General features: G+C 44.1%; 63 protein-coding genes and 1 pseudogene (1 of these 64 only partly in view). 22 read left to right on the forward strand and 42 right to left on the reverse strand.

The genetic code is table 11. The features are described 5' to 3' along the window. Positions 1-550: 550 nt before the first annotated feature. From M9196_RS20270 to dusA, 6 genes are all read right to left on the reverse strand, one after another. Positions 551-1324, reverse strand: coding sequence for a phosphoadenylyl-sulfate reductase (locus M9196_RS20270; RefSeq protein WP_250619330.1), 774 nt, complete (start codon positions 1322-1324; stop codon positions 551-553). Next, positions 1317-3032, reverse strand: a complete 1716-nt coding sequence (gene cysI / locus M9196_RS20275) for an assimilatory sulfite reductase (NADPH) hemoprotein subunit (RefSeq protein WP_250619331.1) — start codon at positions 3030-3032, stop codon at positions 1317-1319. The genes M9196_RS20270 and cysI overlap by 8 nt, the downstream gene beginning before the upstream one ends. After that, positions 3032-4885, reverse strand: coding sequence for an assimilatory sulfite reductase (NADPH) flavoprotein subunit (locus tag M9196_RS20280; protein ID WP_250619332.1), 1854 nt, complete (start codon positions 4883-4885; stop codon positions 3032-3034). The genes cysI and M9196_RS20280 overlap by 1 nt, the downstream gene beginning before the upstream one ends. Positions 4886-4982: 97 nt before the next feature. Beyond that, on the reverse strand, positions 4983-5213 hold the full coding sequence (locus M9196_RS20285) for a thymidylate kinase (RefSeq protein WP_250619333.1): 231 nt from the start codon (positions 5211-5213) through the stop codon (positions 4983-4985). A 100-nt stretch (positions 5214-5313) separates the two neighbouring features. Further along, entirely contained in the window at positions 5314-5523 is a 210-nt protein-coding gene (locus tag M9196_RS20290; RefSeq protein ID WP_250619334.1) for an envelope stress response protein PspG, read from the reverse strand. Between the two features lie 221 nt (positions 5524-5744). Next, positions 5745-6746 (reverse strand): tRNA dihydrouridine(20/20a) synthase DusA, encoded by a 1002-nt coding sequence (dusA, locus tag M9196_RS20295; RefSeq protein WP_250619335.1) that lies wholly within the window; start codon positions 6744-6746, stop codon positions 5745-5747. A 109-nt stretch (positions 6747-6855) separates the two neighbouring features. Between dusA and M9196_RS20300 the strand changes: the two genes are divergently transcribed. From M9196_RS20300 to M9196_RS20310, 3 genes are all read left to right on the forward strand, one after another. Next, the gene (locus M9196_RS20300) at positions 6856-7926 is read left to right on the forward strand and encodes a site-specific integrase (protein WP_250619336.1); all 1071 of its coding nucleotides are present in this window, start codon (positions 6856-6858) and stop codon (positions 7924-7926) included. Positions 7927-8088: 162 nt separating this feature from the next. Next, positions 8089-8904 (forward strand): hypothetical protein, encoded by an 816-nt coding sequence (locus M9196_RS20305; RefSeq protein WP_250619337.1) that lies wholly within the window; start codon positions 8089-8091, stop codon positions 8902-8904. A 3-nt stretch (positions 8905-8907) separates the two neighbouring features. Further along, positions 8908-9624: a hypothetical protein gene (locus M9196_RS20310; RefSeq protein ID WP_250619338.1), complete on the forward strand. Its 717-nt coding sequence runs from the start codon at positions 8908-8910 to the stop codon at positions 9622-9624. 11 nt (positions 9625-9635) lie between these two features. Here M9196_RS20310 and M9196_RS20315 read toward each other — a convergent pair whose 3' ends face one another. The 12 genes from M9196_RS20315 to M9196_RS23585 all read right to left on the reverse strand — a co-directional run bounded on the left by M9196_RS20315 (position 9636) and on the right by M9196_RS23585 (position 14583). Further along, entirely contained in the window at positions 9636-9806 is a 171-nt protein-coding gene (locus M9196_RS20315) for a hypothetical protein (RefSeq protein ID WP_250619339.1), read from the reverse strand. Then, positions 9803-10009, reverse strand: coding sequence for a hypothetical protein (locus tag M9196_RS20320; protein WP_250619340.1), 207 nt, complete (start codon positions 10007-10009; stop codon positions 9803-9805). The genes M9196_RS20315 and M9196_RS20320 overlap by 4 nt, the downstream gene beginning before the upstream one ends. Before the next feature lie 102 nt (positions 10010-10111). After that, on the reverse strand, positions 10112-10591 hold the full coding sequence (locus M9196_RS20325; protein WP_250619341.1) for a structural protein: 480 nt from the start codon (positions 10589-10591) through the stop codon (positions 10112-10114). Positions 10592-10597: 6 nt separating this feature from the next. Further along, on the reverse strand, positions 10598-11347 hold the full coding sequence (locus M9196_RS20330; protein WP_250619342.1) for a hypothetical protein: 750 nt from the start codon (positions 11345-11347) through the stop codon (positions 10598-10600). Between the two features lie 2 nt (positions 11348-11349). After that, a complete protein-coding gene (locus M9196_RS20335; protein ID WP_250619343.1) occupies positions 11350-12045 on the reverse strand; it encodes a hypothetical protein in 696 nt (231 codons plus the stop codon). Continuing rightward, the gene (locus tag M9196_RS20340; RefSeq protein WP_250619344.1) at positions 12042-12560 is read right to left on the reverse strand and encodes a chemotaxis protein; all 519 of its coding nucleotides are present in this window, start codon (positions 12558-12560) and stop codon (positions 12042-12044) included. The genes M9196_RS20335 and M9196_RS20340 overlap by 4 nt, the downstream gene beginning before the upstream one ends. Before the next feature lie 3 nt (positions 12561-12563). After that, the gene (locus tag M9196_RS20345) at positions 12564-12938 is read right to left on the reverse strand and encodes a DNAase (protein WP_250619345.1); all 375 of its coding nucleotides are present in this window, start codon (positions 12936-12938) and stop codon (positions 12564-12566) included. After that, positions 12935-13126 (reverse strand): hypothetical protein, encoded by a 192-nt coding sequence (locus tag M9196_RS20350; RefSeq protein WP_102471276.1) that lies wholly within the window; start codon positions 13124-13126, stop codon positions 12935-12937. Before M9196_RS20350 ends, M9196_RS20345 begins: the two co-directional genes overlap by 4 nt. Before the next feature lies 1 nt (position 13127). After that, on the reverse strand, positions 13128-13259 hold the full coding sequence (locus M9196_RS23580) for a hypothetical protein (RefSeq protein ID WP_284677243.1): 132 nt from the start codon (positions 13257-13259) through the stop codon (positions 13128-13130). Beyond that, a complete protein-coding gene (locus M9196_RS20355; RefSeq protein WP_250619346.1) occupies positions 13259-13606 on the reverse strand; it encodes a hypothetical protein in 348 nt (115 codons plus the stop codon). The genes M9196_RS23580 and M9196_RS20355 overlap by 1 nt, the downstream gene beginning before the upstream one ends. A gap of 11 nt (positions 13607-13617) precedes the next feature. After that, positions 13618-14451, reverse strand: coding sequence for a major capsid protein P2 (locus M9196_RS20360; protein ID WP_250619347.1), 834 nt, complete (start codon positions 14449-14451; stop codon positions 13618-13620). A 3-nt stretch (positions 14452-14454) separates the two neighbouring features. After that, complete coding sequence (locus M9196_RS23585; RefSeq protein ID WP_284677244.1) at positions 14455-14583, reverse strand: hypothetical protein; 129 nt, start codon at positions 14581-14583, stop codon at positions 14455-14457. Positions 14584-14820: 237 nt separating this feature from the next. On the opposite strand from M9196_RS23585, the gene M9196_RS20365 reads away from it, so the two are divergent. Continuing rightward, entirely contained in the window at positions 14821-15300 is a 480-nt protein-coding gene (locus tag M9196_RS20365; RefSeq protein ID WP_250619348.1) for a copper chaperone PCu(A)C, read from the forward strand. A 49-nt stretch (positions 15301-15349) separates the two neighbouring features. Here M9196_RS20365 and M9196_RS20370 read toward each other — a convergent pair whose 3' ends face one another. The 8 genes from M9196_RS20370 to M9196_RS20405 all read right to left on the reverse strand — a co-directional run bounded on the left by M9196_RS20370 (position 15350) and on the right by M9196_RS20405 (position 19934). Continuing rightward, positions 15350-16105, reverse strand: a complete 756-nt coding sequence (locus M9196_RS20370) for a hypothetical protein (protein WP_250619349.1) — start codon at positions 16103-16105, stop codon at positions 15350-15352. Then, positions 16062-16550: a hypothetical protein gene (locus M9196_RS20375; RefSeq protein WP_250619350.1), complete on the reverse strand. Its 489-nt coding sequence runs from the start codon at positions 16548-16550 to the stop codon at positions 16062-16064. Before M9196_RS20375 ends, M9196_RS20370 begins: the two co-directional genes overlap by 44 nt. Then, on the reverse strand, positions 16543-17085 hold the full coding sequence (locus M9196_RS20380) for a hypothetical protein (protein ID WP_250619351.1): 543 nt from the start codon (positions 17083-17085) through the stop codon (positions 16543-16545). The genes M9196_RS20375 and M9196_RS20380 overlap by 8 nt, the downstream gene beginning before the upstream one ends. Continuing rightward, the gene (locus M9196_RS20385; protein WP_250619352.1) at positions 17069-17398 is read right to left on the reverse strand and encodes a hypothetical protein; all 330 of its coding nucleotides are present in this window, start codon (positions 17396-17398) and stop codon (positions 17069-17071) included. Before M9196_RS20385 ends, M9196_RS20380 begins: the two co-directional genes overlap by 17 nt. A 66-nt stretch (positions 17399-17464) precedes the next feature. Continuing rightward, positions 17465-19276, reverse strand: a complete 1812-nt coding sequence (locus M9196_RS20390; protein WP_250619353.1) for a replication endonuclease — start codon at positions 19274-19276, stop codon at positions 17465-17467. Between the two features lie 4 nt (positions 19277-19280). Then, positions 19281-19472: a hypothetical protein gene (locus tag M9196_RS20395; RefSeq protein WP_250619354.1), complete on the reverse strand. Its 192-nt coding sequence runs from the start codon at positions 19470-19472 to the stop codon at positions 19281-19283. Positions 19473-19474: 2 nt separating this feature from the next. Next, positions 19475-19669, reverse strand: coding sequence for a hypothetical protein (locus M9196_RS20400; RefSeq protein WP_250619355.1), 195 nt, complete (start codon positions 19667-19669; stop codon positions 19475-19477). A gap of 10 nt (positions 19670-19679) precedes the next feature. After that, positions 19680-19934: a pyocin activator PrtN family protein gene (locus M9196_RS20405; RefSeq protein WP_250619356.1), complete on the reverse strand. Its 255-nt coding sequence runs from the start codon at positions 19932-19934 to the stop codon at positions 19680-19682. A gap of 134 nt (positions 19935-20068) precedes the next feature. Between M9196_RS20405 and M9196_RS20410 the strand changes: the two genes are divergently transcribed. From M9196_RS20410 to M9196_RS20420, 3 genes are all read left to right on the forward strand, one after another. Then, entirely contained in the window at positions 20069-20674 is a 606-nt protein-coding gene (locus tag M9196_RS20410; protein WP_250619394.1) for a LexA family transcriptional regulator, read from the forward strand. Between the two features lie 1262 nt (positions 20675-21936). Beyond that, positions 21937-22386 (forward strand): zinc uptake transcriptional repressor Zur, encoded by a 450-nt coding sequence (gene zur, locus M9196_RS20415; RefSeq protein ID WP_250619357.1) that lies wholly within the window; start codon positions 21937-21939, stop codon positions 22384-22386. A 12-nt stretch (positions 22387-22398) separates the two neighbouring features. Beyond that, the gene (locus tag M9196_RS20420) at positions 22399-22860 is read left to right on the forward strand and encodes a chemotaxis protein CheX (protein WP_250619358.1); all 462 of its coding nucleotides are present in this window, start codon (positions 22399-22401) and stop codon (positions 22858-22860) included. A 119-nt stretch (positions 22861-22979) separates the two neighbouring features. Here M9196_RS20420 and pmbA read toward each other — a convergent pair whose 3' ends face one another. Beyond that, entirely contained in the window at positions 22980-24323 is a 1344-nt protein-coding gene (gene pmbA / locus M9196_RS20425) for a metalloprotease PmbA (protein ID WP_250619359.1), read from the reverse strand. 118 nt (positions 24324-24441) lie between these two features. Here pmbA and yjgA point away from each other — a divergent pair, with 118 nt between their 5' ends. Further along, positions 24442-25002 carry a ribosome biogenesis factor YjgA gene (gene yjgA / locus M9196_RS20430; protein WP_250619360.1) on the forward strand — a complete coding sequence of 187 codons (561 nt, stop codon included), beginning with the start codon at positions 24442-24444 and terminating at the stop codon, positions 25000-25002. A gap of 78 nt (positions 25003-25080) precedes the next feature. Here yjgA and thiQ read toward each other — a convergent pair whose 3' ends face one another. From thiQ to mpl, 5 genes are all read right to left on the reverse strand, one after another. Next, positions 25081-25788, reverse strand: a complete 708-nt coding sequence (thiQ, locus tag M9196_RS20435; protein ID WP_250619395.1) for a thiamine ABC transporter ATP-binding protein — start codon at positions 25786-25788, stop codon at positions 25081-25083. Between the two features lie 5 nt (positions 25789-25793). Then, entirely contained in the window at positions 25794-27389 is a 1596-nt protein-coding gene (thiP, locus tag M9196_RS20440) for a thiamine/thiamine pyrophosphate ABC transporter permease (RefSeq protein ID WP_250619361.1), read from the reverse strand. 93 nt (positions 27390-27482) lie between these two features. After that, the gene (gene thiB / locus M9196_RS20445) at positions 27483-28472 is read right to left on the reverse strand and encodes a thiamine ABC transporter substrate binding subunit (RefSeq protein WP_319946373.1); all 990 of its coding nucleotides are present in this window, start codon (positions 28470-28472) and stop codon (positions 27483-27485) included. A gap of 155 nt (positions 28473-28627) precedes the next feature. Then, positions 28628-29248: a flavin prenyltransferase UbiX gene (locus M9196_RS20450; RefSeq protein ID WP_250619362.1), complete on the reverse strand. Its 621-nt coding sequence runs from the start codon at positions 29246-29248 to the stop codon at positions 28628-28630. Next, the gene (gene mpl / locus M9196_RS20455) at positions 29248-30597 is read right to left on the reverse strand and encodes a UDP-N-acetylmuramate:L-alanyl-gamma-D-glutamyl-meso-diaminopimelate ligase (RefSeq protein ID WP_250619397.1); all 1350 of its coding nucleotides are present in this window, start codon (positions 30595-30597) and stop codon (positions 29248-29250) included. Before mpl ends, M9196_RS20450 begins: the two co-directional genes overlap by 1 nt. A gap of 259 nt (positions 30598-30856) precedes the next feature. Here mpl and fbp point away from each other — a divergent pair, with 259 nt between their 5' ends. Together fbp and ppa are read left to right on the forward strand one after the other, a co-directional pair. Next, on the forward strand, positions 30857-31870 hold the full coding sequence (gene fbp / locus M9196_RS20460) for a class 1 fructose-bisphosphatase (protein ID WP_250619363.1): 1014 nt from the start codon (positions 30857-30859) through the stop codon (positions 31868-31870). A 149-nt stretch (positions 31871-32019) separates the two neighbouring features. Continuing rightward, a complete protein-coding gene (ppa, locus tag M9196_RS20465; protein ID WP_250619364.1) occupies positions 32020-32550 on the forward strand; it encodes an inorganic diphosphatase in 531 nt (176 codons plus the stop codon). A gap of 108 nt (positions 32551-32658) precedes the next feature. On the opposite strand, the gene M9196_RS20470 is transcribed toward ppa, so the two are convergent. The 3 genes from M9196_RS20470 to tamA all read right to left on the reverse strand — a co-directional run bounded on the left by M9196_RS20470 (position 32659) and on the right by tamA (position 38618). Further along, a complete protein-coding gene (locus M9196_RS20470; protein ID WP_250619365.1) occupies positions 32659-33009 on the reverse strand; it encodes a DUF2799 domain-containing protein in 351 nt (116 codons plus the stop codon). A 96-nt stretch (positions 33010-33105) separates the two neighbouring features. Next, a complete protein-coding gene (tamB, locus tag M9196_RS20475; protein WP_250619398.1) occupies positions 33106-36903 on the reverse strand; it encodes an autotransporter assembly complex protein TamB in 3798 nt (1265 codons plus the stop codon). Further along, a complete protein-coding gene (tamA, locus tag M9196_RS20480) occupies positions 36903-38618 on the reverse strand; it encodes an autotransporter assembly complex protein TamA (RefSeq protein WP_250619366.1) in 1716 nt (571 codons plus the stop codon). The genes tamB and tamA overlap by 1 nt, the downstream gene beginning before the upstream one ends. Before the next feature lie 166 nt (positions 38619-38784). Here tamA and msrA point away from each other — a divergent pair, with 166 nt between their 5' ends. Further along, on the forward strand, positions 38785-39405 hold the full coding sequence (gene msrA, locus M9196_RS20485) for a peptide-methionine (S)-S-oxide reductase MsrA (protein WP_250619367.1): 621 nt from the start codon (positions 38785-38787) through the stop codon (positions 39403-39405). A 96-nt stretch (positions 39406-39501) separates the two neighbouring features. Here msrA and M9196_RS20490 read toward each other — a convergent pair whose 3' ends face one another. After that, entirely contained in the window at positions 39502-39702 is a 201-nt protein-coding gene (locus M9196_RS20490) for a DUF1107 family protein (RefSeq protein WP_250619368.1), read from the reverse strand. 280 nt (positions 39703-39982) lie between these two features. Between M9196_RS20490 and M9196_RS20495 the strand changes: the two genes are divergently transcribed. The 7 genes from M9196_RS20495 (at position 39983) to M9196_RS20525 (ending at position 45513) form a co-directional block, all read left to right on the forward strand. Next, the gene (locus M9196_RS20495; RefSeq protein WP_250619369.1) at positions 39983-40534 is read left to right on the forward strand and encodes a YtfJ family protein; all 552 of its coding nucleotides are present in this window, start codon (positions 39983-39985) and stop codon (positions 40532-40534) included. A 122-nt stretch (positions 40535-40656) separates the two neighbouring features. After that, positions 40657-40959: a DUF2607 family protein gene (locus M9196_RS20500; RefSeq protein ID WP_250619370.1), complete on the forward strand. Its 303-nt coding sequence runs from the start codon at positions 40657-40659 to the stop codon at positions 40957-40959. A gap of 48 nt (positions 40960-41007) precedes the next feature. Further along, a complete protein-coding gene (gene zrgA / locus M9196_RS20505; RefSeq protein WP_250619371.1) occupies positions 41008-41706 on the forward strand; it encodes a zinc uptake protein ZrgA in 699 nt (232 codons plus the stop codon). 63 nt (positions 41707-41769) lie between these two features. Beyond that, positions 41770-42459, forward strand: coding sequence for an ABC transporter ATP-binding protein (locus M9196_RS20510; protein WP_250619372.1), 690 nt, complete (start codon positions 41770-41772; stop codon positions 42457-42459). Further along, positions 42456-43715, forward strand: coding sequence for an ABC transporter permease (locus tag M9196_RS20515; RefSeq protein ID WP_250619373.1), 1260 nt, complete (start codon positions 42456-42458; stop codon positions 43713-43715). The genes M9196_RS20510 and M9196_RS20515 overlap by 4 nt, the downstream gene beginning before the upstream one ends. 10 nt (positions 43716-43725) lie before the next feature. Next, positions 43726-44247 carry a DUF3299 domain-containing protein gene (locus tag M9196_RS20520; RefSeq protein WP_250619374.1) on the forward strand — a complete coding sequence of 174 codons (522 nt, stop codon included), beginning with the start codon at positions 43726-43728 and terminating at the stop codon, positions 44245-44247. A gap of 360 nt (positions 44248-44607) precedes the next feature. After that, complete coding sequence (locus tag M9196_RS20525) at positions 44608-45513, forward strand: TIGR03899 family protein (RefSeq protein ID WP_250619375.1); 906 nt, start codon at positions 44608-44610, stop codon at positions 45511-45513. A 108-nt stretch (positions 45514-45621) separates the two neighbouring features. Here the strand turns inward: M9196_RS20525 and cysC are convergent, their stop codons facing one another. The 5 genes and pseudogenes from cysC to cobA form a co-directional block, all read right to left on the reverse strand. Further along, complete coding sequence (gene cysC, locus M9196_RS20530; RefSeq protein WP_250619376.1) at positions 45622-46239, reverse strand: adenylyl-sulfate kinase; 618 nt, start codon at positions 46237-46239, stop codon at positions 45622-45624. A 30-nt stretch (positions 46240-46269) separates the two neighbouring features. Next, entirely contained in the window at positions 46270-47994 is a 1725-nt protein-coding gene (locus tag M9196_RS20535) for an SLC13 family permease (protein WP_250619377.1), read from the reverse strand. A 102-nt stretch (positions 47995-48096) separates the two neighbouring features. Further along, positions 48097-49509, reverse strand: a complete 1413-nt coding sequence (cysN, locus tag M9196_RS20540) for a sulfate adenylyltransferase subunit CysN (protein ID WP_250619378.1) — start codon at positions 49507-49509, stop codon at positions 48097-48099. 18 nt (positions 49510-49527) lie between these two features. Next, positions 49528-50457: pseudogene (gene cysD / locus M9196_RS20545) on the reverse strand (sulfate adenylyltransferase subunit CysD); the annotation flags it as partial. A gap of 36 nt (positions 50458-50493) precedes the next feature. After that, on the reverse strand, positions 50494-51300 hold the full coding sequence (gene cobA / locus M9196_RS20550; RefSeq protein ID WP_250619399.1) for a uroporphyrinogen-III C-methyltransferase: 807 nt from the start codon (positions 51298-51300) through the stop codon (positions 50494-50496). A gap of 367 nt (positions 51301-51667) precedes the next feature. Here cobA and cpdB point away from each other — a divergent pair, with 367 nt between their 5' ends. Together cpdB and M9196_RS20560 are read left to right on the forward strand one after the other, a co-directional pair. Then, the gene (gene cpdB / locus M9196_RS20555; RefSeq protein WP_250619380.1) at positions 51668-53629 is read left to right on the forward strand and encodes a 2',3'-cyclic-nucleotide 2'-phosphodiesterase; all 1962 of its coding nucleotides are present in this window, start codon (positions 51668-51670) and stop codon (positions 53627-53629) included. 94 nt (positions 53630-53723) lie between these two features. Then, on the forward strand, positions 53724-54176 hold the full coding sequence (locus M9196_RS20560) for a GNAT family N-acetyltransferase (RefSeq protein ID WP_250619381.1): 453 nt from the start codon (positions 53724-53726) through the stop codon (positions 54174-54176). Positions 54177-54227: 51 nt separating this feature from the next. Here M9196_RS20560 and M9196_RS20565 read toward each other — a convergent pair whose 3' ends face one another. Further along, positions 54228-54824 carry an OapA family protein gene (locus M9196_RS20565; RefSeq protein WP_250619382.1) on the reverse strand — a complete coding sequence of 199 codons (597 nt, stop codon included), beginning with the start codon at positions 54822-54824 and terminating at the stop codon, positions 54228-54230. A 212-nt stretch (positions 54825-55036) separates the two neighbouring features. On the opposite strand from M9196_RS20565, the gene M9196_RS20570 reads away from it, so the two are divergent. Continuing rightward, positions 55037-55660 carry an FKBP-type peptidyl-prolyl cis-trans isomerase gene (locus M9196_RS20570; protein ID WP_250619383.1) on the forward strand — a complete coding sequence of 208 codons (624 nt, stop codon included), beginning with the start codon at positions 55037-55039 and terminating at the stop codon, positions 55658-55660. A 92-nt stretch (positions 55661-55752) separates the two neighbouring features. Next, a protein-coding gene (locus M9196_RS20575; RefSeq protein WP_250619384.1) for a DUF2780 domain-containing protein crosses the window boundary here: on the forward strand, positions 55753-55920 show its 5' end (the start). The gene runs 303 nt beyond the window's last position; 168 of the gene's 471 nt are visible here — the first part of the coding sequence; its start codon is at positions 55753-55755; the stop codon falls past the right edge of the window.

The following is a 55920-nucleotide window of genomic DNA, read 5'->3' on the forward strand; positions in this document are numbered from 1 at the left end:
AATGATTTTTGACTGTGTGACAGTAAGTAAACTTACTACCCTTAGGTCACGTGTTCATTGAAAACCATTTTACTTCCTAAGAAGTTGTTCATCCCTGCTAAAAGCAGAAGTAAACATAATGATTATCATCAACAAGTGTCCACACAGATTGATATAGGTCTAAATTGTTAAAGAACATCTCTTCACTTGGTTGGCAATTTGCTTTCCGTTTGAAGAGGCGGCTATTCTAGCGAGATATTCTTCCGTGTCAAACACTTTGTTGATTTATTTTCAATTTATTTAAAAACAAATCTTGAACTCTCTTTTGGCTAGAAGCCTTACTGAATATTGCCTTGAACCCTTGTGGGCTCTGCCGTGTCAGTGAGGACGCATTATAGAGATCAGCATCACATTGGCAAGCGTTTTTTTGAATAAATTGCAAAAATACCCGTTATTTATTAAAAATCAGGCCAAAGGCTTATTTATCCCACTTTACCCTCAATTCAAATACAGGTTATCCACAGAGTTATTAAAAAAGAGGGCTTTCGCCCTCTTTTTTGCTTCTTAATAATTAGATTCCCGAGCCATCTTGCTCGTCATCTTCTTCATGTAAGCCACATTCTCGTTTTAGACCATTAAACCTGGTCTCTTCTTCTTTCATACCTGGTACCCACTTTTGAGTAGTGTGCGTATCTCCAATAGAGAGATAGCCTTCTTCCTTTAGTGGGTGGTAGCTAAGTCCATGCGTGTGCAGATAGTCTTCAATCTGTTGATTAGACCAGTCGATGATAGGTAAAAATTTAAAGCGTCCATTTTGAATAGCTAATACAGGCAAACTAGAACGACTCTCCGCTTGCTCACGTCTTAAGCCAGAAAACCACGTTTTAACGTCGAGATCTTCAAGTGCGCGCCTCATTGGTTCTACTTTATTAATGAGGTTGTATTGTTTAATCCCCTCTATACCCTGTTCCCACAACTTACCGTATCTTGCTTCTTGCCAGTTAGGACTCAGCTTTGCACTATATATATGTACATTGAGATCTAGCTGCTGAGTGAGCTGATCGATAAATCGATACGTTTCAGGAAACAAGTATCCTGTATCCGTAAGTATTACGGGGACATCATTTCTAGCTTGGCTCACTAAATGAAGCATCACCGCGGCTTGAATACCAAAACTAGAGCTAAGCACATGCTGCCCAGGCAAGTGCTCAAAAGCCCAAGCGATACGTTGCTCTGCACTTAATGACTCCAAATATCCATTCAGTTCCGCTAACTTAAGAATTTGCTCGGTCTTTGTTAGGGACAATAATGTCTCTAATTTATAGCCCTCTTCAAATTTAAGCATAGAAATCCCTCTTTGATACTTTGACTTCTTCGATTACGCCAACTCTTATGACAAAGTCACCAAATGCTTCCTTGGGGTTTCGTTTTTGAGCCCACTCTCCAATTAAGCTATCCAGCTCCTGCAAAATTTGCTTATCGGTAATATTCTCTTTATACATCTTAGGTACTCGGGTCCCTGCTTTATTCCCTCCTAAATGAAGGTTATAACGACCAGGTGCTTTACCTACTAAGCCAACTTCCGCCAGCATTGCTCTTCCACACCCATTAGGACAACCTGTAATACGTAAGATGATACTTTCTTCTTTAGGTAGTTGATGCTTTGCTAATAGCTCTTCGACTTCAGTAACAAAAGAGGGAAGAAAACGCTCCGCTTCCGCCATTGCCAAAGGACAAGTAGGAAATGCTACACATGCCATTGAATCTTTACGCTGCTCACTTACCAAATCATCCATTAAGCCATGTGCACGCGCTATCTTTTCAACTTTGTCTTTCTGCGCCTTACTTACCCCTGCCACAATTAAGTTCTGATTTGCCGTCATTCTGAAATCACCTTTGTGCATCTTGGCAATTTCAGCGACGCCAGTCTTCAATGGTTTTCCTGGGTAATCGAGCAAGCGACCATTTTCTATAAATAAAGCTAAATGGTATTTTCCGTCTATTCCTTCAGCCCATCCAATACGATCACCACGCTCGGTGAATTCATACGGTCGACTCGGAGCGAAAGTGATACCTGCTCGCTTTTCTACTTCAGCTTTAAATACATCTATCCCTACACGGTCTAACGTATACTTGGTTTTCGCATTTTTACGGTTAGAACGGTTGCCCCAGTCACGTTGAGTTGTCACAACCGCGGCTGCAACATCCAGTGTATTCGCCAGTGGTACAAAACCAAAGTCATCAGCGCGTCGTGGGTACGTCGATAGGTCTCCATGTGTCATAGCCAAACCACCACCGACTAAAACATTAAATCCAACGAGCTTGCCAGCTTCCGCGATGGCGACAAAGTTTAAGTCATTCGCGTGGACATCCACATCATTTTGCGGAGGGATCACAACGGTTGTTTTGAACTTTCTTGGTAAATAGTTACTTCCAAGGATGGGTTCTTCTTCTGTTGTTTCAACCTTCTCACCATCTAACCAAATTTCTGCATATGCACGAGTTTTAGGTAATAGATGTTCACTGATTTTTTTTGCCCACTCGTAGGCCTCTTGATGAAGCTCCGATTCAATAGGATTAGTTGTACACAATACATTACGGTTAACATCACCAGCCGTTGCTATAGAATCAATACCAATACTATTTAACGTCTGGTGCATCAGTTTAATATTAGGCTTCAATACGCCATGAAATTGAAACGTTTGACGAGTCGTCAAACGAATACTACCGTAGAGACTATGATCTGAAGCAAACTTGTCGATCGCTAACCATTGCTTAGGAGAAATGATCCCTCCAGGCATGCGCGCTCGTAACATGACATTATGTAACGGCTCTAACTTTTGCTTAGTGCGTTCATTTCGAATATCACGGTCGTCTTGCTGATACATACCGTGAAAGCGAATTAATTGAAAGTTGTCAGCGGTAAACCCACCGGTGATTTGATCGCTTAAGTCTGATTCAATCGTACCACGCAGGTGATTACTCTCTCGCTTCAAGCGTTCGTTATCAGCTAATGGGCCCAACACTTGGCCTAAGACTTCTTGTTTGCTCATTAGTACACATCCTTTTGATAACGTTTTGCTTTTCTTAACTCGTTTATGTATTCCTCTGCATCAGCTAGATCTTTACCGCCATATTGCTTCGCAATCTCAACCAATGCCGAATTCACATCTTTTGCCATATGCGTTGCATCACCACACACATAGATATGTGCTCCTTCCTGCAACCATTGCCAAACTTGTTCGCCTTGTTCTAACAGACGATGCTGAACGTATACTTTCTCATGCTGATCACGACTAAACGCAACATCTAAGCGATCTAGTACGCCCGACTTAAGGTACTTTTGCCACTCAACTTGGTATAAGAAGTCTTGCGTAAACGTTCTATCACCAAAGAACAACCAGTTCTTACCTTTCGCGTCTCTATTTTCACGCTCTTGAATAAAACTTCGGAAAGGAGCAATACCCGTTCCTGGTCCCACCATGATAATAGGTGTGTCATCATTGTCAGGAAGTTTGAATTGCTTGTTGTGCTCAACGAAGACTTTAACCTCTTCTCCTTCCTCTAGCCCTTTCGCCAAATGGTAAGAAGCCCCGCCGTATCGTGTTTCATCGCCTTTGTCATACTCGACCAACGCCACAGTCAGGTGAACTTCTTCATCCACTTCTGATTGGCTCGATGCTATGGAGTATAAACGTGGTGTCAGGCGACGTAGTAAAGACAGCAGTGATGCGGCATCGAGTTTCGTCTTCTTCTCTTTGAGTACATCAATGACTTGGGTTTCCGCGGAGTACTCTCTTAGCAGCTCTTTACTCTCCACTAATTTCAGCAGCTTTTTGCTTCCTGATAATTCGGCATATTTAGTCACGAGTTGCGGGTTGGACGCTGTCACTTCATAGTTTTTAATTAACGCGGTGCGTAAAGAGATATTTTCACCATCCACATCTACGCTTTCAATCCCAGAGAGGTTGGTCTGAGCGAGGATCGCATCCACTAACTCACTGCTATTTTCAAACCAAACGCCAAGTGCATCACCTGCTTGATAGGTCAATCCAGAGTTTTCTAAATCAATTTCAATATGGCGTACATCTTTACCAGAATCACGACCTGTTATTTTTTGGCTTGTTAACAACGTAGCTGTATAAGGGTTTTGCTTAGTATACGATGCCGTTGAACCCGCAGTGGCTACCGGTAACGTCACTACATCTGCAGGTTGAGATGACAAGTCATCTTTGATCACTTCAAGAGCCTTCAAGCGCCATTCTGCCGCTGAAGCATCGTAGTCAACATCGCAGTCAAGCCTTTCAATAAATGGCGTAGCCCCCTGCTTTGTTAAGAATGCATCAAAGTCCTTACCTGTTTGGCAAAAGAACTCGTAGCTCGAGTCACCTAACCCAATCACGCCAAATTTTAAATTAGTGAGCTTAGGTGCTTTTTTGGACTGTAGAAATTCATGTAATTCAATCGCATTGTCTGGCGCCTCACCTTCACCATTCGTCGACGCAACAAAAATAACGTGGGTTTCTTTCGCTAAGTTTTTCCCTTTATAGTCACTTGCATCGAATAACTGAGCAGCAATACCGTGAGCAGAAGCTTCTTGTTCGAGCGCTTCAGCAACACCTTTAGCATTGCCAGTTTGAGAGGCATAAATAATTGTCAGTTTACCCGCAGGGGCAGCAGATACAGCAGAGGTCACGGCACTGGCTACTGGAGTCAGTTGCGCTGAGTTTTGTGATTGACTTAATCCCCAAAAATACCCACTTACCCAGGCTAATTGGTTAGAAGACAAAGCGGTTGATGCTTGCTGAAGTTGAGATAACTGCTGATCATTAATAGGAGCAGCTAAACCCGGTAATTCTTGTTGTGTATTTCCATTTGATGACATAGTCACGACATCCCTAATCATTGCGTGACGATAGATTAACCAACCATTTTAATAACAAGAAAGAATAGATATGAATGTTTTATAACTTTTTGGAAGAAAGGAATAGTTCAAGGACTCGTTATTTAGCCTCAATACGAACCTGAGAAAAGCCTACTGCAAGGGCTGATTTGGACGCTTTATCAAGGTCAACATACTGGCATTCTGCACCATGAATGTCGGTTAACATGAGGAACCCCCCTTGCTTATGACGAAATTCGACTACCCACCCCCCATCCAATTCAGATGGTTCGATAATCGCTTCCGCCAACAAGTCCTGATGATAAAGGTGCTTCAATTCGGTTATTGTCATAATCACTCCCTAAGTGCACTGCTCGCCCTATCTACGTAGGTTGATTAGTATAACTATAGCAAGTAGCAGCGTGTTCGCCCGTTTAGTTATTACGAATATGCTATTCCTCACGCGCGATGAAGCGATGATAAACCCATAGAGCAATCACAAAAGCAACAATCCAAGGAAGTAACTGAATAACCACACCCATCATCCCTAACACAAACATCACAGCAAAAGAGGCCACAATGGCTAAAGTAACGGTAACAAACGTCACGCCAGTCATGACCAACATGCCAATAAATACCACAAGAAAAATCAGTTCAAACATATTGCCTCCTCGGCACTAACGAAACAACAAAGTACACAGTAACTCAAACCAAGATGCATCGATTCGACAATTGGTAATAATCATTGCGCTACTAGATAAGTTATTAGCACAAACCATTCCAGCTTTTATGTTATTGATTTATAAGCACCTATAAAACAAAAAACTCCAGACCGCCTCAAGGACAGCTGGAGTTGGTATTTTTTACCATCATATTGGCAAATTTAAACGTCGAGTTCTTTTGGAATCTTAGTCAATGCAGTTTGAATCACTTCAACACCAGCGCCTTTCTTATGGGCGTTTTCACTAATATACCGACGCCACTGCCTGCCACCGGGCATTGCTTGGAATAAGCCAATCATATGTCGGCTGATATGACCTAGATTAGAACCATTAGCAAGTTGCTTTTCAATGTAAGGATACATCTCTTCGACAACTTGACTACGCTTTTTCACGGGCGTGTCTAAACCAAAGATCTTCTGGTCGACTTTAGCGAGTAAATACGGGTTTTGATACGCCTCTCTACCGATCATCACGCCATCAAGGTGTGCTAAGTGCTCTATAGTCTCATCCAATGTTTTAACGCCACCATTTACTCCAATTTGTAAATGTGGAAAGTCTTTTTTAATTTGATAAGCTCGAGGGTAATCTAGCGGTGGGATCTCACGGTTCTCTTTTGGACTTAAACCACTCAACCACGCCTTACGAGCATGTATCGTAAAGTCTTGACAACCACCTTGCTCAGAAACGACAGACACAAAGCGCGTCAGAAACTCATAGGAATCTTGATCATCAATGCCTATGCGTGTTTTTACCGTAACCGGAATCGACACCACGGCTTTCATTGCTGAAATACACTCAGCAACGAGCTCTGGTTCTCCCATGAGGCAAGCACCAAAACGACCGTTCTGCACTCTATCTGATGGACAACCAACATTAAGGTTAATCTCATCATAACCTCGCTCTTGGGCAAGCTTGGCGCAAGTCGCCAAATCGGTTGGATTTGAGCCACCTAACTGCAACGCGACTGGATGCTCTTCTTCGCTATAAGTTAAGAAGTCCCCTTTGCCATGAATAATGGCACCTGTTGTGATCATCTCGGTATACAGCAAAGCTTGCGAAGAAAGCAAACGATGGAAATAACGACAGTGCCTATCCGTCCAATCGAGCATGGGTGCAATTGAAAGGCGAGCTGCGCTGTAATTACTAGGGTTTTCAGGTGTCATAACGGTTTACTCTACATTTACATACTGTATATACATACAGCAATTTGCTAGAATTGCCCCTAAATTACCCTATCAGTACGGATATAGTACGTATCGAGGAGTAGGACGAATGGCATCATTCAGCATTAAAAAACGCACACTGAAAAACGGTGAATCTCGCTTTACAGTAGACGTTGTGGTTAAAAAGAATTCGGCGATTATACACAGAGAATCAAAAACATTCAGGAAAAAAGAATACGCCCGAACCCATGCTTTGAAAAGGGTTCGTGAGCTAGAAAATCCGTACTCAGAGCAGCAAAAATCCGTACCGATATACGTACTGCTTGATCAGTTTATGGAAGAGTCTGATTTATGGGATAAAACTGGCAGAACCAAGCAATATGTGATCAAGATGCTCCGCGATTGCGACATAGGTAATGTTGAAACTGACCAACTCAAAACCAGTGATTTAATTCAGCACTGTAAACACCGCAAAGCAGCTGGTGCAGGTGGCGCGACTATCTATCATGACGTGGCTTACTTGCGTTCTGTTATGAAAAAGGCAAAACCCGTATTCAATATCCGCGCTAACTTTCAAATTTTTGAGGAGGCCGTCCCCGTTCTCTCCGATATGGGGCTGATATGTAAAAGCCAGAAACGAACAAGGCGCCCAACCAGTGAAGAACTTGCCGATTTACGTATCGGTTTAGAAGAAAGGCAAAACACCCGCGCGAACGGCCAGATTCGAATCCCTTTCATCGACATACTGGACTTCAGTATTCTAACTTGTATGCGGATTGGTGAAGTGTGTGCACTTCGTTGGGAGGATATAAACGAAGAACATCGCACCGTGTGGGTACGCGATCGTAAAGACCCACGCAAGAAACAAGGCAATCATATGATTGTGCCGCTGTTGGCTGAATCGTTTGATATTGCTATGCGTCAACCTAAGCACGGCGAACTAATTTTTCCGTACAATTCTAGGAGCGTGACGGCAGGGTTTCAGCGCGTTAGGAACAGTTTAGGCATTGAGGATTTACGCTATCACGATTTAAGGCGTGAGGGTGCCAGTAGGCTATTTGAAAAAGGCTACTCTATTGAAGAAGTAGCTCAGGTGACTGGCCATCGGAATTTGAATATTTTATGGCAAGTTTATACGCAGTTGTTTCCGCATAAGTTGCACAACAAACTGAACTCTTAAAGAGTTCTACTGAGGTTTTAGTCCTACCGCAAGCACCGAACACAACATGAGAGTCCACTAAGGTTGTTACAAGTCAAAGTTTGCAAATGATTACGTAGATTATCTATTGAACCTTGATATATTGTTTAAAAGCATGGATTTGCATATGAATTAGGCTATAAAATGAAATTAGATCTTATTATTCAAACAGAAGATCACGCTGTTGACATGAAAAGTGGATTAGAGACACTTTCTGGCACATCAGAATCAATTCGAACAGTCGTCGAAGCCGCGCTAACTGACCATGTTAGCCAAAGAACCTATAGCACCAATAAAGTTAGAAATAAAATGATGGAGAGTTTTGAAGGCTCTTATGGTGTAGTTTTCGAGGTTATTGTTGATGACCCGGATCTAAAAAAGAAAATGACTCAAATTGGAGAAAGAGTTCTAGGTGAATTAATAAGCTACTTCATTGCAGAAGCACTATACAAAGATAGCCCTGACTTATCTGATGAAGCAAAAGTGGCACTAGATAATATTTCTGCAGAAACACAAGATAAGCTGTTAAGCAAACTTAGGCGTAGCCCTCTCGAAAATGCACACTCAGTACCAACCCACTTTGGCTATAATGTCACAATCAAGAGGCACCTAAATAACCTAAAACGACGTGATTTAGTTGTTTTAGATCGTGAAGGTAAAACAAATTTAGCACCTAGAACTAACAAGAATGTGGTTACATTTAGAGCATGCATAACTAGACTAAACATCAACACTGGTAACGGACGACTATTAAAAGAAAATGAAAGCGATACGATAGCATTCGGGTTCACGTCCAGTTACAGAGACGTTAGGGTGGCAGCAAGAAAAAAATTCTCAGAAAATCTAAATAAAAACAATGGCATACCATCTGATCAGTGGGAATACATTGATATAACAGCAACCACATTGCGATTAAAAAGCGGGCATATAATTAAATACATGATCTCTGGTTTCGAATAAACAATGAATCAATACATAATTTCTGCAGTCATATGTATAACGTTAGTTCTTGGCATATATGGATATCAATTCCATTCATTCCAAATATCCAATGACGTAAATCACTGGGGTCAATTTGGTGGTTTTATGGGGGGAGTTCTCGGGCCTCTCTTGAGTTTTTTATCATACGTAATGTTAATTAAATCGTTATCTCTTCAAAATGATGCAAACTCTGTTTTAAAAGAAGAATCGAAGCTTAATATTAAAAATGAAAAAATGCGCTCCTTTGAGGTTCACTTCTTTAATTTAATTAATGCACAAAGAGATAGTTTTGAATACTTCAAGTTAGAACCTCAACTCGGAGAGTTTTTGACTGGTGTATCAGCAGTGAGAGAACTTGAAAATCAGATTGAAAACATGAGGGACAACAATGCCAACGACAACGACATTGCCATTTATATCAAAAACATAGACTCACACGAAAAAATTTACAACACACAACGGATTTTCTATGTAATTACAAAAATGATATCTCAAAAATTATCAGATGAAAATGGCTTCACTCAAGAAGAACGTCAAGCTCAACTTACAACATTAATAAACTTCACTGAACTATCCGCTCTTCGGATTACACTAATAAGTATGCAATTTTTGAGTCACAAGTCATCTAAACTATTACGTGAAGATCAAGAGTTAATAGATATTTTTAAGGAGCTAAAACTACCTTATGACCAATACTAAAATAATCATCATTAGTTAGATAATGTTTTGATTTTTTCATCTAACTCATTCACTTTTCTAACGATCCTACCCATCAAGATATTTGTTTTCTTTATATTTTGCCAAAGAAGTGTTAAAACCAATATCTCTGTTGGTTGTAGCCCTAACTCCGACAATACAGGTAAAATAGGAATATCTATCATTCCTCCCCCTTAAACTCATCCCGTATTGCTTCCCACAAACCAAGCAATAAAGGTGCTACCACACCAATCACGCCACCCATTTGCACACCTTCAGGTGTCACGCTTGCCGTTAAGAGTTCAGGGTGACCAGTGGCGAGGGCAACACCCGCACCAATTAGCGCTAAGCCTTTTTTTGTTGAGGGTTGATTCAAGTCTATTTTCATTTGGGTTACTCCTACTCTAGCCGTTGATGCGCTTCCAGATATAAGCGCTGATTAAAGCGGTGAAAATGCCCACCGCGACTCGTTGCATCATTTCTTTTTGCGTCATACCAGGGCGACTCCTTGCTGCGCATCTGATAGCGAGTAATAACGCCCCACTTCCATAATCGACATGGCGTGAACCAATCGTGCTAACAGATTGCTATCGGATAAGTTAAGCGCGGTACTCGGTGAGAGATTCAATTGGCCTGCCACGAACTGCGAATAATTGCGGGTGTCGTTTTCATGGCTTGGCGCCCAACGAGCAATGATTTCGTCAATGGTGTTTAGCCCATACAGTGATTGATAATTACGAATGAGCTTTGCGGCAGCGCGAAAGCCATACTTCGAATCTGAGAAAGTTTCGAAAGCCTTGTCTTGGCTTGGGGTCACTTTTCCTGTCCATGCGCTATTACTGATTCGAATGTTGAGCGGGTTGTTATTACGTATCCCGCGATTGAGTTGTGATTTCACTAGTTTCACTCCGGTATCTGCGCCCTTATAGGCAAGCGCCATTAGTAGGATTAATAAAAGCCAGCGAGCCATAGCTGTTTACTCTTCTATTTGTTGGGCACGCCCCGACCACACTTTGGTGATAGAGGTGCTCATTTCAAACCAAGCGACATCCGTTTCATTAGTGAGTAGCGTCGTTCCGTTACTTAACACAAAACCAGATAGCTTCATTTGAAATTCGTCAAATCGGTTTGACTCGACATCACGGTTTGAGTCTTTATAAAAGCTCGCTTCGTAAGCATTCATATGAATCGTTAAAGGTACAAAACCACTGGCTCGAATATCACCGTTATCTGCAATGGAAGCGTTGAGTTGAACAAAGTGATTGATTGTATGTTTGCTGTTAACATCCAACGCTAGCGCCAATCCACGTTCATTAATTGCGCTCAATACATCCGCTTTTGTTTGCCCCGATGTTCTTAATCGCATATCAAAAAACACATTCATTCGGAATGTCACCACCGTCCCTTTTGGATACCAGAATGTGCCGTCACCTTCGTCTATTTCTCGTGGGTATCCTTCGCTATCGAGCAAAGCGATAGCCGCACGACGCAATGAGAAAACGTTCGATTCTGGGCAAGTGTAAAAATCATAATTATGGGTATTCTCACCAGAGCGCCCACTTTGATTCATACCGATTAGCAGCGGTGAATCTAACTCCCCTCCGATTTTTGGGTGGACGCGAAATTCAGCGGTTAAATCTAACCCTTTATCCATCCCTAGCAACGAGTACAGAAACTCAATTTTATTGCGACTGCTACCCGTTGGTAGCGGTGGTAAATTCGACATGGTTAATACTCCAAGACTTGAACAGCATCCGGTGCCGTCCCTGTTAATTCAATTAATGCGGTGCTCTCCAAGCGGATTTGCTCACCTGCGGCCAACTCAAAGCCCATCAAATCAACAAGCCCTGTATTAGTGGATTTCGCTTTTATCCATACGCCTTTGCGCATGGCATTAGCAGGAACGGAAAGCGGGACTTCACCGATATGAGCATTTAGGTTGCCACTGACCTCAAGCACCACTTTAGGCAAAGCGCTTACCGCGAGGCTTTGCCCTGCTTTAATTTCAACAGGGGGTAACGAGTCCACCGCAAGAGACTGATTGTTTTCAATCTGCACTTTCGGTAAGGCGCTTACGATCACCTCTTGTCCCTGCGCAATTTCAACGGCAGGTAACGCGCTGACTTCAATATTCTGACCATCATCAATTTGCATTTTGGGCATGGTTTGAATATCGAGTTTTTGCCCTTCGATAGGCGCCGTGAAATCCCCCACGCCATGCTCAAGGCTCAATTGCCCTTCACCACTTAACAAAATACGGCCTAGCTTTTTGCCATAGCGAAAAACCGAACGGTTAAGCAACGTCACTCGCTCGCCCGTTTCATCAATTTCAACCGTTAGCTTGCCGTCGATGGATTCAACAAATAGCCAACTGGCCTCTAAGGTCACCGGAATAGGTTGCCCTTTCATTAGATTTATAATCATTTGCGCATCGCCTTCACCAAGACAAAACCCAGTACCAGCACAATGATGCCCATGAGGATCAGTTGTTGTTGGTTCAATTCACTTTGTCCGTTGTCTTGTTTGAACTTGGCAAGCTCGGTTAACTTGTTTAGGTTCTCGCTGTTTTGCGATGCCTGATTACCCGCAAGCCCTGCCATCATTTGTAAGTGTTCGCTATTGGATGCGCTGTATTCTTCCAGTGCCCCCGCTGCAAACTTCAATGAGTTCTCGGTGTTTCTGTCCACGAGTTCGAGTGATTGCTTACCAAAGTCGAGCGACTCGCTTACCGTGTTCCCTGCGAAATCAAAAGACTCATCAAGCGCATCCCCTGCAAACTCAAACGACTTGGCAACACTGCCGTGGTCGGTCACCGTGGCGTTAATGGTTGAGCCTTCAATACCACTCAGCGCAACGCCTAAGTTGTCACCGCTGATCGCATTTTGGCTACTGGTGTTCTTTGTACTGGTGCTATTGCTTGAACTGGAACTGCCGCCCATGCGCTACACCTCCCAACGTAAAAATTCGTGGTCACCGTGTTGGTTAATTTTCACATCACCAAGACGCTTGAGCAGTCGGGCGACCAATGGAAAATAAGTGCGGGTTGAAATGGCGCTCAAGCCTGAACGTTTAACGTATTCGGCCAGCTCTCGCGTGGCATCCACCGCGCCATTGCCAGCCACCGCCCAAATGAAATAGGCATTGCCCATCACTTCCCCTGCCACCGTTAACCGATAACCATCACCGGACAATTCATACACGCTGACACGACCGCCTTTGATTTCGTGTTTCATCACGTCAAAGTCATTAGGACAGGCACGAAAGGCAGGTTTGAGCCGTTCAATGGCGCTCGGTGATTCAGTGACAATCGAGATCATTTCAGCACCTTAAGCGCAAATACTGCTATCAACGCCACACCGACAATAAGCCAAGGATTTACCCCGCCGCCCATGTTGATGCCGCCAATAGATTGCCCTGATTGGTTACTACTTTTTGCGGTAGAAGGGCCAGCACTGCCACCCGTTAAACCTCCACCGCCCGTTAAGCTTGTCATTGCTCCAAACATATCAGCCCTTTTTAAACCAGATAATCAGCGCAAGAACGGCGACGATTTGCCAAGCGGTTTTATTCACCCCTTGAGCAGAAAAATAGCCACTGGCAAACACCACCCCCGCCACGCCTAAATAAAGAAACGGCACTACTTGCCCCCTTTCATGGCGACATAAGCCCCGCCCAATACCACGACAAGCACAAGCGCCACAATCATGAGTGTTTGCCACTGCATGCCTTGTCCACTGACTTGAACCGGAGCACCGTTAGGTTGCTGATAATCATTGTTGTTCGAACGGTTCTCATCTGGATTGGAAGACTTAGCGCGGTCTAGCTCACCATCCATTTTGATGCCAAGCCAATCCCCACCAAAGCCGCCGACCACATCGACCGCACCACCCACAATCTCGCCCGTACTTTCGACTAAGCTGTCCCACCACCCCATATCGCTAGAGGTGGCGGCGCCTGTCGAAAGAAATTCGTCAGGGTATGCCATGAGTCACCCCCTTATTTCGATTGACTAATCACGCCCACTTGCTCGATTGCTTCAATCAATACCGGAATACTGCCCGCCGCTGATTTTTCAATCTCAAACTGCAATTGTTTGAACGCATTGGTAGGCAAGCGCCCTTCAACACCAAAACCAGTACGAACGAAGTCGAGCGAAAACCAATCATCATTTTGTTCAAGATCGGACAGTGCTAAATCAAAGGCGTTATCGACTTTGTTAACGTTCATTTCTTCCACGTCATCACGCAGAACACGAACACGGTCAATAGAGCTGTCTTTGAAGTGGATACGCTTTAGCGAAAACGTTGGCGAACGCTCGGCAAAATCAAACGGTGTACGACCTGTCGCGCTGGCAAACCACGTTAGTGAGTAAATGCGAGGCAAGTAGATGCGTGTTGATTGAGCCGCTGTTGAATGGGCACGAGCGCGGATACTTGGCGGGTTAGTGCCTCCCGCTTTTGGCGCGAGTTGGATGTAAACAAACCAAATCTCACCGTTTAACGTGACCAATTCACCCGTTCGAACCCCCGCTTTAGTGCGAAGTTTCAGATCAGCGAATGGAATGACATAACGCCCCGCCGCTTGGTATTGCTTACGATGTTCTTGAAGGTCTACAAGGTCTTGTCCGGTAAGGTTGTACACCTCTTTACCGTTCAAAGTGATACGCACACGCTCAATGTCGGCAGGGTCGGTAATATCAGTAACTAATTCAATAGACTGATAAGTAGGACCACTAACAAGGCGCAGTGTGGCTTGGTTGCCCCAATTCACACCCTCAACAGGGTCTAAATCACGAGGACGTGGGTTAAATGGTGTGCTTAGTAATTCCATAGTTTAAAACCACCCTGAATTACCATTGATTTGTTCTTTGAGCGGGTTAAGTGCGCTCACGTTGTTGATCATCGCTAGTGCGACCAGAACGGCCACAACCGTGAACAACATGGTCTTGTGTTTTGCTTGCATGGTTTCCCCTGTTTCACAACGTTAGAAAAAGTTATTTGCAGGGCATAGATAAAGGGAAAAAGGGAAGGAATAAAAGGGGGAGGAACCTATAGGTTTAGTGGGTAACCTATAGGTTAAATTCAAGTATTAAACTCCAATGTATCGACCGAAAGAACATGTAGGATTAACCGAGTATAATATCAAGCGGCATACATGATACTATCCCGCACTTTGAAATTTAGCTTGAGCCAGTATTACATGAAACGACTCGCTGTATTTGGAGCTACTCTTGCTCTATCTGGGTGCGCACAAATCAATCACACAATGCCAGAAGAGAAAGTCATTGTTAAAAGCCATACATACGATTTGAGCTTTGACGATGCATGGGTACGTGCGGTCGATTGGTTTGCTGATCATAATGTCACCATTGAAAAAATTGAGAAAACTTCAGGGTTAATTACGGCCAAGTACATGATCAGAGATAATGATATGAATCTTGATTGTGGGCACTTTAATGTTACAGGCACAACCCACGGAGCAAACATTAGTAAAAGTGGGTCTCTAAACGTTACCGTCAGAAACCGTGGCGAAAACAAGAGTCGTGTTAATGTTAACTTTTTCGGAGAATATCAGCTGACAGCCAACGATGCTTGGGATGGTCGTTTGATTCGTAGCAATGGTCATTGTGTTTCTAATGGTCAGATGGAAAAAAGCATCCTTAACTACATAGCAGACTAATACTCATAATATTGATACGCTCTATGAGCGTATCAATATTATTCCTATATTAATTTACCTTTTTACCATTCGCACAATTGAATGCTCCTTGCTGAACATTCCCTACCCCATCACGAATCAATAAATACTCAGCAATCGGTTTACCTAACCGCGCCTTGTTTACCTTCGCTGATTTCAGCACGGTGATCTCATCCACATGAATCCCTTTACGATCAGCTACCCAATTAGCATCATTCACCGAGTTAACCGAACCCACCCACCACACGGCAGATTGGTCGGTCACGGTTTTAGGCACTTCTTGCCCACGTTGAAAAACGGTATGAATCACTAACCCATACTGACGGCCACCGCGAAGCATCTCGCCCGTTTTGCCTTTAAGTTTTCCCGAGGTTTCGGCGCAACTGGCGAGTTCTTCAATCACGACATGCAGTTTAGGCGCCCGTCCATTCCCTAACGCCCAAGCGACCGAACTAAAAAACTCGAGTTCTTCCATGCTCGCACCACCTTTAGGCACATAGGCGACCTTAAACGAGGTACCCTTTTTACGAGCATTAAAAGCGGCGCGGATAAATTCCGAACGAGTGGAAAAACCGTGGCAAGTTTGCCCCTGAAATTTTGCCCCTGCGTAATTTCGGTACGGGTCAAAAAACAGAGCATGCGCCCCCTTGGGAACAAGACCAATGTATTTCACTGCCGAGGTTTTACCGCCTCCGGTTCCTGCTAAGTAAATGGCATGTTCGGCATCATGCGAGGGGTTTGAGTTAATCGGGTTTGGAAAGCGTTGTGTTTTCTTTTTTATCGCCATGTTTCCCCCTCACTTGTATAAGTTCTTGTTGGGTTTTGAATTGCACCCACGACACACCGACCATCATGATCACAGCCAGAAATAACGCGCTTTCTTCCGGTTGATCCCCAAGCAAACTATCACTTTGTTTTTTCAGTACTGGATAGGCTGCTTCAGTCACTAAGGTTTTACTCTCTGTATCAAATTCAAATTTGGCTTGAGTCAGTATGGAAACCAAACGCTCGATACCAAAAATACATACCTGGCAAAACATATCGCTGTGCGCTTGGGTAAAAGTAAACTTCGGTTTCTCTCCATCTTCGGATTCGGGTTTACCTGAGCTAAACGCTTCGGTGAGTTCTTCGCGTTCCTGTTGCTCTATCGTTTTGGTATCACTTTCAAGCCCTGCCCATTCATCCACATTGTAATCGTCAAAATCAGGGGCGGTTTCTAAATGGCTACTCATCCTCACCCCCTTGTTCAACGCTCGAACGTTTTTGCACTAGGTTCATCACCACTAACACCAACGCTAAAGCAGCAATCGACACGCCCACTTTAAACACCATCGATTTCGGTTTAGCCGTTACCAAATCGTTGTTTTCAGGCTTAGCAGATTCACTGCCTTGTTCTGGTAATGCATTAGGTTCGCTTTCGATTAAGGGTTGAGGCGGTTCATTAGATTCGGTTAGTAACGCACTACTTTCGGTTACGTCAGTTTCATCCGAAGTCTTATCGGACTGTACTGGCAACGGTTTCGATACGGTTTCAACTTCAATCGGCACATCGCTTGAGTGCTGCTCGATATACGAATGAACGCTTTTAGACATAGGGCTATTGCCACACTCCGGACAACGATAATATTTCAGCCCCGCATTGCGCGTGTTCTTGGGAGGTTCACCGTGGGTAATTAACTTCCCCTCCCCTACGATATGCACCGTAGAGCCAGAAGAACAAACCGGACAAGTCACGTAACCACGAACAGGATTAGGCACTTTGCTCATCACTAGATACCTCCGCATCTTCCACCACTTCGCATAGTGACGATTTCTCATCCATCACATAAGCACGGCATCGCGCTCGCGCCACACGGTTTAACTTGGTGAGTTTTTCCACTTGTTCAAACAGTTTCGGATCTAGCCCTATCGCCTCTAGCGGGTTACCGCCTCCCATAAGCAAGCGAGGCAATAAAGTGGTGAGTTTGGATACGTCCATTCCCTTGATTTTCTCAATCGATTTGGTGACCTGAATTTCTAAGTTTTCCGCTACATCGAGTGCTTTCAAGTCTGCATGGCATGCCTGCTGTGTTCTTTTCATAAATAGTCCCTGTTTCTCAACGTTGACAATGGGTTAAGAGTATTTGGCCTACGATAGGCCAAATGCTTAGTAAGTGATTAATCGACCTTGTTTGAGCCTGATTTTGCAGTATTGGTCAATGGTGACCGTTCCCCCTTTTAGTAATGGTTTGAGAAGACATTGCACCCCTTTCATGCTCCATCCGGTCACGTCCATAAGAGCCTTATTAAGTGAGGGGTTACAGTTATTTTCAGTGCTCCAAGGTACGGCACTCCGTGCCTTTTGAAGACGCTTCACGTCTTTTTTACGAACGAGGCTATAGCACTCGCTTGCGGTTTGAATAAGAGTCCCAAGCCAAGAAAAGCCAATGACTTTTTTGTTGGTTTCACCGTATTGATTTTGCTTTGATTCGTATTCCACTCGCGCACCATTAGCGAGCTGACAAAACAGCGACCACTTTGACGAATCAGCCGCTTGTCTTAGTTCTTCCAGTTTTGGGTCTATCTTGGTTTGCTCTGGTGTTGCCCTACGAAGATTGCGCCACAATGAAACAGGCTGACCACCAAATTGTTGAAACTGTCTGATACGGTGTGTTGATGCCCAAGCGCGAGCACGATAAGCGTATTCTTCCGATTCAGTTTCGGGCATATGCTTGCCGTTAATGTTTTTTGAAACGTACTTAGCAATGTAGGCCGTTGCCCCGCCTTTTTTCGGATCGGCTTCTTTCACATCAAAGCGTGGTGAAATATCTTTGCCTAGCTCGCTCCGGTCTTCCCCTATCGCGCACCCTTTTAGAATGTTGGTGATCGTGGTTTTGTCCTTCGGTGAGCAAAACAAAAAGTAGTGAGAATGGCTGGTTGAATCTTTATGAGGTTCAGCAACACGGAAACCAAAATACTCAATATTCTCTTTAGCAATAAGAGCACGAGCGACTGCCCATTTTTGCATGAGCGCTTGATGCCCTTCCTTTACCGATGCACCATTCCACTTTCTTGATACTCGGTGATATTTACTTGGCAATGTCCAAGTGACGAACAAAGCGGTAAATCCTAAGTCCAATGCAAATTCTTCAAAGCCACGAGAGCGCACCATCATTTCAATACGTCGATTCTCTGGGTTTGCCGTTGTTCTTTTGATCACTTCCTCTAGGTCGAACGCTTCGCCCGTTTCCGTGTTCATTACTGACATGGCCTCTATATACTGTTTCGCTTCGCGTTGCTTTTGCTTCCAGTTTGAAAAAGACATGGCACTAATCACCGGCGCTTGGTGTTTACCTTCACCGACACGTTCTAGGGCAATTTGTACATATTCGATGTATTGCGATCGCAAATGCAAAAGTCGGCGCACTATCCATTCTTCGGATTGCATCTTGAGCGCGGCTATTTCGAGATCGCATTCCAGTTCGTCGGGTTTATCCTGTTCCTTCCTGAAATTTATCTTAGGTGAGTTGATATGGATTTCTTGCAGGGTGAGTGATTGGCGTTCATAAACGTGTTTCAGTGCTTCAAGGTAACTGTTAAAAACTTCCGGTAGACTTTCATCATTAAGCATCGCGGCGCAATTATCGGCGTAGTCCTTAGCGAGTTTTTCAATGGCATCATCGCGCATCAAAATATCGTGTGTTAGTGGTTCAGCACTGGCCTTGTATCGGCTATCCACAAACGAAAATTTATCTTCAATAAAACTCGCTCGCTTCAAACCAAACTTAACCGCATCTTCTGCAGCACGAATAAGGTTTTGAGTAGTCGGGTTACTACGAGTCATGCGCTGTGCGACTTTACGTTTCACATCGCTTTTCACCATTTGAGGTAAACGAGGAAAGAACCGACGAGTAAAAGCGGAAAGGCGCAATATATCAGCCGCCTCCAACGCTTCTATTTGATTCACTGCTTCTGTCATTCCGTTAACCCATGCATTCAGAATCGGTACAAACGTATTGCAAAGGGCGCGACTTTTTCGGCTTTGAACGACCAATACCGTGTTTATCACGCAGCTTGTCCAGTAAGTAGATTGAACGCTCCCGCTTCTTTGGGTCGGGGTTAACCATACCCGCCATATCAGGGCATGGTTTGTGAATAGGGTTAGTCACTTCCATCGTTAACCCTCCAAACTTTCTAACAGTTCAGCATCGGCAACTAGCTGATCGTAAATCGGGTGTAGAAACTTAAATTCTGGTGAACTTGGTGATAGCCAATTCAAGCGAGTTCGAACAATGTTCATTAGTTCTCTAACTTCACTCGAATGAGAAAAATCAATACTGGTGCTATGGATTGGTGTCAATACGTTACTCATCATTCTTCCCCTATGCATTTACTGAAAGCCAATCACGTTTGGCATCGGCGTGGCGTTGGTCGATATAGGCTGCTAAATCTTCAATTTTGATTAACGATGGGCTGCGCTCAGAATCGCGCAATTTAAAGGTGGGAACGGGAAAGTCACAGGCTTTCGCTCTCTGCTCTGCCGTCTTGGGGGTAACGCCAAAAAACTCTTGGCTTATCTGTTTAAGCTCAACTGTCGGACTCTCAAATCTAGCGAGCAATGCGAAGTTTGTGTTCATAAGTCACCTATGCAATTATGGCGAGTTAACTAAGAGCAACTATAATTAACTCAAGAATGTCTCAATGTCGTTATGGGACATTATTGGATCATTATTTATGTATTGCAACACATTTGAGCACACTGGAGCATTCGATGAGCACGGTAGACGAGCAAATATCAGAGCTTAAAAAACTTACAAAAACAGCAAAAAACACTGACTTATCAAAGGCTTTAGGCGTTTCCGCATCGACTATTCAAACGTGGAGAATGCGTGGAAAAATACCTGAAGATATTTTTCTAAAAGCGAACGAGATCGCAAAAAGTGGCTCATTAACACCAAAGGGATACTTGGAACTGAAGTTTTTCGATATTGAAGTAAGTGCTGGGCAAGGTGCACTTGTAGAGAAAGAAGAAGAATCTACAGCGATGGTTTTCAGTGAAAGGTTTATTCGCCAAGAACTAGGCTTTAACCCTAACGACATTTTCTTAATGCCTGTCCGTGGTGACAGCATGACCCCCACTTTAAAAAATCAAAGCATCGTTATGGTGAACCGTGTTGATGGGTTTTCGACAGATGGAATTTACGTATTCCGCTATGACAATCGCTTGATGGTTAAAAGACTCCAATTCCTACCGAACGGCATAAAAGTGGTGAGTGATAACAGCGCTTATGAACCTTGGGAGCTTGGGAAGAAAGATATTAAAGGAGCTGATTTTAAGATCATTGGTGAAGTGGTTTGGTCTGGGCAACGAATGTAAGAATAAAAAAAAACCAGCTACCAAAGGGGGTAACTGGTACATATACTTCGTGAACAACAATATTCACTAACAACGTCAGTTGGTTAGGTGACCCTCGGCTTAAAAGGGTCGCATAGAAACCTAGAGGAAAAGCCAAACAACCGCCATACCACTTTGGTGGTATTCGCTATTTTTGTTACCTGTCAAATGACATAAAACAAAAAAAACATAAAGAAAACAAATGAAATAAAGGCAGTACGTACATAGTACGTATGATTCGCTTTGAAGCCTGATATAGCTTAAAAGTGAGTCCAATCGAGCATGGGTGCAATGGAAAGACGGCTTGAATGGAAATCGCTTGTGTTGTCTGGCTTCATCATTGTTTTACCTAAGTTTTTAACCACTCAAATCCGCTTTGAATATCATGGAATTTCGCCCAAATTCGTCCTAAAGTACCCTCGAAGAGTAGGACGGAAAATGGCATCTTTATTAGTTGAATAACGGCAGCTATCAAGAAACCATCATCGGAAATAAAAAGCAGGCAATAATACACAGAGAATCGCGAACTTTCAAAAAGAAAGAGAAGAGTAATACTTGTAGACTTATATCTCCGTGAGAGCAAAATTACACAGCATTAATTCCATTTAACCCCTCCCCCTTTTGACTCTTCCCGATAAACACATGATTAGCCATGCTTTATGGGGCCACACAACGATTCAAGTTCCATCACTATATTTAACACCTTCGTTGATCACGTTTGAGGCGGCACTCTTACCAAAAGTCTGTATTACCTTTCGTCTTTTCTACGTTAATTTACAGTAGAGAGAATTGCTTCCCCCTTCTTTCTCTCCTCCAATTTTAGCTTTCTAGCTAAGGAGGGGTTGCCATGTACTTTTTACTCCCTAACCTGCACAGTAACTCTTCGCTTATCACTATCTAGGAAAAAATCGAATGTTCATCTTCAAGGGTTAACAAGTAAAGCACTGTAAAATAAAGACAAAAAAACATAAACTTTAAACAAGTTACTTTATGCACTTAGCACTAGGAGCATTTGGCCTACGATGATCTTTTTACTTATAGAGCTGTACATGGGTTGTGAGTAATCTCTTTTGGATTAGTCGACTAAGAAATTGATTTTGGGTTTCACTGAGAAGTTGTCCACTGTTCTAGTTGTTGGAAGCATCACAATGTGTGAGTCATATTTGCCGTTCTCTACACGACAATAACGATCTGAGTAGGGAAATAGTATAAGATGTTGAAATATCGCTTAGGTAGGTGGTCATGTGAATCAACAGTTAATCCAACAAGTCGAAGATATTTGTACAGCTCGTGGTGTTCGTTTAACGCCACAACGTCGCAGTGTCTTTGTTCTGATTTGTGAAAATAAAAAGGCATCGAGTGCTTATGAGTTACTGGAACAATTAAAGGCCAGTGAACCTAAAGCCAAACCGCCAACCGTATATCGCGCTCTTGATTTTTTATTAGAGCAAGGGTTTATCCATCGCGTTGAATCGACGAACAGCTTTGTCTCATGCAGTTCCTTTGGCGAACATAAGCATTTTTCTCACCTTCTTATTTGTGACAAATGCGGCAATGTCGTTGAACTACAAGATGATAATCTGATAGCCTTGTTGAATAGCAATGTTGATAAATATGGCTTTCAATATTCCAACCACGTTATAGAATCTCACGGTACTTGTCAGACGTGTTCGTCATTGGAAGATCACACTTAGATAGAAGAAGTTATGCGCGCTGAATTTGTAAACCCGTTTTTAGCCTCACTTATGAATGTGCTAAAAACAATGGCTTCAATGGAGATAAAGCCATTAAAGCCCAGAATAAAAAAAGATGAGGTTGCACGTGGAGACGTGTCAGGCCTGATTGGAATGGTAGGAACGCAATCACGCGGATCCATGTCAATTACCTTTGAAGAAGGGTTGGCACTGGAAATCATGCAAAAAATGTTGGGTGAGCGCCCTCATGGTTTAAATGAAGAAGTGACCGATATGGTCGGTGAAATCACCAACATGGTCACCGGTGGTGCAAAGCGTATCCTAGCAGAGAAAGGCTTTGATTTTGATATGGCGACCCCTGTGGTCGTTTCAGGAAAGGGGCATACCATTCGACACAAATGCGATGGTGCTATTATCATCATGCCATTTACCTCGGAATGGGGTAACGCCTTTATTGAAATTTGTTTCGAATAACGATTAATTTCGAAGAAACTGGTCGAATACACCTCACTTTCCTCAACCATTAAAAATGCCAGTCCTTAGATGTGACTGGCATTTTTTTAAGCTAGCTAACTATAAAAGTAGTTATCAACTTAATCTCCCGCGACCTTCATTGATTCAATTAAGATCGAACCCGTTTGAATCTGCGAGCGGGTTTCAACATCACTACCAACAGCAACGATATTTTTAAACATCGTTTCTAAGTTTGAAGCGACAGTGATTTCAGATACAGGGTATTGAATTTCACCATTTTCAACCCAGAATCCAGCAGCGCCACGTGAATAATCACCCGTAACGGTGTTGACTCCCTGCCCCATAACTTCTGTGACGAGCAAGCCCGTCCCGAGTGTTTTAAGCATGGTTTCAAAATCTTGGCCGGTATTTTTGACGTACCAGTTATGAATACCACCAGCATGGCCTGTTGGTGTCATATTCATTTTGCGCGCCGCATAACTGGTTAACAAATACGTTGCTAACTTGCCATCTTTGATAATTTCTAGGTCTTGAGTAAACACGCCTTCACTATCAAATGGGCTAGACGCTAAACCGCGAAGCACATGTGGTTTCTCTTCAACTTGAAACCAGTCAGGAAGAATCGTCTCCCCCAGTTTATCAAGTAAAAATGAGGATTTTCGGTAAAGGTTTCCACCACTAATCGCCATGACTAGATGTCCCATTAACCCCGTAGCTACATCGTTAGCAAATAACACTGGGTACTTTCCAGTTTTAATTTTCTGCGGGTCTAACCTTTGAATGGTTTTCGATGCGGCTTCTTTACCTACTCGCTCTGGGGACCAGAGATCATCGATGTGACGGGCAAGCGTATAGCTATAATCACGCTCCATATCACCATTTTGGCCCTGACCAATCACACTACAACTGATACTGTGGCGACTAGATGCATAACCAGCAAGCAGGCCGTGACTGTTGCCATAGACTTTAACGCCGTAATGGCTGTCATAGCTTGCGCCGTCACTTTGCTTAATCTTATCGCTGTAAGATAATGCCGCTTTTTCTGCTTCAATTGCTCGCTGTGCGGCAACATCAGGATTCGGCTCATCAGGGTGGAAAAGATCAAGGTCTGGAATATTGGAGACCATCAGCTCTTTAGGTGCAGGTCCTGCAAATGGATCTTCTGACGTATATTGTGCAATATCCAGCGCTGCTGCGACGGTCTGCGCAATGGCTTTTTCGCTCAAATCTGACGTAGAGGCACTGCCTTTACGCTGACCTCGGTATACCGTGATTCCAAGAGCACCATCACTGTTAAACTCAACGTTTTCAACTTCGCACATACGTGTTGAGACGCTTAGTCCGGTACTTTTTGTAATGGCGACTTCCGCAGCGTCGGCACTCACAGATGCCATGTCCAAAGCTTTTGCTACCGCGGCTTCCAGCTCAGCTTGCTGCTGAGCGACTTGCTCTCTTACGTCCATAATCCATCTAACTTTTATCAATTATCTTTGTCTAGAATAACAAGCTTTTCGCTTTCTCCCCAGATTTCTTGCTAAAATAGGCAATATTCGTAACGAGATAGTGATATAGGCAGAAAACATGGCTCGCAAAAATCAGAAAGCACCGTGGGAAGAAGAAGAAGAAATCATTTGGGTAAGTAGAACCGAAATGAAAAACGACATGGAAGCGTTACAAAAACTAGGCGAAGAGCTTGTAGGGTTAAAACCTTCCGTGTTGGCAAAATTCCCGCTTAGCGATGACCTAAGAGATGCAATCAAAGACGCGCAACGTTTTAAAAATGAAGCTCGCCGTCGTCAGTTACAATACATTGGCAAAGTCATGCGTAATGTTGATCCAGAGCCTATTCAAGCGGCACTGGATAAAATCCGCAATAAGCACTCTCAACAAACGGCTGCATTGCATAAGTTGGAAGAGCTAAGAGATAAGATTGTGGAAGAAGGCGATTCAGCTATTGCGGAAGCCATCGAGTCGTATCCGGACCTTGACCGCCAACGCTTACGCCAACTTGCTCGTCAAGCAAAGAAAGAGAAAGCAGCCTCTAAACCAGCTAAAGCATTTCGTGAGATTTTCCAAATGCTAAAAGCAGAAGAAGAAGCGAAAGAAGAAGCACTAGCACAAGAGCAAGACCAAAACAGCTAGAGTCAATGTAAGAAGTGAGAACGAACTCGTGCTCACTTCTTTCTTCACTCTTTTAATCACTGCGCTGGATCGTCGTTTTTAATGCTGCGCCGCTAAAACAAACTCTGCCAGTTCAGCATGGTCATGATAACCGTTCAATGAATCAATGCTACCCGCCACCGAAATAGTCCCTTTGGAAAGGTAAGCAAAACGATGAGCAATCGCCTTTGCATCATGCAAGTGGTGTGTCACCATGACAACCGTAATACCATTTTCCTCTGCCAGATTTTTTACCACCGACAACATCTCTTTTCTCAATAACGGATCTAGCGCTGAGAAAGGTTCATCTAATAGCCATAATGGTCGGGATTGAACAAAACAACGAGCTAAAGCCACGCGTTGCTTCTGCCCCCCAGAAAGTTCTGCTGGCAAACGAGATAAATAGTCTTGTAATCCCACTTTACTTGCCGCTTCCTTTACCTTTTTGAGAATGTCAGGCGTTACCTTAAGTGAGGGGTGAATGCCCAGAACAATATTGTCTTGCACACTAAGGTGCTCAAAAAGGTTATTATCTTGAAATAACATTGCCAGCGGTCGCTGATGAGGTTCCAGCGGCAACATTGATTGCCCCTCGATTAGGACCTCCCCTGATTCTGGTTCACAAAAACCAGACACCATTGCCAACAATGTTGATTTACCCGCACCACTAGGCCCTATTAATGCCAAGATCTCACCTTGCTTGGCCCCTAATGTGAAATCAAACCATTCTTGGTGATAGCGATATCTTGTTTGCTTCAATTCCAGCATCATCTTTACTGCGACTCCCGATGTCTGTTTTTCACTACTAGGCGATCTGTCAGCGAGAACATCCCAATGCTTATGGTAAATAACACCAATGAAACCACCGCAGCAGCCTGCATTTGATAGCTTCCCAACAGTTGATAGAGATATAAGGGAAGTGTTTTAAAGTCTTGACTGCCAAACAAGGCAATCACGGTTAAATCCCCTAATGAAAGGATAAAACTCATTGAAAATGCATGCATTAATGGCGCTCGCAACGCTCGCCACTCCATACTAAAGAATCGCGCAACGCCTAAAATGCCAAGACTTCGCCAAAGTAGATGATACTGTGTTGCCAGTTGAAGCATAGGTTGGCTGAGCGTTTTAATCACAAACGGCAGAGCCATTAACGCATTAACAAGGACAACAATCACCACCGCTAAACTAAAGACATCGGTCAAACCACGTAACATCAAGAATGTCGCGGTACTAATCACTAATGCTGGGGTCACCAGTATCACCGTGCCAACCAATTCAATTTTATCGGCAAGGCGTGATTGCGCTTTCAGCCGTAGCATTCGCGTGGAACTCAATATCAAGATGCCGGCAATCGCGGCGATCACAGCGGAGAGCATCGCCACTTGCAAAGACGATATTAGCGATTGCCAGAATATAGCATCCGTTAACACCTCATAAACTTTGTGATTTAATCCACTAAGGACCACCATCAATAAAGGCGGCGTGACCAGCAATAGACTTGCGATGATCCAAAAAGAATCCCAAAGCCGCTTACTCCAGGTATCTGATGACTGAATTGGTGTGGCGTGACTAAAAGTACTCGCTCCGTCCAACACTTTACTAAAGCGGCCAACAAGTAAAACCAATACAGAGCAAATACCCATTTGCCACATCGCTAATACTGCACCAACCTGCAAATCAAAGTCGAACTTAATGGCTTGGTAGATAGCCAGCTCAATCGTCGTCGCTTTCGGCCCGCCTCCCAATGCCATAACCGTTGCAAAACTGGTAAAACAAAGCATAAAGACGAGGCCCACAACATGAGGCAAATGCTGCTTAAGTCTAGGCCATTCAACAAATTTAAAGCAGCTCCAACTTCCCATACCCAAATGTTTTGCCAATTTACGCTGTTCACTAGGAACGCTTTCAATCGTCATCAATAGCAAGCGCGTTGCAAAGGGAAGATTAAAAAACACATGGGCGATCAAAATGCCATTTAACCCATATATGGAAAAAGGCAATGTGGTATTGAATAATCCTAAGAGCTGAGCGACAACACCCTGATTTCCGTAGACGGAAAGAATACCAAATACACCCACCAGCACAGGCAAAACAAGAGTAGTTCCAAACACCTTAAGAAGATAGTTTCGGCCTAAAAATCGACGACGCGACAGCGCATGAGCAACTGGTAAAGCCAAACCCACACTCAAGCCAGTAGAAAGGGTCGCTTGATAAAAGCTAAATTTGGCGACATGAAGATAGTAACTATCCGTGATCAACTCACTGAAGTTGGCAAGTGATGAATAAGATAACAACGTCCAAAGCGATGCCACCACGTAACTGGCGATAATGATGACAATGACAATGCCTGTTTTTGGTGTGCGTATCACATAGACCTCGAAAAAACGGCCCAATAAAGGCCGCTATATAAAAGTGTTTAACTCCAACCCATAGGTTTTAGTCTATCACTGAGTCACCTAATACTATTGAATAAGCGCAGACTGCCACTCTCGTATCCAAGCTTTACGGTGTTTGGCAACTTCATCAGGTGTGAAGGTCAGCGATTTACTCGGTACGGTGAGTGCATCAAACCCAGCAGGTAACTCACGCTCCACAACTGGATACATCCAATTGCCCGTTGGAATTTGAGACTGAAAGTCATCAGATACGACGAACTGCATAAACTCATCGGCTAATTTGTCGTTTTTGGTGCTGGCAACCTTAGCGGCGACTTCAACTTGGGTATAGTGTCCTTCCACGAAGTCAGCGGCAACGAATCGAGCATCTTGCTCGGCGATAAGGTGATAAGCCGGCGATGTGGTGTACGATAATACCAAATCCGCCTCGCCTTCGAGGAACATGGAGTACGCTTCAGACCATCCTTTTGTCACGGTAACGGTTTTTTTGGCTAACTGCTGCCACGCTTCACTGGCGTTATCGCCATACACCGACTTCATCCATAACAGTAAACCTTGCCCGGGCGTCGACGTTCGTGGGTCTTGGTAAATCACACTAAGATCATCACGTTCTTCAATGAGCGCTTTAAGACTGGTAGGCGGTGTTTTCACTTTTTCTTTGTTGTACACAAACGCAAAATAACCGTAATCAAAGGGGACAAATACGTCGTCTTTCCAACCATTGGGTAACACAAGGTTCTTGGTATCAACTTTGTGATTTGCCAGCAGACCTGACGCTTTGGCTTCGCTCATTAAATTATTATCAAGACCTAATACCACATCCGCTTTTGAGGAAGTACCTTCAAGGCGTAACCGATTGAGGATCGACACACCATCATCCAAAGCAACCAATTGCAGCTCGCAATCACATTGCGCTTCGAACGCTTTTTTAATTGCAGGCCCAGGTCCCCAGTCTGATGCAAATGAGTCATAGGTATACACCGTTAATGTCGATGCACTTGCCATTTGTGTGAGCGCCAGAAGGGAAGTAGCGATGGCTACTTTAGATAAACGGATGTTGTTCACTAATACTATCCTTAGTTATTGTTTTTTTTCTTCAAAACAGTCTTTGCACCGAAGTATCAGTAACAACGTCTCAATAGCAAAGCGCCTGTAACAAGATTGATAATGAATTGTAACCGCTGCATCACATATTCACCATCCCTATTCCTCTATCTTTGGTCATAGCCCCAGCGCGGTACTAAAGCTTGCTCAATACCCATGTGATCGAGTACTCGTGCCACAATGAAGTCGACTAAGTCATCAATGCTCTTAGGTTGATGATAAAAACCAGGTGCGGCAGGCATTATCGTCACGCCCATGGTGGACAGTTTATGCATATTCTCTAAATGCAATGTCGAAAACGGCGTTTCACGCACGACTAACAGCAGCTGCCCTCGCTCTTTCAATACCACATCAGCAGCACGTTCAATAAGGTTGTCAGACATCCCATGAGCAATAGCCGCTACACTACCAGCAGAACACGGGCAAATGATCATTTGCTTAGGCGCCGCAGAACCCGATGCGACGGGGGAAAACCAATCCTCTTTTCCGCACACCACAAGCTTATCTGGCTCACAATTTAGACGCGCCACCAGCTGCTTATGTGCCGCCTCGGGTCCACTTGGCAGTTTGATATCATGCTCTGTTGCTAACACCACTCGTGCCGCTGAAGAAATCAATAAGTGTACGGTGTAGTCCGCCGCTAAAAGACACTCCAGTAATCTCATACCATAAGGAGCACCAGAAGCACCGGTAAACGCCAGCGTGATGGCTTTGTTGGTTGCGTTCATTAAGCAAGTCTCTCTAATAGTTTCTGATGAATACCACCGAACCCACCGTTACTCATCACCAGTATTTGGTCGCCAGCTTGGGCCTTCGATTGAATCGCCGTGACTAACTCATCCACACTACTTCTCACTTCTACAGGTTGAGAGCAGCTAGTGGCGATATCGTTGACGGACCAATCAATGTTATCCGGTTGCAGTAAAAATACCTCATCAGCATGCTGCAGAGAATCGGCAAGTTTATCTTTGTGCACACCTTGCTTCATCGTGGCTGAGCGAGGCTCTAATACTGCCAAGATGCGCTTTTCACCCACTTTGTTTCTCAATCCTTCAAGGGTGAGCTGTATCGCCGTAGGGTGATGAGCAAAGTCATCATAAATTTCAATCTGGTTCACTTCACCTTTAAATTCAAGGCGGCGCTTGGTATTAATAAACTTCGCTAACGCAGCACAAGCAAGATCAGGCGTCACGCCAACATGCCGAGCGCCTGCAATGGCCATCAGTGCATTATCCACATTATGGTCACCAACCAAATCCCACTTAACCTCACCCACTTTGTCACCATGTAAGTAAACATCAAAATGAGAACCATCTTTGTGCTGTTTCACCGCACTCCAATCGGCTAACGCTCCGGTATGCTCTACCTCACTCCAACAACCTCGTCCCAGCACATCTTTCAGCGCCTTATCGTCTGAAGGCGCAAGAATTCGCCCATTTCCCGGCACTGTCCGAACCAAGTGATGGAACTGTCGTTTTATCGCTTCGAGATCATCAAAGATATCCGCATGATCAAATTCAAGGTTATTCATGATGAGCGTTCGAGGGCGGTAATGAACAAACTTAGAGCGCTTGTCAAAGAAAGCACTGTCGTACTCATCAGCCTCGACAACAAAAAACATCGACTCACCTAACCGAGCCGACTGTCCAAAATTGCCCAACACGCCTCCGACTAAAAAGCCGGGCTGATAACCACACTCTTCAAGAATCCAACTTAGCATGCTCGACGTCGTCGTTTTACCATGAGTACCAGATACGGCAATAACCCAGCGGTCATGAAGCAAGAACTCTTGCAACCATTGAGGACCTGATGTGTATTTGATATTTCGATTCAAGACATACTCTACACAAGGGTTACCACGGCTCATTGCATTGCCGATCACAACTAAATCTGGTGCCGGATCCAATTGGCTAGGATCAAAGCCTTCAATAATCTCAATGCCCTGAGATTCAAGAAGTGTACTCATTGGGGGATAAACGTTAGCGTCACTACCGGTGACTCGATGGCCTAATTGTTGAGCTAGAACGGCTGCGCCACCCATAAAGGTGCCACAAATACCAAGAATATGAATATGCATTTTAGGTTCTCTTTTGTTCACTGTACTTCTTTCTCGCTTTCGCTATATATACCCAAACCACGCTATAAAAGCGAGGAAGTTAACAGTTACGCGGCATTTTGTGACATTCATCATACAAATAGCCCTTTTCCAAGGTTACTTCATTACCATTAAAAAGTTCTGCCCCATACAATATTCCATGTGTGTAGATGAATACCCCCAACTCGTTCACTCACACTTCTCCCCCAAAGATAATAGTTAGCAGATTAAAGGAAAGACCATGTCTGAAATGCGCACCCTCGGCGAATTTATTGTTGAGAAACAAAACGACTTCCCCCATGCCAGTGGTGATTTATCATCCCTTATCTCTTCAATTCGACTTGCTGCAAAAATTGTAAACCGCGAAATTAATAAAGCAGGCCTTGTTGACATCACTGGTGCAGTAGGTACTGAGAATGTACAAGGTGAAGCTCAGCAAAAACTTGACCTTTACGCTAATGAGAAATTCAAAGCGGCTCTTGAAGCTCGTGACCAAGTATGTGGTGTTGCCAGCGAAGAAGAAGATGAAGCCGTTGCCTTTAATAAAGAGCTTAATAAAAACGCAAAGTATGTCGTACTAATGGACCCGCTTGATGGTTCATCTAACATCGATGTCAACGTGTCTGTCGGCACCATTTTTTCTATCTACCGTCGTGTTTCGCCAATCGGCACACCTCCAACTCAAGAAGATTTTTTGCAGCCTGGAAATAAACAAGTCGCTGCGGGTTACGTGGTCTACGGTTCTTCGACTATGCTGGTTTACACCACTGGTAAAGGCGTCAACGGCTTCACCTACGACCCATCAATTGGCACCTTCTGCCTATCTCATGAAAACATGATGGTTCCTGAAGATGGTTCAATCTACTCAATCAACGAAGGTAACTACATCCGTTTCCCTTTGGGTGTAAAAAAGTACATCAAGTACTGCCAAGAAAATGAGCCAAGTGAAAACCGCCCGTATACGTCTCGTTATATTGGCTCTTTGGTATCAGATTTTCACCGTAACCTACTAAAAGGTGGCATTTACTTGTACCCAAGCACACAAAGCCACCCAAGCGGAAAGCTTCGTTTGTTGTATGAGTGCAACCCAATGGCCTTTATTATGGAACAAGCTGGTGGCACCGCCTCTGATGGTAATCAGCGTATTATGGATATTAAGCCAACGGAACTTCACCAACGAGTGCCTTTCTTTGTGGGTTCGAAACTCATGGTCGATAAGGTTGAATCTTTCTTAGAAGAATACCCAGAGCAATAATTTTTCCACAAGTTAAACAAATTAGAAGTGCCTCTCAGTGAGGCACTTTTTGTTTTAATTTTCAGCGTATATACTTTGTTTAACCCATTTGAATGATAACGCCTATCCTTAGTATCTATAGGGATTTAGAATAAAGAAGGAAAATCCAAATGAGCTTAAACCACGTACCTGCTGGTAAGTCACTGCCTGATGATATTTATGTCGTCATTGAGATCCCGGCTAATGCCGACCCAATAAAATATGAAGTGGATAAAGATTCTGGAGCTGTCTTCGTCGACCGATTCATGTCCGCCCCCATGTTCTATCCCTGCAATTATGGTTACGTTAACGACACGCTTTCGCTCGATGGTGATCCTGTTGACGTATTAGTGCCAACACCCTACCCACTCATCCCAGGTTCTGTTATTCGCTGTCGTCCGGTGGGTGTTTTAAAGATGACCGATGAATCTGGCGAAGATGCCAAAATTTTTGCCGTCCCGCACAGTAAAATATCAAAAGAGTATGAACACATCCAAGATGTCGATGATATTCCAGAGCTGCTTAAAGCCCAAATCACCCAGTTCTTTGAGCGCTATAAAGAGCTGGAGCCTGGTAAGTGGGTAAAAGTAGAGGGTTGGGCAGATATTCAAGCTGCCAGAGAGGAAATTATCAGCTCTTATGACCGAGCACAACAAAAATAGTGACCATAAAAAAGCGCTCTGTATGAGCGCTTTTTCGCAGTAGACGACTGAATACTGAAATAGCATTCTAGAGTCATTTCACACCGTCTCTTTCAGACAATCAACTTATCAACGCTTTGCTCTAGATTGTTTTCCTCGCCAATATTCATCTAAAAACGTACGGCTAACATCTTGGCAAATCCCGTAATAAATTCTACCGTTCAACCCCAGAACAAATGGGTCCTGCTGACAATACTCATCTTTTCCTAACGAGTACCCAGTTTGGTATTGCTTATACTGTTCACTACTTAACGATGGCGCATCCTGCTCCAACTCACTACGACTTTTAACAACATAGCCTTTCATCGCCCAAGCTTGACCAAATTCGTTCCATGCTTGATTGTCATCACTTGTTGGCGGCTGTAATTGAACACATCCTGCCATCAGTAGACCCAAAGCCATCACACTAAAATTTTTCATGGCTGACCTCATGCAAACTAATCCGCTTACTCATTTGTCTCACGACTTATTAACTGTAGCAGCATATCACTCACATTGAACAACCAGCTATTGTCATCAATCAACTTCAAATTGATATAAGAAGACCACTGAACTATAGAGCCCCGACACCGCCTCAACATAGAAATCTTCAATAATACGATAGCGGACAGTAAATTCCCCCAGTGAGTTAAATATACCGACGCCATATTTGACCTGTAACCCCGGCAATACATAACCGCTAACGGTCACCTGAGAGTCATCGCCACTTCCTGCGGTATCGAGCTGTAGGTCTTGAACCCCAAATGCTTGCCCAATTTCACCAACTACCTTACCGCTTTTCGCTAAACTGAGACCAATAAGTGTCGTTGTCAGTGCATTCCCGCCAGTTTCGCCGTCAATATCTTGTCCTCGGAGCAAGTAAGACAGTGCATTAGCCTGTGGCATCGTTGGATCGGAAAATATCTCGATCTTAGGTTCTGTGGCCAGCCCCGTCACCTTGACCCCGGCCGTGACATCATCGGCGGTCGTATCTGGATTACGAATGGCTTTGATATTCACATAAGGCTGATCCACTGGCCCGGTCATCAAGATCTTACCTTCATCAATAAGAAGATCTTGACCAAAAGAGCTATAAGAACCATTTACGATATTTACTTCCCCTTGGATAAATGGCCCTTTATCTTTTTGAGAGACATGAAGTTTACCGCGTAAATCACCCTTAAGACCAAAAGCAGACACGGTGAAGTCATTACCAATAGAGATGGAAATGTCAGTTTCGATATTGAAAGGCACCGGGATTGAATCATCGAGTGGTGTTAAGTCAGCATTAAGTATCACCTGATCACTCGACACCGCAACAGCGCTAGGTGGCAACTCTTCAACAACAATACGCCCCCATGGTAAGCCAATGCTGCCTGTGACTTTAGCTAGCTTTGGTGTCGCTTCAATGGTCATATCGGGCACCACTTTCACTTTCACCATTGGCGGTACATCAACCTTTAATTCCTCAGCAAAGATTCGCAGTTTAGTTCGCCAGTCTTGTAGGTCTTGCCAATTACCATCACCGTTGATCAACAGTTCACCGTCACTGGTTTGAATTTTTGCGTCAATCACACCATCATACCCATTGAGACTTAGTACCAAGCCTCCAGAGTCAACTTCTATCGGTGATATGTCACCTTTAAGCGATAAGTCTTCTACCTTAAAGTCACCATAAAGTTGTGGATGTAAAGCATCACCTTTAATCTGAATCGTCGATGAAAGGTTGGCCTTCAGCTTGTTAAACTCCCCTACAATCGGTTGTAAGAAATCCAAATTAAAAGTAGAGAGGTTTAACTCGCCATCAATTTGCTTGTCCTCTGCGAGAACGTTAGGCAATGTGACCTTACCCGACAGGTCACCATTATCCGTGACATCGAGCAACCAAGAAGCATCCAACTGGTCATTAGCCAGGTTTGCTTTGAGTTCTATTGACTCCCATCCAACCACAAGCGGGATTTCTAGCTCCTGTGTCACTTGTCCCTTAGGTAGCTTAAGGTCTACTTTCACTTCAGGTGAAGTTTCAGGTGCCCACTTTGCCCATACGGTGGCATTGGCCGATCCCTCTACGCGTGTTTGCTCTGGTATAAACGATTTAATTTGCTCAAAATTAAAGTTTTTCAGAGTCACCAAAGCCTCACCAGAAGCCCCAGCTTGAATATCTTTCTCTAAGCATATTCTTGATTCTGATTGCTTCCAGCAATGGGCACTGACATCGGCACGTTGCTTATCAATATCCACTTTAGCTTGAATCGGATTTTGCAGATCTACTGGCCCTTGCTCCGTTTCAAAGTGAGCGCTCGCTAACTCACCTGTCCAAATAAGACTAGGTTTATCAACTAGATTCCCGACTATTTTTAACTGAGCAGACAACAGTGTTGAAACTAAGTCTAAGTTCAGTTCATGTTTTGCTTGCGTCCCTTGCACAGTGACATCTAACGAATCGACTTTTTGGTCTTGATACTGAATACCGGAAGCCTGCAAACGAAGATCGGCGTTAGCTTGCTCAATCGGCAATGGTTGCGCGGCACCAGAAAGCGATAATGTGTCGATACTTGCCTCTTGCTGCCATTTAGCCTGCTTTACCTGCACATCTAAACGAATATCGGGTTCTTGCATCTTACCTTTCAAGGCCACGGTGCCGACCAACAAGCCTTGTAGCTCTGGCACTGTCTTGGCGATATCAGGAAAGTCGATAGCAACATTCATATCCCAGTCACTATGCAAGCTGCCCTTTGCGTTCATGTTGTTAGGACCATGCGCCAATGACAAGCCATCGGTATTAATACTCAGCTTTCCTGTTCCTGATTGATCCGCAGCCTCTAGTTGCCCTTTCACCAATAACGGGTAATCACGTAAAACACCGACGATGTCGAGCTTAGGGACTTTCACTTGCCAGCCACCAGCTTCGGTCAATGCGCCTGAAGTCACGATTTGCCCGCTGATGTCACCTTCGGCTTCTGGCCATTGCAGACCGGGCTGAATATGCGACAACATGATATCGGCTTTCCAATTGACTGGCGCTTCCCAATTTGCCATCACCGCTCCCTGAATAGAGCCGCCAAGAGAATCGACCGTTAATGTTTCAAGGTTAATTTGCTTAAGGTCACCTTTACCTTGTAATTCAACATCAACATCCGGTATGGGTGTGCCTGATGCCTGTGTTTTTAACGCCACCTCGTAGCCTTCCAGTGACCCTTTGGCTTTAAGCTGATCAACAATGACCTGATACTCGCTCTCGCCTTTCAAAGGCCACGCGGCCTTGCCCTTCGACAAAACAAGATCAAACGGTAATGTTGGCTCTAATGGCTGAATATCTCCAGACAAGACGGCGTCAATGACTCCTGAGAAATGACTATTCAATTGTAAATCGCCAACACTCCCTTTCGCGGTCAGGGCCAGTTTTTGCCCAGCAAGATCCGTTTCGTTTAGCTGCGCGTCCAAAACCAAATCAAGTGGGTAGTCTTTTATTAGCGCAACGTTGCCAGACAAAGAAGCATCAACCTGTGGCATCGCGAGTTCAAGACTTTCAATATGAACATCATGCTTACCCGCGAAGCCTTGCAACCCAAGGTGATGGACAATTATCGGCTCTTCTTGCTGTAGGGTAAAATCGCGGATATCTAGACGAGTAATGTTAACGAATAGAGGGATAAGAACTTCTGGTAACTCAATCGCGCGAGCAGGCTCTTCTGTCGAGGTTTCAACGGCGACAGTGGAACGCTCTGCCGAGGTTTCGTTCTTAGCTGTAGTCTCTGATTTATCTGGTGTCAGAGGTAAAGCAACGGTCGGTGTCGCCAACAGCGTTTTACCAATAGATAGCTTTGAACCGGTCATAGACAGCGATGTGGTAAAGCGCTCCCAGCTGACTTTGGTACCCAAAATATCCAAATTAATATTGGCAAGGTTCACCTTACCGATTGCGATTGGGATGGGGGTCGATACGCTGGTGAGCGGCTCTGAGGGTTCAGGAGAAGGCTCACTCGGCGCGATTTCAGGCATTGAAAAGTCTAACCCCTGAATCGCCAGTTCATTAACGCACACTCTAGGGTCACTGAGACAATTGAGATCAACCGCCAGTGTCAATGAATCCGCAGCTAAGTCGATAAACAGAGATTCATCTTTAAACGCCACATTGTTTAAAGTAAAGCGAGGAAACAGCGCCCCCTTAGTTGACTCAACTTTAAGCTCTGGTAGCGCTTGGTTTGCTCCCCATAAAATTGCGTTTAATCCAGTATTAGTAAACAGAGCAAAGGCAAGCGTTGCTAATAGGAGCGTCAGTATTAATACGAACGTCACAGACAACCACTTTGTTACTCGCCAAACTTTTATCATCATAACTCTGGCCCTAAACTAAAGTGGATTCGCCATTCTGCTTCTGGCTTTTGGTCTAGCCCCTTGGCAAAATCGAATTTAATAGGCCCAACAGGTGATACCCAACGTATCCCAACGCCTGCACCACGCTTCCAAACTGGTGTATCGTCAAAGGCATCACCTACATCAAAGAACGTTGCCGCCCACCAGTTATTGTATATACGGTACTGATATTCAAGCGTACTGGTCGCCAAATATTGACCACCAGTCTTAATTCCCGCGGTATCAACAGGAGAAATACTTTCGTAGTCATAACCTCTAATGCTATTGTCACCACCCGCGTAGAAACGCAAAGATGGCGATAGTTTTGAAGGGTCATCGGCAATATTGGCACCGACATCAACCTTAAATAGACCACGATGGTTTTCGCCGATACTGCTGATCCATGTTGAGGTTCCTCGCACCCTGAACACGGAGGTTTCTGATAACGCCCGCTTGTCGCCGACCTCAAACATAATGGTTTGTTTATTACCACTCATCGGTAATACGCCACCGCGCGACACAACGCGCGAATAAGAAAGGCCCGGCAAAACAAACTGACCAACATCACCTTCTAAATTACGCTCATAGTCTTCAACTAAATACCGAATATATGCGGTGCGGTGCCAACCACTATCGAGCACCCAATGCCGTTCAAAACCCAAATTAGATTCTAGAGTCTTTTTATCGGTTCGATTAACGTTTTTCAGTCCATACTGAATCACGTAATAATCTCTCAAAACATCATCTAGTGGGATTTTATAGGCTGCCGTGACCTGTTGCTCTGGGATAGAAAGATCAAGACTGGTATTGAAGCTGTGGCCACGAGAGTTAATCCATGGCTTTTTCCATTTAAACTTAACCTTAGCTCCGACATCGGTTGAATAGCCCAAACCTGTTTCAAACTGATTTCTAACCTGTGGCGCTAATGACACCTTCATCGGTAACTCACGACCATTGCCGACTTGCTCCAAATCGGGCTCAACAAAAACAGAGGAAAACCATTCAGTGTTGGATAAACCTTGGTTAAATTCGCCAACTTTCCCCACTTGATAATAATCACCGCTTTTATATGGTTGCAGCGATTGCACGCGATCAATATCAATCTGGCTGCCTGTTATGGTTGACGAACCAAATTTATAACGAATACCACTATCAAAGTGTAACCGAACAAATGCTTGATTCAGCTCAGGAACAACCTCAAGCCGACTCAGTGTAAACGCCCCATCAAAATAGCCTTTTTGTAACGCCAAATTACGAATACTCGACTTCAAAGTGTCATATTCGCCTTGATTGAGAACCTTACCTTCTTTAACTGGCGTCACCCGAATCAAACGCAAAAAGTCTGCGTCTTCTTTCGCCTCACCACTAAGTTCAACATCCACCAGTTTAATCCGCATCGGTTGCCCTGGCGTCACCTCCACCATTAGTTCATCTTGCTGCTCGTTGGTGGAGAATTTAATATCGGCATGGTAATACCCTAACGCATTCAGCGCTGAGTTAATTTCTTTAGTAATGCGGGATTGAAAACGTAGCGAAGTAGAGTATTCGCTAGGGGAGATAGCAGATACGTACGCATCCACATTATCTTTTAACGGGCCGCTCAATCCTTTGATGTTCAAATCGATGTCTTCAGCAGCCATGAGAGACATTGAAGCGATCATGAACATTAGCGGTGGAAAAACTCTCTTTATCATGCTTTATTGTCGAGACTGAAATTCACTATTTTTGTTATTACATTAAATGATAACCTTGTTCAATTTGTAAGTCTGTATTTAACAACTCATACCCATAGAAAATATCATTTTTTATACAATATTTCGTCACCTACACTGCTTATAGCCGACTAAAAAAGGAATCCCCATGCGAAAAACGGACATGATTTCAGAAGCAGAAGCGCTTCCCGGTAGAGAAAACGCCATCGCCACAATGGAGCCTCACTTTATATTCCACAATGATGTCACCGCTCCTTTAGCTGAGAATGAAGAAAGTATTATAGTTGGCTTAGGCTGCTTTTGGGGGGCTGAGCGTGTTTTTTGGCAACTACCCGGGATCACAACAACCTCCGTTGGCTACGCGGGTGGCTATACACCTAACCCAACTTACGAAGAAGTCTGTTCAGGTATGACTGGACACACTGAGGTTGTGCGTATTGTCTATAACATCACGCGCACTACTCTCACTGATCTTCTCAAAGTTTTTTGGGAAAAGCACGATCCGACCCAAGGAATGCGTCAAGGTAATGATGTCGGTACGCAGTATCGCTCTGCCATCTATTGCAATGATGACCAGCAGTTAGCATTGGCGCAAACCACTAAACAACAGTTTCAGCGCGCGCTAGGAGATAAAGGTGATATTCAAACCGAGATTAAACTCTCTAACCAGTACTATTTTGCTGAAGTCTACCACCAGCAATATTTAGCTAAGAATCCGAATGGCTATTGCGGCATAGGCGGAACTGGCGTTTGCTTCCCTCCTCAATAACAATATGCTGTGCATGCTAGATATAGTGCACATGCTAAGTGAGAACAAAAAAATGCCCCAGACAAGTCTGAGGCATTTTTTGTTTGGTTGGACTGCTTATATCGCTAAAGCAGCAATCTCACCGTTAATCTCTTTGAACGCATCCAGTTTACGTCGATCTTCCATCCCCGGAAGTAGTACCTTGCCATTGTCGAACATAAACAATCCAAGCCCAGCAATAAAAAATTGCCCTTTGAATAACGTTTTTACAAACTTTGCGATCTGTTTCGGACGATAAACCGTAAATTTTTTTAGCATAACCTAACCTCAATATCCATTTGAGTAAATGTCGTCTTGCACCGCTTTTTTGCCGTGCCTCGCAATATCTTTTGCGTCTGTTGACAAGTATACCTGAACTTTCGCATTAGACAAAATGAAATTAACATCTTTGCAACAAGTTATAAATCACTGTTATGCTTGTAATGATTTTATCAAGTTACGTACACATCTTGGCCAAATCGACAGCTACAAGTTGTAGTTAACCTGAGGTTCACCTATGGTTATCGCGATTATCAAATAATAATATGGAAATATCACAATGAAACTAAAGTCTCTCCTATCTTTAACATTACTTTGCCTACCAACACTCGCATTCGCGACCAACGTTCAAGTTGGCTCAGCTGCTCGCTCTGTCTCCGTCGATGCTCACGGTGAACTTTTACTAGAAGGCGACACCATTAATTATAGCGCTTGGAAAAGCGCACAAATGCTCGGGAAAGTACGCGTTATCCAAGCGATAGCAGGGCGCAGTAGCTCTAAAAAAATGAATGCCCCGCTTATGGCAGCCATTACAGCTGAAAAATTCCCAGAAGACAGCTATCAAACAACAACGGTTATCAATCAAGATGATGCGATGTGGGGTACGGGGTCATTTGTAAAATCATCGGCAGAAGACAGCAAAAAAGAATTCCCTTGGTCATCCATGGTGCTTGACGAACATGGTCTTGTGGCAAATGCATGGCAATTAGAAGCCGAAAGCTCGGCTATTATTGTGCAAGATAAATCAGGGAAAGTCCTATTCGTCAAAGAAGGGGTGTTAAGTGACGATGAGCTGAACACGGTACTAGAGCTAATCAAGCAAAATCTATAAATTTCCCCATACGGCAAGGGAGTTGCATTCTCCCTTGCTAGTTCCCTATCAAATAAACCTTGCCATTCATCTGGAAAAAAAATTTGATTGTTATACTATAACAATCAAATTTAAAGAGAAGAGTGCCTGTCGTGTTACGAACCCATGCTGCTACACCAGGTACAACCTTGTATCATGCTCTCGCATTGGCTTTCCTTCTACTCGCTATTAATTTTATCTCCATCGAGCATCACTACGACACACATAGTGATCATCAACATCACCACTGTGCGCTTTATGGCAAAGGCTCACACTCTATTCTGACCTCTAGCTTAACGATTCCAACTCCAACATTTGCTCCGGATACCACCACTTCCTCTTTCAATGAAGTGGCCAACCAACCGCCTTTATCTGTGACGGCTCGCTCTCCCCCGATGATCGGTTAACGTATACATCCCCATTTTTACTCAATATTTTATTTATTAGGAATCACCATGAAATTACGTATGACTTTACTCGCCACTATCATCGCTTCCCCTATTGCTGTCGCAAATGACGAGTTTCGTCAACATGAGGCTCATGTCCATGGACAAGTAGCGATGAATATTGCTCAAGATGGCCAAGATTTGTTATTTGAAATTACAGCACCAGGCGCCGATGTTGTTGGATTCGAGCATAGTGCGAAAAACGAAGCCGAGAAACAGGCAATTGCTGACGCTGAAGCCTTATTGGCACAACCAAGCAAGATTTTTACGTTACCAAGCTCACTCGGCTGTACACTCGTTGATACTCATATTGAACACGGGCTAGGCGGCCATGATGACCACGATCATGAGAAACACGCTGAACATGATGGCCATGACGACCATGACCACGAGAAACACGCTGAACACGATGGCCATGACGACCATGACCATGAGAAACACGCTGAACATGATGGCCATGACGACCATGACCATGAGAAACACGCTGAACATGACGACCACGACCACGACCACGACCACGATGATGGACACGGTGAGTTTACCGTGCAATACCAATTTAGTTGTTCAAACCTGTCTGATCTCTCAACAATTGAAACCCAGTGGTTTACTCACTTCCCATCAACTGAGAAAGTATCCGTTAACCTATTAACCGACAACGCTCAATCTGCTAGTGAGCTCAACTCAACGTCAACCACGATCCAATTTTAACGAATTCGACTCGTTTAACTGCTGCCCTGAGCTTTCGCTCGGGGCATATTTAGTGAGGCCTTTATGACGAATGTAATTGAGCTCAGCAATGTTTCTTTTTGCTGGCAAAAAAACCAACCACCCACCATAGAGATTCCAAAGCTCGTCATTGAGCAAGGTGAACATTTATTCTTAAAAGGGCCAAGTGGCAGTGGAAAGTCGACACTACTAAGCCTACTGACAGGTATTAATACCGCCGATTCAGGTGAGGTTAAAGCACTAGGGCAATCCTTGACCGAGCTGCCATCGCGACACAGAGACCGTTTTCGAGCAGACCATATTGGTTATATTTTTCAACAATTTAATCTAATCCCTTATCTGTCAGTCATTGATAATGTCACACTGCCTTGTGAGTTTTCCCAACATCGCCGTAATAAAGTTTCAGGCACACTCCAAGACGAGGCTAAGCACTTACTACAACAGTTGCACCTTGACTCACAACTATGGATGAAGCCTGTTGTTGAACTGAGTATCGGCCAACAGCAAAGAGTGGCGGCAGCACGCGCTTTGATCGGACAACCAGAAATTCTCATTGCGGATGAACCCACGTCCGCACTCGACCATGATAATCGCGAAGCCTTCATCACACTCTTAATGGAGCAAGCAAATCAGGCCAACTCAACCATGGTATTCGTTAGTCACGATCCAAGTTTAGAGCCGCTGTTTAGCCGCAGTGCCAATTTAACTGTTTTAAATCAGGCGAGGTCATCATGAGTATCACCCTAAAACTGGCATGGAAAAGCGTACTTAATCGCAAAACCACCGCCATACTCACCGTACTCACCGTAGCAATTTCCGTTATCTTATTAATGGGCGTCGAACGTATTCGTACTCAAGCAAAAAGTAGTTTTGCGAATACTATTTCCGGTACCGACTTAATTGTTGGGGGACGGTCAGGTCAAATTAACTTATTGCTCTACTCAGTATTTCGCATTGGCAATGCCACCAATAACATTGACTGGCGAAGCTATGAAGAATTTAGTCAGCACAAAGCCGTCAAATGGGCGATTCCAATTTCTCTTGGCGATTCGCATAAAGGCTTTCGAGTCATGGGGACCAACCACAGTTATTTCGAGCACTATCAGTACGGTCAAAAGCAGGCTTTGGCCTTTAGCCAAGGTCGCGCCTTTGATGGTATATTTGAAACGGTCCTCGGCTCAGATGTGGCTAAATCATTGGGCTACAAGATTGGCAGTGAAATCATTATTGCTCACGGTATTAGCGATGTTAGTTTCAGCCGCCACGATAACCTCCCCTTTAAAGTCGTCGGCGTATTAGCCCCAACCGGGACACCCGTCGACAAAACAGTACATGTCTCACTTGGCGCTATCGAAGCCATACACGTAGGATGGGAAACCGGTGCTAACTTGGGCAATGCCCCAAGCAAAGAGCAATTAGAAACGATGGATTTCCAGCCCAAGCAAATTACTGCCATGTTGGTAGGGCTCAACAGTAAAATCCAAACCTTTGCACTACAACGACAAATCAACACCTATAAACAAGAGCCATTAAGCGCCATCATGCCAGGTATCGCCTTACATGAATTATGGGGTTTAATGAGTGTTGCCGAGCAAGCGCTGTTAATGGTCTCTATTTTTGTCGTGGTTGCAGGATTGATGGGAATGTTATCTAGTCTATTAACCAGCTTACAAGAGCGTCGACGTGAAATGGCGATTCTACGGGCGATGGGAGCAAGACCGAGGCATGTTTTTGCATTGTTGGTTAGTGAAGCAACCGCGTTAACTACGGTCGGCATAATTGTGGGCGTCGCTGGTACTTACGGTCTACTTGCCATTGCCAGTCCGATCATTGCGTCACAATATGGTATTAGTATAACCTTATCAGGTATCAGCCAACATGAATGGCTACTACTTGGTTTTGTGCAGTTGGCAGGGATCCTTATCGGCTTCTTCCCTGCGTTACGGGCCTATCAACAATCTTTAAGTGATGGTATGACCATCCGAGTATAACGAGATTTTTATGACAATATTCACTCGCATAAGCTGTGTCATTATGCTGACTATGGGCTTATGTCTACCTCCTTCCCTCGCTCAAGGTAGCGAAAGTAGCGATAGCGAAGTGCTAAAACTTGATTGGATCGATTTAATCCCTGAAGCGGAGCGAAATCAGTTTGATGCGATCGGTATGCCTATTACCAATCACTCTGGTGGGCAAATGGAGCAGTCAAAACTTGGCACCGTTCGTCAAGAGCTTGATGGTAGCACCGTAAAAATACCCGGCTTTGTCGTCCCCCTTGAAGGCGATGAAGATACGGTGACTGAGTTTTTATTGGTTCCCTATTTTGGTGCTTGCATACACGTACCGCCACCACCACCAAACCAAATCGTTTATGTGAAATTTAAAGAAGGCGCGCCCGTGCATCGTCTATGGGATGTCATTTATGTTGTCGGAACATTAAAGACAGAGACCATTAATTCTGAACTTGCCGAGACAGGTTACTTAATTGAAGGTCTCCATATTGAAGATTACGATGATAACTAGAATGCAAATAACAAGTACGCAACAAAAAGCTGCGTAACAAAATGAATGGTCTGCTAGCGTATAACGTTTAACTAATATAAGTTGAAAGATACGCTAGCACGCCGATATAGACGCCTAGTAACAATACCGTCGAGATATGTTTCTTGAGCTTATGTTCTCCTGAGTGCCGCATAACGCCCCCCTTACCCACCCAATAAATTTAACAAATATTTATCATTTAGCCTAGGTGTTTTTACAACATACCTGCTCTAATTGTTAAATCGGAAAATAGCTCACACAAATAGCGCTAGTCATAACAGCAAAACCTCGCTAAATTTATCTTTCATCCAAACTCTCATCTAACCGGTCAAGTGTATGACTATGAGCAATGTAACGACCAGCAGTCCATCTCCAATCATTGAGGCGACATCCGCACGTACTGAGCAAACTCAGAAAAAGAGCACTCATATGCGCGACAGTGCGAGTCGTATTCGATCCATTGCTAAAAATCACTTACTTGATGCACTTATCGGTGAAGAGTCCCCTAGTAAAAGTGCTTTTGAACGAGCAATACAACGAGACAAACAGCGCAAAGAGCAGCGACAAAAAAACCTAGAACAAATCGTCAAGTTATCACTTCAAGCGTGCAACAGCGAAGTATCAAGCGAACCTGACTTTGATTGGCTACTGCGCTTTTTTGATATGGCTCAGGACATTCACAATACGTCCATGCAAAAACTCTGGGCGCAAGTGCTTAAAAGAGAAGTCACTAACCCCGGTTCCACTTCCATGAAAGCACTAAAAACGCTTAGGGATATGACACCAAAAGAAGCTCAGACACTTCAACGAGCAGCATCTCTCGCGTGCAGCTTTGGCGCAGACAGTAGCCGAAAGCTACTATTGGGTATTAAACATCATGCGGGACTCTTTAGCTTTTCAAAAAGAGAGAGTTTCGACGAACTGAGTCTAGGTGAATTTAACCTGCCATATTCAAGCCTATTATTACTTATAGAACTGGGCATTTTATTAGGCACAGAGCTCGAATCAGGGGAAATTGCGCAAGAGCCGGCATTGAAGCTCAACTACCAAGGAAGCGAGTTTCAGCTGCAATCTAAGCTGAAAGGTATTCGGCTCACCTACTATCGCTTTACTCCAACAGGGAATGAACTATGCCAACTGCTAGGGCATAGAGGGAATACTCAGTACCAAGATAAACTGGTGAATTTGCTCAATAAGAAGTTCACTGTTTCAGGAGAATTAACGCCGTCTTTTCACCATCAAGTCTAATGATAGGCACTCATCACTAAGATACGAATGCAAAGTAAAAGGCAAGGAACAGAGTATTTCCCCCTATTCCTTACCAAAGTAGCCGTCTGAAGAAGTCATCTGCTGGGATTAACCAATGATTCCTTTTTCTTTAAGTACCGCTAAGCAATCAGCCACCAGCGCCGCGACACTTTTGTCACTCGCTTGAAGGTGGATATCAGGGTTACTAGGCTGTTCATATTCAGAATCAATACCAGTAAAGTTCGCAATTTCACCCGCTCGTGCTTTCTTGTACAAGCCTTTAGGATCCCTTGATTCACATACCGCTAGACTCGCGTCGACAAACACCTCTAAAAACTCCCCATCAGGAAGCAGTGATTTCACTAACGCCCGCTCTTCTTTATGAGGTGAGATAAACGCCGAAAGTACAATCAATCCAGCATCCGCCATCAGTTTTGCTAACTCGCCAACACGGCGAATATTCTCGCGCCTGTCCTGTTGTGAAAAACCAAGATCTCGACACAAACCATGCCTGACATTATCCCCGTCCAGTAGATAAGTATGATGACCTAAACGAAGTAGCTCCGTTTCTAATGCGCCCGCAACGGTGGACTTCCCGGCACCAGACAGTCCGGTAAACCACAACACAACGGGTTTTTGCTGCTTTAATTCCGAGCGCTGCAATTTGGTGACGTAATGCTGATGCCAGATCACGTTCTCATCTTTCTCTACAGTAATGTCCGACATATAAATCCTTAATTGTCACTTTCATAAATATTAAAATGGAAAGAAGTACGGAATAAGCGCTAATACCAGTACCGAATACACGATAGAAATAGGGATGCCTATTCGCAGATAATCTTTAAGTTGGTAGTTACCAACGCTATACACCAATAAGTTCGTTTGATAACCATAAGGAGAAATGAAGCTAGCACTGGCGCCAAATAACACCGCCATAATAAACGGCATCGGATCGACTCCGTAGCCCACCGCCATACTGTAGCCAATCGGGAACGCAAGGGCGGCGGCAGCATTATTGGTAATCAGCTCTGTGAGAATTAAGGTCACAAGATACGTCGCCACTAAAGCACCAAAGACTCCCCAACCATTAAACAGCTCCATAAACATATCGCCCATCCGAGCGGATAAACCTGTCGAGATCATCAATTGAGCAATAGACAACGCTGAGCCAACAATCACCACAATATCGGTAGGAAAACGTCGTCTTAGTTCACCGATATTAACAATGCCAAAAGCAAGAATCGCAATAAGATAAAGCGCTAGCCCTTTGATAATGGGTAAGATGTTAGTAAGCGCTAACACAATCACCGCTACAAACCCCAGCAGCACGTAACTCGACTTTGCTATATCCAATCGGGCACTTGAATCCAAGTCATTCACTAAGACAAACTCTTTACGGTACTTTCGTCTTTCATCCTCAAAACGCTTCCCCGGCGCTAAGACCAAAGTATCACCCGCTTGCAAAACAATGTTTCCTAACCCACCTTCCAAACGTTCATGTCCACGACGAATAGCAACAACGACGGCATCAAACTTGTCGCGAAAGTGACTCGATTTCAGGGTCTTATTACAAAACGTAGCAGAAGAGCTCACCACAACTTCGAGTAAGTTTTGACCATTTAAATGATGCTGACCAAAGAACGTTAGCCCATTAATTTCTTGCAGCGTATTCACACTCTCTACGTCACCACAAAACAGTAACCTGTCTTTTGCCTTCAACACAAAGTCGGGGCCAACGGACGCCAGCGTGTCACCATCACGGACGACTTCGGCTAAGAACAGTTTTCTTAGTGCTCGTAAGTTATTCTCGGCAATACTGCCCCCCACGAGCGGCGACCCGGGCTCAACCCTTGCTTCTAAAAAGTAAGGCAGTTCATCTTGGTTATCATCATCATAGTTTGGTAACAGATAGCTCAGTGGGATTAAAATGATGACACCACCAATTAGGACACTCAGACCAATCCAAGTTGGTGCAAAAAAATCAAGACTCGGTAATCCAACATCTTCAACAAAACTATTAATAATTAGGTTGGTTGACGTACCAATAAGAGTTAGGGTTCCCCCCAATATGGCCGCATAAGATAAAGGGATGAGTAATTTAGAAGGGGCATGACGCTGATTGCGTTTGATCGCCCCAATAAGGGAGACAACGACAGCGGTATTATTGGTAAATGAAGACAACAGGGCCGTAGAAATCCCCAGTTTGGCAACCACCGACCCCAGTCTTCCGGTTGCAATAGAGCGACTAACCCAGCTAATCAAGCGTGTCTTCTCTAAAGCAGCAGAAGACATAATCAGCAGCACTAATGTCAATAACGATGAGTTAGTGAAGTTAGTGGCGATAACACTCAATTCTGTCATACCGCTAATGAAAGCAATAAATGCTGCACCAGCAAAAATAAGGCTAGGTTTAATTTGAGTTGCAACTAAGCAGCTAATGATTGACATCAATAGCGCTAGGACCACTCCCTGTTCCCACATAATCCTTATCCTCGATAGCGGTTACACGGTCGATTAATCTATCATCAAGCTGACGAGATCATCGACCGAGTAAACAGTCATTCACCCCACTAGGGCTACACGTTAAATTTTTGCATCCCACTCAGGGAAGTGCTTCATAATTAACGCCTTTAGCTCACTTTCAAACGCACCCATGCGCTCTTTAGGTGAACGTTCTTGCTCTGCCAACGCATCACGGACTAAACCCGCTCCAACAGTTACATTGGTGAGGCGATCAATAATAATAAAGCCTCCTGTATCTTGAACGGCATCGTAGTTATCAATGGCGACAGACTCAGTGAGTGACCACTCACATAAACCAATACCATTTAGAGGTAAGGTTTCTGTCTCAAATGATGCAAGCGTATTAATGTCATACTGAAGACGCACCGCCTCCAATTGACCTTGAGTCTGCTTACCTGCAATCTTGATGTCGTACGTTTTACCAGCCGCCAGCGCGTCATCTGTCATCCAAACCACATCCGCCAGTAATCGGTTGGAAGACGTGACCTTAGCTTCTTGCTTAACGATCAAGTCACCTCGGCTAATATCAATTTCATCGCTCAACGTTAACGTCACCGCTTGCCCGGCAAAGGCGACGTCTAAGTTTCCATCAAACGTGACAATACTCTCGATGGTGGATGTTTTTCCTGATGGTAATGACTTAATTTCGTCGCCGACTCGCACTTCACCGGAGCCAATTGTTCCAGCAAAACCACGAAAATCTAAATTTGGACGGCTGACATATTGCACAGGGAAACGGAATTCACCATAGCGTTTGTCTTGATCAATATCGACATTCTCAAGCAACTCTAAAAGCGGCTTTCCTTGATACCAAGGCATATTCTCACTGGTCTCAACCACGTTATCGCCATCAAGCGCTGATAGCGGAATAATTTGAATATCAATGCCTTTCCCTAGCTTCTCTGAAAACGCTAAATAATCATCACGAATGGATTCAAATCGTTGTTGAGAAAAATCAACTAAGTCCATTTTATTAACAGCAACAACAAAGTGCTTTAATCCCAACAAACTAGCGATAAAGGAATGACGTCGAGTTTGATCTAACATGCCTTTACGTGCATCGACCAAGATCACGGCTAAATCACAGGTTGATGCCCCAGTTGCCATATTACGAGTATATTGTTCATGCCCAGGAGTATCGGCAATGATGAACTTTCGCTTTTGTGTTGAAAAATAACGATAAGCAACATCGATGGTAATACCTTGTTCACGCTCAGCTTGCAAACCGTCAACTAACAACGCAAGGTCAGGCTTATCCCCTGTTGTCCCTACGCGTTGGCTATCTGAGTGAACAGCAGCTAGTTGATCTTCATAAATTTGCTTCGAGTCATGGAGCAAGCGCCCAATTAACGTACTCTTACCATCATCAACTGAACCACAGGTCAGAAATCGAAGTAAGGATTTGTGTTGATGCTGATTGAGGTATCCCTCAATGCCTAGCTCGGCAAGTTGTGCTTCTACTGCGCTATTCATAATGTGTCCCTTCGATCCTTAGAAATATCCCTGACGTTTTTTAAGCTCCATTGATCCAGACTGATCATGGTCGATCGCACGACCTTGCCGCTCACTGGATGTCGCAACCAGCATTTCTTCAATAATTTCCGTCAACGTCGCCGCTTCCGATTCCACTGCACCGGTTAGTGGGTAACAGCCAAGCGTTCTAAACCTTACGCTTTTGTTCTCTACTTTTTCATCTGGTTGAATGTCCATTCGGTCATCATCAACCATAATTAACATGCCATCGCGCTCCACTACTGGTCGCTCAGCAGCCAAATAAAGCGGTACAATATCAATGCCTTCTAAGTAGATGTATTGCCAGATATCCAGTTCGGTCCAGTTTGAAAGAGGGAAGACTCGAATGCTCTCACCCTTGTTGATTTGCCCGTTATAGGTTTTCCATAATTCAGGGCGTTGGTTCTTTGGATCCCAAGTGTGATTTTTGTCGCGGAATGAGTAAACGCGCTCTTTGGCTCTGGATTTTTCTTCATCACGACGTGCCCCACCAAATGCCGCATCAAACCCATAGTGATTCAGTGCTTGCTTGAGCCCTTGCGTTTTCATGATATCAGTGTGTTTTGAGGAACCATGCACAAATGGATTTATCCCCATAGCTAGACCTTCTGGGTTTTTGTGTACCAAAAGCTCGAAACCATAGTTTTTCGCTGTACGATCACGAAATTCAATCATCTCTTTGAATTTCCAATCAGTATCGACATGCAATAGAGGAAAAGGTATTTTCCCGGGGTAGAAGGCTTTTCTAGCCAGATGCAACATGACTGAAGAGTCTTTACCGATCGAGTACATCATGACCGGATTATCGAATTCGGCCGCGACTTCACGAATAATGTGAATACTCTCCGCTTCCAGTTGTTTGAGGTGAGTGAGTCTTTCTTGATCCATTTGTTGTGCTTCCTTTTTTGCGAGTACAGGTCATTACACCTCTACTAGACTGAATTCCTATGCACTCTTAACATTGAGTACTTGAGTCGATGTCTCGCCAAACCAAGCAAGATCTTTCGCTAATTCAACAACCTCCCCTACGACGATCAACGATGGTGCTTGTGCATCTTTCGCCAGATCCGCAAGATCTTTAAGTTGACCCACAAACACTTTCTGCGTCTGTTGGGTACCCCTTTCAATGATGGCAATAGGCACATCCGGGCTTCTTCCATGGAGAACCAATTGCTGCTGAATATAGTCAGATTTCATCAATCCCATATAAATCACGAGTGTTTGCTTAGGGCGTGCGAGCGTCGACCAATCCATGTCGGCACTGTTAGGCTTGAGATGCCCAGTGACAAACAAAGCTGATTGTGCGTAATCTCGATGGGTAAGAGGGATCCCTGCATAAGCTGTTGCACCGGCTGCGGCAGTGATACCCGGAATCACTTGAAACTGAATGCCCGCTTGAGCCAATACTTGTAGCTCTTCACCACCTCGACCAAACATAAAAGAGTCACCTCCCTTAATTCGCACGACTTTGTGACCGCTTTGAGCAAACTCTAAGAGTAATTGATTGGTTTTTTCCTGAGGCACGCTGTGATGGCCGGCGCGTTTACCAACGCACACTAAAACTGTGCTTTCTGGTACTAAGGCTATGATTTCGTCTGACACCAAATAGTCATATAAAACGACATCAGCTTGCTGCAAATAATTGAGCGCCTTTAGCGTTAATAATTCCGGGTCTCCAGGACCAGCTCCCACCAACGCCACTTCACCAGATTTAAGTGTTGAAGTTGGCAATTTGGGTTTTTGCGAACTCATCACCAATTGAGGTGTCGTTTTCAATTCCGTACTTTGCTTAAAAGGCTGTTCCATTGTGGCGGTCCATCGCGTCTCTGATGATGGCATTATGACCAACTGGCTATATTACCGGAAATTCTAAAATTTCATTTTTTATTCCAAAAACCACTATAGGGTTAATTTAGAGACTTTTGCTACACCGAACAACGCAAGGCTGGTTTACTCAGGCTATGGTTAACAACAAAGTGTGTAGATGAGACTTGCGAGCCAAATATCACAATTACAACCAACTTAGATCACACTTTATCTATGTATGAAAAATAACTTTCATAACAAATTGATACAATCGACATGTTTTGAAACAAACTTCCATAAAAAGGATATAGAGATGAAAGTGGCAGTGAAACCGATTTCGATCGCCGTTCTTAGCGGTATGCTTGCAATGGCCGGCCCAGTCATGGCTGATGAAATAAAGCTTAGAATAATCGAGACAACCGACATTCATACCAATGTGATGGATTATGACTACTACAAAGACAAACCGTCACAAAAGATCGGCTTAGCTCGAACTGCCACTTTGGTTAAAGAAGCCCGTAAAGAAGTCACCAACAGCGTTTTAGTCGATAATGGCGACCTCATCCAAGGCAGTCCAATGGGTGACTACATGGCCGCGAAAGGGGTCAAAGACGGCGACATTCACCCAGTCTATAAGGCGATGAACCAGCTTAATTATGATGTGGGTAATATTGGTAATCATGAGTTTAACTACGGACTCGACTTTCTAGCGGCAACATTGAAGGGCGCAAATTTCCCTTACGTCAGTGCGAATGTGTTTGACCAGAAAACCGGGGAACACTACTTTAAGCCTTATCTCATCAAAACCCATACCTTCAAAGACAGTGACGGAAAAGCTCAAGAAGTTAAGATAGGTTATATCGGATTTGTTCCACCGCAAATTATGGTTTGGGATAAGAAGAACCTTGAAGGCAAAGTGTTTGCAAAAGATATTAAAGCAACCGCTGAAGAGCTAGTCCCGCAAATGAAAAAAGAGGGCGCTGATATTGTTATTGCCATCCCTCACTCTGGTGTATCCAGCGACCCTTACAAAACTGGTGCTGAAAACTCAACCTATTACCTCTCTGAAGTAGCAGGTATCGACGCGATTGCATTTGGGCACTCTCACTCGGTATTTCCTGGTAAAGGCTTTGACAACATTCAAGGTGTCGATAATCAGAAAGGTACCATCAATGGTGTCGCAGCTGTCATGCCGGGCCGCTGGGGCAGCCATGTGGGTGTGATGGATTTGATGTTGGAGAAAGAAGGCGATAGCTGGAAAGTCACCAATGCACAAACTGAAGCTCGTCCTATTTATGATACTAACAATAAAAAAGCCATGGTTGATGCCGACAAAGGGATCGTAGAAGCGATAAAAGATGACCATGATGCAACCCGTGACTTCGTTAATCAACCAATTGGCAAGGCCAATGATGTCATGTACAGCTTCCTAGCATTAGTACAAGATGATCCTACTGTGCAAATCGTTAACCTTGCACAAAAAGACTATGTAGAAACCATGATCCAAGGCGACCCTGATCTGGACGGTCTCCCAGTTCTTTCTGCTGCGGCGCCATTCAAAGCCGGTGGTCGTAAAAATGACCCAGCTAACTTTACGGAAGTTGAGTCAGGCCAACTGACTTTCCGAAATGCTGCCGATCTGTATCTCTATCCAAACACGCTTGTGGCATTAAAAATGTCAGGTAAAGAAGTCAAAGAATGGCTAGAGTGTTCTGCTGGGCAATTTAAACAAATAGATATCACGACTGATCAACCACAGTCACTCATTGACTGGGATGACTTCCGTACGTATAACTTCGATGTTATGGATGGAGTCAACTATCAAATCGACGTGACCCAACCGGCTCGTTACGATGGCAATTGCAAACCATTGAATGAAGGCAGTGAACGTATAGTTAATCTTACTTATCAAGGTAAGCCTATCGATATGAGTCAAATATTCATTGTCGCAACCAACAACTATCGCGCATACAGTAATAAGTTCCCAGGAACAGGCAGCGAGTTTATCGCCTTTGATTCTCCAGATGAAAACCGCACTATCGTGGCGAATTACATCTCTAAGATCAGTAAAGAAAAAGGTGAAGTAACACCTAGCGCCGATAACAATTGGACGTTTGCGCCAATTACGTCGAAGGTTAAGGTTGATGTTCGCTTTGAGACATCTCCTTCTGATAAGGCCGCACAATTCATTAAAGACAAAGGCCAATATCCAATGGAAAAAGTCGCGACGGATGAGGTTGGCTTTGCCGTCTATCGTATAGACCTACAAAAATAGTCACCTATTCATCGATATTAAGCCACGCTGACGCGTGGCTTTTTTATTGCATCCGGTTTACCCTAAACGCAAATCAGCTAGAAGTGGTAAGTGAATGCTAACTTGGGAAACGAAGACATTTAATGAATTAAGCACACTAGAGTTATATCAATTATTAAAATTGCGGGTTGATGTGTTTGTTGTCGAGCAAACGTGCCCCTATCCAGAGCTCGATGATAAAGACCACCAAGAAGGCGTACACCAACTGCTTGGCTACAATGGAGGTGTACTTGTCGCCTGCGCAAGACTGCTACCTAAAGGGACCAGCTACAGTGACGTTAGCATTGGGCGTGTTGCGACCAAAGAAAGTTATCGTGGGAATGGGCTAGGACATGGTCTTATTGCTCATGCCATCAAAGAATGTGAGCGCCTATGGCCCGGTGAAAACATTACGATTGGTGCTCAATATCACCTTCAAGCCTATTATGGCAAACATGGCTTTCGCGCTTGTTCAGAGCAATATCTCGAAGATGATATCCCACATATCGACATGAGGCTGACGCGGTAGCGCCAGTCTGATATTAGTACGTCTTACTTACCCTTAGCTACTTACTACTTACTACTTACTGCGCCCAAAGCCACCGTCTGATAGACGGAAAAACATGACTGACTGCTCGCCCTTTTCGATCTGCAAGATATCGAGCTGACCCTCTTGGCTGTACTTAAAGCGAATAAGTTGCCCCTGCTTAATTCGGCTTAGCGGTTTGTCGTTTCCTTCGACACGAGCCAAGGAATTCAAATCCGCCATCGGCAACTGGTTTTTACGAAAAACTTGTGCCAGCGTGTCGCCTTTCTTTACCGTATATTCGTGCCATTGAGTCTCAACCGTCTCTTCAGGTTGAACAGCACCACTTTGCTCACTCAATGACTGGGTGTTAACACTCACCGTCACTCTTTGATTAGCCGGGCTTGGTTGTGACACATCTCCCTCGCCTGTAGGCCAAAGCAGTAATACAATGACGATAGGGGCGATCACGCTCAATAAACGACGATGCAACTGAGGTAACCCTAGCCAAAACGTATGGGACTTTTCTTTTAACTTTAACCCTTGGGTCTTGATAGTGGCGTTAATTTGTGAAAAGTCTATGTTTGCCCATAAGGTCTTCAACGATTGTAAGGGATCGCTTTTCTGCTTTTTCCTTTGACGACGATTCATTCCTATCCGTCTCCTGCTACACAACGGCTCCAGTTTAAGAAAACCCACGATTAGAGTATAGAAAAATCGTAGGAAAACCTATTTATAGCAGCCCAATGTCACAAGTTTTACAACTTCGTCAAATTAAATAGTAAAACTTCTTAAGACCATTCCGGTTTTATTTAAGAACTGGTATCCTTTCGGCTTCATTCGATAAGTAAAGAGAGACCGTCATGTCTGACGTGAAATTAGAAACTGTAGAACAAAAAGCAAGCTACGGTATTGGTCTACAAATGGGCCAACAACTTGCAGGAAGCGGCCTGGAAGGTCTTAACGTTGATGCTATCGCTAAAGGTATTGCAACAGCGCTTACTGGTGATATGCCAGAAATCGAAATTGATGAGATCAATAACGCATTACAAGATCTGCACACACGTGCTGAATCTGTACGTCAAGAAGCCGCTAAAGCAGCTGCTGCGGATGGCGAAGTATACCTAGCTGATAACGCACTTCGTCCAGAAGTAACGGTTCTTGAGTCTGGTCTACAATACGAAATCATCACTGAAGGTACTGGTGAAATCCCAACTTCAGACAACACTGTACGTGTTCACTATCACGGCGAGCTAACTGACGGTACTGTTTTTGACAGCTCTGTATCACGTGGCCAGCCAGCTGAGTTCCCAGTAACTGGCGTAATTAAAGGTTGGGTTGAAGCTCTTCAACTAATGCCTGTTGGTTCTAAGTGGAAACTATGTATCCCACAAGATCTTGCATACGGTGAACGCGGCGCTGGCGCTGCAATCCCACCATTTGCAGCACTTGTATTTGAAGTAGAGCTTCTAGAAATCCTAGGCTAATCTTCAAAAAGAAAAAATATACCAAGCAGTGATTCGTCACTGCTTTTTTATTGTCTACACTTACGATCAAGTACAATAAAATGGATCGTATTATGAACAAGACTCTTCCTTTCGCTTTATCACTTTCTCTTTTAACATTGCCTGCAATGGCCGAATTCGACTTACCCTCTATTGACTCCGATTCCGCGAACAGCCTACTAAGCAGTGCGAACTCATTGAGCCAATTTCAAAACTCTGCAGTTGTGAATGACCTAACAACG

The organism is Vibrio methylphosphonaticus (assembly GCF_023634655.1).
Taxonomy (GTDB): Bacteria; Pseudomonadota; Gammaproteobacteria; order Enterobacterales; family Vibrionaceae; genus Vibrio; species Vibrio methylphosphonaticus.

Excerpts from the sequence above, each read along its gene's own strand:
- M9196_RS20270 (WP_250619330.1), bottom strand. The coding sequence starts at position 1,324 with ATGCTTAAATTTGAAGAGGGCTATAAATTAGAGACATTATTGTCCCTA.
- cysI (WP_250619331.1), bottom strand. The coding sequence starts at position 3,032 with ATGAGCAAACAAGAAGTCTTAGGCCAAGTGTTGGGCCCATTAGCTGAT.
- M9196_RS20280 (WP_250619332.1), bottom strand. The coding sequence starts at position 4,885 with ATGATTAGGGATGTCGTGACTATGTCATCAAATGGAAATACACAACAA.
- M9196_RS20285 (WP_250619333.1), bottom strand. The coding sequence starts at position 5,213 with ATGACAATAACCGAATTGAAGCACCTTTATCATCAGGACTTGTTGGCG.
- M9196_RS20290 (WP_250619334.1), bottom strand. The coding sequence starts at position 5,523 with ATGTTTGAACTGATTTTTCTTGTGGTATTTATTGGCATGTTGGTCATG.
- dusA (WP_250619335.1), bottom strand. The coding sequence starts at position 6,746 with ATGACACCTGAAAACCCTAGTAATTACAGCGCAGCTCGCCTTTCAATT.
- M9196_RS20300 (WP_250619336.1), top strand. The coding sequence starts at position 6,856 with ATGGCATCATTCAGCATTAAAAAACGCACACTGAAAAACGGTGAATCT.
- M9196_RS20305 (WP_250619337.1), top strand. The coding sequence starts at position 8,089 with ATGAAATTAGATCTTATTATTCAAACAGAAGATCACGCTGTTGACATG.
- M9196_RS20310 (WP_250619338.1), top strand. The coding sequence starts at position 8,908 with ATGAATCAATACATAATTTCTGCAGTCATATGTATAACGTTAGTTCTT.
- M9196_RS20315 (WP_250619339.1), bottom strand. The coding sequence starts at position 9,806 with ATGATAGATATTCCTATTTTACCTGTATTGTCGGAGTTAGGGCTACAA.
- M9196_RS20320 (WP_250619340.1), bottom strand. The coding sequence starts at position 10,009 with ATGAAAATAGACTTGAATCAACCCTCAACAAAAAAAGGCTTAGCGCTA.
- M9196_RS20325 (WP_250619341.1), bottom strand. The coding sequence starts at position 10,591 with ATGGCTCGCTGGCTTTTATTAATCCTACTAATGGCGCTTGCCTATAAG.
- M9196_RS20330 (WP_250619342.1), bottom strand. The coding sequence starts at position 11,347 with ATGTCGAATTTACCACCGCTACCAACGGGTAGCAGTCGCAATAAAATT.
- M9196_RS20335 (WP_250619343.1), bottom strand. The coding sequence starts at position 12,045 with ATGATTATAAATCTAATGAAAGGGCAACCTATTCCGGTGACCTTAGAG.
- M9196_RS20340 (WP_250619344.1), bottom strand. The coding sequence starts at position 12,560 with ATGGGCGGCAGTTCCAGTTCAAGCAATAGCACCAGTACAAAGAACACC.
- M9196_RS20345 (WP_250619345.1), bottom strand. The coding sequence starts at position 12,938 with ATGATCTCGATTGTCACTGAATCACCGAGCGCCATTGAACGGCTCAAA.
- M9196_RS20350 (WP_102471276.1), bottom strand. The coding sequence starts at position 13,126 with ATGTTTGGAGCAATGACAAGCTTAACGGGCGGTGGAGGTTTAACGGGT.
- M9196_RS20355 (WP_250619346.1), bottom strand. The coding sequence starts at position 13,606 with ATGGCATACCCTGACGAATTTCTTTCGACAGGCGCCGCCACCTCTAGC.
- M9196_RS20360 (WP_250619347.1), bottom strand. The coding sequence starts at position 14,451 with ATGGAATTACTAAGCACACCATTTAACCCACGTCCTCGTGATTTAGAC.
- M9196_RS23585 (WP_284677244.1), bottom strand. The coding sequence starts at position 14,583 with ATGCAAGCAAAACACAAGACCATGTTGTTCACGGTTGTGGCCGTTCTG.
- M9196_RS20365 (WP_250619348.1), top strand. The coding sequence starts at position 14,821 with ATGAAACGACTCGCTGTATTTGGAGCTACTCTTGCTCTATCTGGGTGC.
- M9196_RS20370 (WP_250619349.1), bottom strand. The coding sequence starts at position 16,105 with ATGGCGATAAAAAAGAAAACACAACGCTTTCCAAACCCGATTAACTCA.
- M9196_RS20375 (WP_250619350.1), bottom strand. The coding sequence starts at position 16,550 with ATGAGTAGCCATTTAGAAACCGCCCCTGATTTTGACGATTACAATGTG.
- M9196_RS20380 (WP_250619351.1), bottom strand. The coding sequence starts at position 17,085 with ATGAGCAAAGTGCCTAATCCTGTTCGTGGTTACGTGACTTGTCCGGTT.
- M9196_RS20385 (WP_250619352.1), bottom strand. The coding sequence starts at position 17,398 with ATGAAAAGAACACAGCAGGCATGCCATGCAGACTTGAAAGCACTCGAT.
- M9196_RS20390 (WP_250619353.1), bottom strand. The coding sequence starts at position 19,276 with ATGACAGAAGCAGTGAATCAAATAGAAGCGTTGGAGGCGGCTGATATA.
- M9196_RS20395 (WP_250619354.1), bottom strand. The coding sequence starts at position 19,472 with ATGGAAGTGACTAACCCTATTCACAAACCATGCCCTGATATGGCGGGT.
- M9196_RS20400 (WP_250619355.1), bottom strand. The coding sequence starts at position 19,669 with ATGAGTAACGTATTGACACCAATCCATAGCACCAGTATTGATTTTTCT.
- M9196_RS20405 (WP_250619356.1), bottom strand. The coding sequence starts at position 19,934 with ATGAACACAAACTTCGCATTGCTCGCTAGATTTGAGAGTCCGACAGTT.
- M9196_RS20410 (WP_250619394.1), top strand. The coding sequence starts at position 20,069 with ATGAGCACGGTAGACGAGCAAATATCAGAGCTTAAAAAACTTACAAAA.
- M9196_RS20420 (WP_250619358.1), top strand. The coding sequence starts at position 22,399 with ATGCGCGCTGAATTTGTAAACCCGTTTTTAGCCTCACTTATGAATGTG.
- pmbA (WP_250619359.1), bottom strand. The coding sequence starts at position 24,323 with ATGGACGTAAGAGAGCAAGTCGCTCAGCAGCAAGCTGAGCTGGAAGCC.
- yjgA (WP_250619360.1), top strand. The coding sequence starts at position 24,442 with ATGGCTCGCAAAAATCAGAAAGCACCGTGGGAAGAAGAAGAAGAAATC.
- thiQ (WP_250619395.1), bottom strand. The coding sequence starts at position 25,788 with ATGCTGGAATTGAAGCAAACAAGATATCGCTATCACCAAGAATGGTTT.
- M9196_RS20450 (WP_250619362.1), bottom strand. The coding sequence starts at position 29,248 with ATGAACGCAACCAACAAAGCCATCACGCTGGCGTTTACCGGTGCTTCT.
- mpl (WP_250619397.1), bottom strand. The coding sequence starts at position 30,597 with ATGCATATTCATATTCTTGGTATTTGTGGCACCTTTATGGGTGGCGCA.
- fbp (WP_250619363.1), top strand. The coding sequence starts at position 30,857 with ATGTCTGAAATGCGCACCCTCGGCGAATTTATTGTTGAGAAACAAAAC.
- ppa (WP_250619364.1), top strand. The coding sequence starts at position 32,020 with ATGAGCTTAAACCACGTACCTGCTGGTAAGTCACTGCCTGATGATATT.
- M9196_RS20470 (WP_250619365.1), bottom strand. The coding sequence starts at position 33,009 with ATGAAAAATTTTAGTGTGATGGCTTTGGGTCTACTGATGGCAGGATGT.
- tamB (WP_250619398.1), bottom strand. The coding sequence starts at position 36,903 with ATGATAAAAGTTTGGCGAGTAACAAAGTGGTTGTCTGTGACGTTCGTA.
- tamA (WP_250619366.1), bottom strand. The coding sequence starts at position 38,618 with ATGATAAAGAGAGTTTTTCCACCGCTAATGTTCATGATCGCTTCAATG.
- msrA (WP_250619367.1), top strand. The coding sequence starts at position 38,785 with ATGCGAAAAACGGACATGATTTCAGAAGCAGAAGCGCTTCCCGGTAGA.
- M9196_RS20490 (WP_250619368.1), bottom strand. The coding sequence starts at position 39,702 with ATGCTAAAAAAATTTACGGTTTATCGTCCGAAACAGATCGCAAAGTTT.
- M9196_RS20495 (WP_250619369.1), top strand. The coding sequence starts at position 39,983 with ATGAAACTAAAGTCTCTCCTATCTTTAACATTACTTTGCCTACCAACA.
- zrgA (WP_250619371.1), top strand. The coding sequence starts at position 41,008 with ATGAAATTACGTATGACTTTACTCGCCACTATCATCGCTTCCCCTATT.
- M9196_RS20510 (WP_250619372.1), top strand. The coding sequence starts at position 41,770 with ATGACGAATGTAATTGAGCTCAGCAATGTTTCTTTTTGCTGGCAAAAA.
- M9196_RS20515 (WP_250619373.1), top strand. The coding sequence starts at position 42,456 with ATGAGTATCACCCTAAAACTGGCATGGAAAAGCGTACTTAATCGCAAA.
- M9196_RS20520 (WP_250619374.1), top strand. The coding sequence starts at position 43,726 with ATGACAATATTCACTCGCATAAGCTGTGTCATTATGCTGACTATGGGC.
- M9196_RS20525 (WP_250619375.1), top strand. The coding sequence starts at position 44,608 with ATGAGCAATGTAACGACCAGCAGTCCATCTCCAATCATTGAGGCGACA.
- cysC (WP_250619376.1), bottom strand. The coding sequence starts at position 46,239 with ATGTCGGACATTACTGTAGAGAAAGATGAGAACGTGATCTGGCATCAG.
- M9196_RS20535 (WP_250619377.1), bottom strand. The coding sequence starts at position 47,994 with ATGTGGGAACAGGGAGTGGTCCTAGCGCTATTGATGTCAATCATTAGC.
- cysN (WP_250619378.1), bottom strand. The coding sequence starts at position 49,509 with ATGAATAGCGCAGTAGAAGCACAACTTGCCGAGCTAGGCATTGAGGGA.
- cobA (WP_250619399.1), bottom strand. The coding sequence starts at position 51,300 with ATGAGTTCGCAAAAACCCAAATTGCCAACTTCAACACTTAAATCTGGT.
- cpdB (WP_250619380.1), top strand. The coding sequence starts at position 51,668 with ATGAAAGTGGCAGTGAAACCGATTTCGATCGCCGTTCTTAGCGGTATG.
- M9196_RS20560 (WP_250619381.1), top strand. The coding sequence starts at position 53,724 with ATGCTAACTTGGGAAACGAAGACATTTAATGAATTAAGCACACTAGAG.
- M9196_RS20565 (WP_250619382.1), bottom strand. The coding sequence starts at position 54,824 with ATGAATCGTCGTCAAAGGAAAAAGCAGAAAAGCGATCCCTTACAATCG.
- M9196_RS20570 (WP_250619383.1), top strand. The coding sequence starts at position 55,037 with ATGTCTGACGTGAAATTAGAAACTGTAGAACAAAAAGCAAGCTACGGT.